Annotated in this window: 57 protein-coding genes (2 of these 57 cut by a window edge); 23 read left to right on the top strand and 34 right to left on the bottom strand. The window is 71.1% G+C overall.

The features are described 5' to 3' along the window. Together ACFY9E_RS24760 and ACFY9E_RS24755 are read right to left on the bottom strand one after the other, a co-directional pair. On the bottom strand, nt 1-461 hold the 5' portion of the coding sequence (locus ACFY9E_RS24760; RefSeq protein ID WP_390987597.1) for an ABC transporter permease. The gene continues 319 nt to the left of window position 1, outside the view; the window shows 461 of its 780 coding nt (coding positions 1-461); its start codon is at nt 459-461; its stop codon lies beyond the left edge, outside the window. After that, nucleotides 458-1,378 carry an ATP-binding cassette domain-containing protein gene (locus ACFY9E_RS24755; RefSeq protein ID WP_390987596.1) on the bottom strand — a complete coding sequence of 307 codons (921 nt, stop codon included), beginning with the start codon at nt 1,376-1,378 and terminating at the stop codon, nt 458-460. Before ACFY9E_RS24755 ends, ACFY9E_RS24760 begins: the two co-directional genes overlap by 4 nt. Before the next feature lie 92 nt (nt 1,379-1,470). Between ACFY9E_RS24755 and ACFY9E_RS24750 the strand changes: the two genes are divergently transcribed. After that, the gene (locus tag ACFY9E_RS24750) at nt 1,471-2,013 is read left to right on the top strand and encodes a GNAT family N-acetyltransferase (RefSeq protein ID WP_390987595.1); all 543 of its coding nucleotides are present in this window, start codon (nt 1,471-1,473) and stop codon (nt 2,011-2,013) included. A 28-nt stretch (nt 2,014-2,041) separates the two neighbouring features. On the opposite strand, the gene ACFY9E_RS24745 is transcribed toward ACFY9E_RS24750, so the two are convergent. From ACFY9E_RS24745 to ACFY9E_RS24710, 8 genes are all read right to left on the bottom strand, one after another. Further along, on the bottom strand, nt 2,042-3,664 hold the full coding sequence (locus ACFY9E_RS24745) for a TraM recognition domain-containing protein (protein ID WP_390987593.1): 1,623 nt from the start codon (nt 3,662-3,664) through the stop codon (nt 2,042-2,044). Between the two features lie 16 nt (nt 3,665-3,680). Further along, nucleotides 3,681-5,090, bottom strand: coding sequence for an ATP-binding protein (locus ACFY9E_RS24740; RefSeq protein WP_390987591.1), 1,410 nt, complete (start codon nt 5,088-5,090; stop codon nt 3,681-3,683). A 6-nt stretch (nt 5,091-5,096) separates the two neighbouring features. After that, nucleotides 5,097-6,653: an SCO6880 family protein gene (locus tag ACFY9E_RS24735; RefSeq protein WP_390987589.1), complete on the bottom strand. Its 1,557-nt coding sequence runs from the start codon at nt 6,651-6,653 to the stop codon at nt 5,097-5,099. Next, nucleotides 6,650-7,975 (bottom strand): hypothetical protein, encoded by a 1,326-nt coding sequence (locus ACFY9E_RS24730; protein ID WP_390987587.1) that lies wholly within the window; start codon nt 7,973-7,975, stop codon nt 6,650-6,652. The genes ACFY9E_RS24735 and ACFY9E_RS24730 overlap by 4 nt, the downstream gene beginning before the upstream one ends. Next, on the bottom strand, nt 7,965-8,789 hold the full coding sequence (locus ACFY9E_RS24725) for a hypothetical protein (protein ID WP_390987585.1): 825 nt from the start codon (nt 8,787-8,789) through the stop codon (nt 7,965-7,967). Before ACFY9E_RS24725 ends, ACFY9E_RS24730 begins: the two co-directional genes overlap by 11 nt. 214 nt (nt 8,790-9,003) lie before the next feature. After that, the gene (locus tag ACFY9E_RS24720) at nt 9,004-9,312 is read right to left on the bottom strand and encodes a hypothetical protein (RefSeq protein WP_003991275.1); all 309 of its coding nucleotides are present in this window, start codon (nt 9,310-9,312) and stop codon (nt 9,004-9,006) included. Between the two features lie 481 nt (nt 9,313-9,793). Next, nucleotides 9,794-11,083: a peptidase S8 gene (locus tag ACFY9E_RS24715; RefSeq protein ID WP_390987583.1), complete on the bottom strand. Its 1,290-nt coding sequence runs from the start codon at nt 11,081-11,083 to the stop codon at nt 9,794-9,796. Nucleotides 11,084-11,310: 227 nt separating this feature from the next. Next, entirely contained in the window at nt 11,311-11,928 is a 618-nt protein-coding gene (locus ACFY9E_RS24710; RefSeq protein ID WP_390987582.1) for a WHG domain-containing protein, read from the bottom strand. A gap of 71 nt (nt 11,929-11,999) precedes the next feature. Between ACFY9E_RS24710 and ACFY9E_RS24705 the strand changes: the two genes are divergently transcribed. From ACFY9E_RS24705 to ACFY9E_RS24690, 4 genes are all read left to right on the top strand, one after another. Then, nucleotides 12,000-12,932 carry an oxidoreductase gene (locus tag ACFY9E_RS24705; protein WP_390987580.1) on the top strand — a complete coding sequence of 311 codons (933 nt, stop codon included), beginning with the start codon at nt 12,000-12,002 and terminating at the stop codon, nt 12,930-12,932. A gap of 35 nt (nt 12,933-12,967) precedes the next feature. Beyond that, the gene (locus ACFY9E_RS24700; RefSeq protein ID WP_390987578.1) at nt 12,968-13,693 is read left to right on the top strand and encodes a trypsin-like peptidase domain-containing protein; all 726 of its coding nucleotides are present in this window, start codon (nt 12,968-12,970) and stop codon (nt 13,691-13,693) included. A 236-nt stretch (nt 13,694-13,929) separates the two neighbouring features. Further along, the gene (locus tag ACFY9E_RS24695) at nt 13,930-14,931 is read left to right on the top strand and encodes an NlpC/P60 family protein (protein ID WP_390987633.1); all 1,002 of its coding nucleotides are present in this window, start codon (nt 13,930-13,932) and stop codon (nt 14,929-14,931) included. 245 nt (nt 14,932-15,176) lie between these two features. Then, complete coding sequence (locus ACFY9E_RS24690; RefSeq protein ID WP_390987576.1) at nt 15,177-15,875, top strand: phosphatase PAP2 family protein; 699 nt, start codon at nt 15,177-15,179, stop codon at nt 15,873-15,875. A gap of 129 nt (nt 15,876-16,004) precedes the next feature. Here the strand turns inward: ACFY9E_RS24690 and ACFY9E_RS24685 are convergent, their stop codons facing one another. Then, nucleotides 16,005-17,558: an FAD-binding protein gene (locus ACFY9E_RS24685; RefSeq protein ID WP_390987575.1), complete on the bottom strand. Its 1,554-nt coding sequence runs from the start codon at nt 17,556-17,558 to the stop codon at nt 16,005-16,007. Between the two features lie 404 nt (nt 17,559-17,962). Here ACFY9E_RS24685 and ACFY9E_RS24680 point away from each other — a divergent pair, with 404 nt between their 5' ends. Further along, entirely contained in the window at nt 17,963-18,814 is an 852-nt protein-coding gene (locus tag ACFY9E_RS24680) for a hypothetical protein (RefSeq protein ID WP_390987574.1), read from the top strand. A gap of 91 nt (nt 18,815-18,905) precedes the next feature. Further along, nucleotides 18,906-19,073 (top strand): hypothetical protein, encoded by a 168-nt coding sequence (locus ACFY9E_RS24675; RefSeq protein ID WP_390987635.1) that lies wholly within the window; start codon nt 18,906-18,908, stop codon nt 19,071-19,073. 30 nt (nt 19,074-19,103) lie between these two features. Here the strand turns inward: ACFY9E_RS24675 and ACFY9E_RS24670 are convergent, their stop codons facing one another. Next, nucleotides 19,104-19,481, bottom strand: a complete 378-nt coding sequence (locus ACFY9E_RS24670) for a metal-sensing transcriptional repressor (RefSeq protein WP_390987572.1) — start codon at nt 19,479-19,481, stop codon at nt 19,104-19,106. A gap of 202 nt (nt 19,482-19,683) precedes the next feature. Between ACFY9E_RS24670 and ACFY9E_RS24665 the strand changes: the two genes are divergently transcribed. Both ACFY9E_RS24665 and ACFY9E_RS24660 read left to right on the top strand, forming a co-directional pair. Further along, complete coding sequence (locus ACFY9E_RS24665) at nt 19,684-20,304, top strand: DUF47 family protein (protein ID WP_283973399.1); 621 nt, start codon at nt 19,684-19,686, stop codon at nt 20,302-20,304. A gap of 7 nt (nt 20,305-20,311) precedes the next feature. After that, nucleotides 20,312-21,310, top strand: a complete 999-nt coding sequence (locus tag ACFY9E_RS24660; RefSeq protein ID WP_390987571.1) for an inorganic phosphate transporter — start codon at nt 20,312-20,314, stop codon at nt 21,308-21,310. Nucleotides 21,311-21,429: 119 nt separating this feature from the next. Here the strand turns inward: ACFY9E_RS24660 and pstB are convergent, their stop codons facing one another. From pstB to ACFY9E_RS24605, 11 genes are all read right to left on the bottom strand, one after another. Next, nucleotides 21,430-22,206 carry a phosphate ABC transporter ATP-binding protein PstB gene (gene pstB, locus ACFY9E_RS24655; protein WP_390987569.1) on the bottom strand — a complete coding sequence of 259 codons (777 nt, stop codon included), beginning with the start codon at nt 22,204-22,206 and terminating at the stop codon, nt 21,430-21,432. Between the two features lie 70 nt (nt 22,207-22,276). Further along, nucleotides 22,277-23,332 (bottom strand): phosphate ABC transporter permease PstA, encoded by a 1,056-nt coding sequence (pstA, locus tag ACFY9E_RS24650; RefSeq protein WP_390987567.1) that lies wholly within the window; start codon nt 23,330-23,332, stop codon nt 22,277-22,279. Continuing rightward, nucleotides 23,329-24,330, bottom strand: a complete 1,002-nt coding sequence (gene pstC / locus ACFY9E_RS24645; RefSeq protein ID WP_390987565.1) for a phosphate ABC transporter permease subunit PstC — start codon at nt 24,328-24,330, stop codon at nt 23,329-23,331. Before pstC ends, pstA begins: the two co-directional genes overlap by 4 nt. 103 nt (nt 24,331-24,433) lie before the next feature. Continuing rightward, complete coding sequence (gene pstS, locus ACFY9E_RS24640) at nt 24,434-25,561, bottom strand: phosphate ABC transporter substrate-binding protein PstS (protein ID WP_390987563.1); 1,128 nt, start codon at nt 25,559-25,561, stop codon at nt 24,434-24,436. A 246-nt stretch (nt 25,562-25,807) separates the two neighbouring features. Beyond that, nucleotides 25,808-26,242 carry an NUDIX domain-containing protein gene (locus ACFY9E_RS24635; RefSeq protein WP_390987562.1) on the bottom strand — a complete coding sequence of 145 codons (435 nt, stop codon included), beginning with the start codon at nt 26,240-26,242 and terminating at the stop codon, nt 25,808-25,810. Beyond that, nucleotides 26,239-27,306, bottom strand: a complete 1,068-nt coding sequence (locus ACFY9E_RS24630) for a CHAD domain-containing protein (protein ID WP_390987560.1) — start codon at nt 27,304-27,306, stop codon at nt 26,239-26,241. The genes ACFY9E_RS24635 and ACFY9E_RS24630 overlap by 4 nt, the downstream gene beginning before the upstream one ends. Continuing rightward, a complete protein-coding gene (locus ACFY9E_RS24625) occupies nt 27,287-29,653 on the bottom strand; it encodes an RNA degradosome polyphosphate kinase (RefSeq protein WP_390987558.1) in 2,367 nt (788 codons plus the stop codon). Before ACFY9E_RS24625 ends, ACFY9E_RS24630 begins: the two co-directional genes overlap by 20 nt. A gap of 215 nt (nt 29,654-29,868) precedes the next feature. Next, nucleotides 29,869-30,795 carry a hypothetical protein gene (locus ACFY9E_RS24620; RefSeq protein WP_390987557.1) on the bottom strand — a complete coding sequence of 309 codons (927 nt, stop codon included), beginning with the start codon at nt 30,793-30,795 and terminating at the stop codon, nt 29,869-29,871. Next, a complete protein-coding gene (locus tag ACFY9E_RS24615) occupies nt 30,792-31,799 on the bottom strand; it encodes an ABC transporter permease (protein WP_390987555.1) in 1,008 nt (335 codons plus the stop codon). Before ACFY9E_RS24615 ends, ACFY9E_RS24620 begins: the two co-directional genes overlap by 4 nt. Further along, nucleotides 31,796-32,680 (bottom strand): ATP-binding cassette domain-containing protein, encoded by an 885-nt coding sequence (locus tag ACFY9E_RS24610; RefSeq protein WP_390987553.1) that lies wholly within the window; start codon nt 32,678-32,680, stop codon nt 31,796-31,798. The genes ACFY9E_RS24615 and ACFY9E_RS24610 overlap by 4 nt, the downstream gene beginning before the upstream one ends. Further along, entirely contained in the window at nt 32,677-33,069 is a 393-nt protein-coding gene (locus tag ACFY9E_RS24605; protein WP_390987551.1) for a GntR family transcriptional regulator, read from the bottom strand. Before ACFY9E_RS24605 ends, ACFY9E_RS24610 begins: the two co-directional genes overlap by 4 nt. A 73-nt stretch (nt 33,070-33,142) precedes the next feature. Here ACFY9E_RS24605 and ACFY9E_RS24600 point away from each other — a divergent pair, with 73 nt between their 5' ends. Both ACFY9E_RS24600 and ACFY9E_RS24595 read left to right on the top strand, forming a co-directional pair. Beyond that, entirely contained in the window at nt 33,143-33,595 is a 453-nt protein-coding gene (locus ACFY9E_RS24600; RefSeq protein ID WP_390987549.1) for a hypothetical protein, read from the top strand. 104 nt (nt 33,596-33,699) lie between these two features. Beyond that, nucleotides 33,700-34,662 (top strand): LysR family transcriptional regulator, encoded by a 963-nt coding sequence (locus tag ACFY9E_RS24595; protein ID WP_390987547.1) that lies wholly within the window; start codon nt 33,700-33,702, stop codon nt 34,660-34,662. Here the strand turns inward: ACFY9E_RS24595 and ACFY9E_RS24590 are convergent. Further along, the gene (locus ACFY9E_RS24590; RefSeq protein ID WP_390987545.1) at nt 34,634-35,155 is read right to left on the bottom strand and encodes a GNAT family N-acetyltransferase; all 522 of its coding nucleotides are present in this window, start codon (nt 35,153-35,155) and stop codon (nt 34,634-34,636) included. The two genes, ACFY9E_RS24595 and ACFY9E_RS24590, sit on opposite strands and share 29 nt — an antisense overlap. A gap of 3 nt (nt 35,156-35,158) precedes the next feature. Further along, nucleotides 35,159-36,085: a mycothiol synthase gene (gene mshD / locus ACFY9E_RS24585; RefSeq protein ID WP_390987543.1), complete on the bottom strand. Its 927-nt coding sequence runs from the start codon at nt 36,083-36,085 to the stop codon at nt 35,159-35,161. Nucleotides 36,086-36,230: 145 nt separating this feature from the next. On the opposite strand from mshD, the gene ACFY9E_RS24580 reads away from it, so the two are divergent. The 3 genes from ACFY9E_RS24580 (at nt 36,231) to ACFY9E_RS24570 (ending at nt 40,474) form a co-directional block, all read left to right on the top strand. Next, nucleotides 36,231-38,048, top strand: coding sequence for a 5'-nucleotidase C-terminal domain-containing protein (locus ACFY9E_RS24580; protein ID WP_390987541.1), 1,818 nt, complete (start codon nt 36,231-36,233; stop codon nt 38,046-38,048). A gap of 58 nt (nt 38,049-38,106) precedes the next feature. Next, nucleotides 38,107-39,318, top strand: a complete 1,212-nt coding sequence (locus tag ACFY9E_RS24575) for an LmeA family phospholipid-binding protein (protein WP_390987540.1) — start codon at nt 38,107-38,109, stop codon at nt 39,316-39,318. Between the two features lie 133 nt (nt 39,319-39,451). Next, a complete protein-coding gene (locus ACFY9E_RS24570) occupies nt 39,452-40,474 on the top strand; it encodes a cellulase family glycosylhydrolase (protein ID WP_390987538.1) in 1,023 nt (340 codons plus the stop codon). A gap of 70 nt (nt 40,475-40,544) precedes the next feature. Here ACFY9E_RS24570 and ACFY9E_RS24565 read toward each other — a convergent pair whose 3' ends face one another. Then, on the bottom strand, nt 40,545-42,614 hold the full coding sequence (locus ACFY9E_RS24565; protein ID WP_390987536.1) for a pectinesterase family protein: 2,070 nt from the start codon (nt 42,612-42,614) through the stop codon (nt 40,545-40,547). A gap of 272 nt (nt 42,615-42,886) precedes the next feature. Here ACFY9E_RS24565 and ACFY9E_RS24560 point away from each other — a divergent pair, with 272 nt between their 5' ends. Further along, nucleotides 42,887-43,285: a hypothetical protein gene (locus ACFY9E_RS24560; RefSeq protein ID WP_390987534.1), complete on the top strand. Its 399-nt coding sequence runs from the start codon at nt 42,887-42,889 to the stop codon at nt 43,283-43,285. A gap of 4 nt (nt 43,286-43,289) precedes the next feature. On the opposite strand, the gene ACFY9E_RS24555 is transcribed toward ACFY9E_RS24560, so the two are convergent. Next, nucleotides 43,290-43,565, bottom strand: a complete 276-nt coding sequence (locus tag ACFY9E_RS24555; protein ID WP_390987533.1) for a hypothetical protein — start codon at nt 43,563-43,565, stop codon at nt 43,290-43,292. Beyond that, on the bottom strand, nt 43,562-43,777 hold the full coding sequence (locus ACFY9E_RS24550) for a hypothetical protein (RefSeq protein WP_390987531.1): 216 nt from the start codon (nt 43,775-43,777) through the stop codon (nt 43,562-43,564). The genes ACFY9E_RS24555 and ACFY9E_RS24550 overlap by 4 nt, the downstream gene beginning before the upstream one ends. A 152-nt stretch (nt 43,778-43,929) precedes the next feature. On the opposite strand from ACFY9E_RS24550, the gene ACFY9E_RS24545 reads away from it, so the two are divergent. Both ACFY9E_RS24545 and ACFY9E_RS24540 read left to right on the top strand, forming a co-directional pair. Then, nucleotides 43,930-44,742, top strand: coding sequence for a Scr1 family TA system antitoxin-like transcriptional regulator (locus ACFY9E_RS24545; protein ID WP_390987632.1), 813 nt, complete (start codon nt 43,930-43,932; stop codon nt 44,740-44,742). After that, a complete protein-coding gene (locus ACFY9E_RS24540) occupies nt 44,739-44,936 on the top strand; it encodes a DUF397 domain-containing protein (protein ID WP_390987529.1) in 198 nt (65 codons plus the stop codon). Before ACFY9E_RS24545 ends, ACFY9E_RS24540 begins: the two co-directional genes overlap by 4 nt. Here the strand turns inward: ACFY9E_RS24540 and ACFY9E_RS24535 are convergent. The 6 genes from ACFY9E_RS24535 to ACFY9E_RS24510 form a co-directional block, all read right to left on the bottom strand. After that, complete coding sequence (locus ACFY9E_RS24535) at nt 44,926-46,386, bottom strand: ATP-binding protein (protein ID WP_390987630.1); 1,461 nt, start codon at nt 46,384-46,386, stop codon at nt 44,926-44,928. The genes ACFY9E_RS24540 and ACFY9E_RS24535 overlap by 11 nt on opposite strands. Nucleotides 46,387-46,394: 8 nt before the next feature. Further along, nucleotides 46,395-47,132: a response regulator gene (locus ACFY9E_RS24530; RefSeq protein ID WP_390987527.1), complete on the bottom strand. Its 738-nt coding sequence runs from the start codon at nt 47,130-47,132 to the stop codon at nt 46,395-46,397. Nucleotides 47,133-47,222: 90 nt separating this feature from the next. Beyond that, complete coding sequence (locus ACFY9E_RS24525; protein ID WP_390987525.1) at nt 47,223-47,411, bottom strand: hypothetical protein; 189 nt, start codon at nt 47,409-47,411, stop codon at nt 47,223-47,225. A 67-nt stretch (nt 47,412-47,478) separates the two neighbouring features. Further along, complete coding sequence (locus ACFY9E_RS24520) at nt 47,479-48,501, bottom strand: trypsin-like peptidase domain-containing protein (protein ID WP_390987524.1); 1,023 nt, start codon at nt 48,499-48,501, stop codon at nt 47,479-47,481. Between the two features lie 109 nt (nt 48,502-48,610). Then, nucleotides 48,611-49,633: a substrate-binding domain-containing protein gene (locus ACFY9E_RS24515; protein ID WP_390987522.1), complete on the bottom strand. Its 1,023-nt coding sequence runs from the start codon at nt 49,631-49,633 to the stop codon at nt 48,611-48,613. Between the two features lie 128 nt (nt 49,634-49,761). Further along, on the bottom strand, nt 49,762-50,541 hold the full coding sequence (locus ACFY9E_RS24510) for a winged helix-turn-helix domain-containing protein (RefSeq protein WP_390987521.1): 780 nt from the start codon (nt 50,539-50,541) through the stop codon (nt 49,762-49,764). A gap of 172 nt (nt 50,542-50,713) precedes the next feature. Between ACFY9E_RS24510 and ACFY9E_RS24505 the strand changes: the two genes are divergently transcribed. The 6 genes from ACFY9E_RS24505 to ACFY9E_RS24480 form a co-directional block, all read left to right on the top strand. Beyond that, nucleotides 50,714-51,565: an alpha/beta fold hydrolase gene (locus tag ACFY9E_RS24505; RefSeq protein WP_390987519.1), complete on the top strand. Its 852-nt coding sequence runs from the start codon at nt 50,714-50,716 to the stop codon at nt 51,563-51,565. Between the two features lie 78 nt (nt 51,566-51,643). After that, nucleotides 51,644-51,898 (top strand): MoaD/ThiS family protein, encoded by a 255-nt coding sequence (locus ACFY9E_RS24500; protein WP_283973425.1) that lies wholly within the window; start codon nt 51,644-51,646, stop codon nt 51,896-51,898. A gap of 3 nt (nt 51,899-51,901) precedes the next feature. Beyond that, nucleotides 51,902-53,047, top strand: a complete 1,146-nt coding sequence (locus ACFY9E_RS24495; protein ID WP_390987517.1) for a hypothetical protein — start codon at nt 51,902-51,904, stop codon at nt 53,045-53,047. Between the two features lie 153 nt (nt 53,048-53,200). Further along, entirely contained in the window at nt 53,201-53,938 is a 738-nt protein-coding gene (locus ACFY9E_RS24490) for an LmeA family phospholipid-binding protein (RefSeq protein WP_390987516.1), read from the top strand. 203 nt (nt 53,939-54,141) lie between these two features. Beyond that, entirely contained in the window at nt 54,142-54,222 is an 81-nt protein-coding gene (locus ACFY9E_RS24485; protein WP_350310325.1) for a putative leader peptide, read from the top strand. Nucleotides 54,223-54,360: 138 nt separating this feature from the next. Next, nucleotides 54,361-54,551, top strand: the start of a protein-coding gene (locus tag ACFY9E_RS24480; RefSeq protein ID WP_390987515.1) for a rhodanese-like domain-containing protein. The gene runs 655 nt beyond the window's last position; the window shows 191 of its 846 coding nt (coding positions 1-191); it begins with the start codon at nt 54,361-54,363; its stop codon lies off the right edge, out of view.

The raw sequence follows: 54,551 nt of genomic DNA, 5'->3' as shown, positions 1-54,551 counted from the left end.
GCGCGCAGGACGCCCGGGTTGCCGAGGGAGGCCGCCTGGTCGGTGCCGGAGAGGAAGGACTGGGCCAGGGGGAAGGTGAGCAGGTTCGTCGCCAGGGTCAGGGGGAGGGCGACCGCGGCCAGGACGGCGGCCTTGGACCAGAGGACGGGCAGGCGGCGTGGGACGGCTGTCATGGTGGCGCGGATCTGGCCCGTGGAGTACTCGCCGGCCGTGGCCAGGATGCCCAGCACCCCCAGGTTGATCTGGGCGAACTGGGTGCCGAGCAGGACGAAGACGACCGTGTCCATGCCGCCTTCGCCCGTGCCGTCGTAGGCGGCGCCGAGGCCCGCGCCCATGGCGGCGGTGAGGACGCTGGTGACGGCGAGGGTGATCCAGGTGGAGCGCAGGGTCCAGAACTTGTGCCACTCGGAGCGCAGGACGCCGGCCGGTGTGACGCGGTAGGGGAGGGTCGCCGTGGTCATGCCGCTGCTCCTTGCAGGGTCGCCGGGTATTCCACCGCGTCCCGGGTGAGGTCCATGAAGGCCTCCTCCAGGGAGGCGGTGGCGGGGGTCAGTTCGTAGAGGGGGATGCCGTGGGCGGCCGCCGTGCTGCCGATGTGCCGGGCGTCCGTGCCGCGGATGTGGAGGGTGCCGGGGGTGTCGGCGGTGATCTCCACGCCGGGGGCGGTGAGGAGGTCCACGAGGGCCGTGGCCTCCGGGGTGACGACCTTGGTGGTGCCCGCGCCGGAGTGGCGTACGAAGTCGGTGACGGTGGTGTCGGCGAGGAGGCGGCCGCGGCCGATGATGACCAGGTGTTCGGCGGTGAGGGCCATCTCGCTCATCAGGTGGGAGGAGACGAAGACCGTGCGGCCCTCCGCGGCCAGGGACTTGAGCAGGTTGCGGATCCAGAGGACGCCTTCCGGGTCGAGGCCGTTGACGGGCTCGTCGAGGAGGAGCGTGGCCGGGTCGCCGAGGAGGGCGGCGGCGATGCCGAGGCGCTGTCCCATGCCCAGGGAGAAACCCTTGACGCGGCGGTGGGCCACGTCGGTCAGGCCCGTGAGGGCGAGGACCCGCTCGACCCGGGAGCGGGGGATGCCGTGGGTGTGGGCGAGGGCGCGCAGGTGGTGGTAGGCGGTGCGGCCGGGGTGGACCGAGCGGGCCTCCAGCAGGGCGCCGACCTCGGTGAGGGGCGCGGGGTGGTCGGCGTAGGAGCGGCCGCCCACGGTGGCGTGGCCGCGGGTGGGGGCGTCGAGACCGAGGAGCATGCGCATGGTCGTGGACTTGCCGGCGCCGTTCGGGCCGAGGAAGCCCGTGACGGTGCCGGGGCGGACGGTGAAGGACAGGTCCGTGACGACCGTCCGGTCACCGTAGCGTTTGGTCAGTTCGTGTGCCGTCAGCATGCTTCGATGCTCGTGCGCGCAGGGGCCCGGGGCGTCGGACCGGCGGGGTAATCGGGGTGAGGGGCGTCGTACCCGGGTACTACCGTGTCGGCATGAGCTATGTGATCCGGTCCGTCCGTGCTGGTGAGTGGCCTGCGGCGAAGGAGCTGCGGCTCGCGGCGCTGCGGGATCCGGTGGCGCACCTGGCGTTCCTGGAGACGTACGAGGAGGCCGCGGCCCGGCCGGACTCGTTCTGGCGGGAGCGGACCGCGTGGGCCGCCGAGGGGGCGGACAAGGCGCAGCAGATCATCGCCGAGGGGCCGGACGGGCGGTGGGTGGGGACCCTGACCGTGCTCGTGGAGGAGCCGGGGACGACCGACTGGGCCGGGTTTCCGGTGGAGCGGAAGCAGGGGCATGTGGTCGGTGTGTTCGTGCGGCCCGAGGAGCACGGGAGCGGGCTGACCGAGGTGCTGTTCGACGCGGCGCTGGAGTGGGCGTGGGGGCGGGGCCTTGAGCGGGTGCGGCTCATCGTGCACGAGGAGAACGGGCGGGCGCAGCGGTTCTACCGGCGGGTGGGGTTCCTGCCGAGCGGAGTGACGGTGCCGCTGGGGGAGGCCGGGGAGCGGGAGTTGGAGTTCGTCCTCGAGCGGGAGTGAAGGGCCGGCGCGCCGGGGTCTTCGGTTCCTAGACCGGCAGTTCGTCGTGCGGCCAGCGGGCGCGGCCCTGTTCGCGGGACCGGAGCAGGGCCAGGGTCGGCATGCCCCGGTCCGCTCCGGTGGCCAGCAGCTCCGGGAGCTGGGGAAGCGGGGCCACGGCCGCGACGTCGTCCAGGACGAACGTCATTGGTGGGTCGAGGCGACCGGCCGATGACCGTTCGGCCATGTGCCGGCCGCGCTCGACCACGCTCGAGACGAGGGCCGTCAGGAGGGGCATGGCGCCCGGGTTCGTCCTGGGGTCCTCGATGGATTCCCCCACCACATAAAGCGTGCCCCCTTCGTGGATGAAGGAATCCAAGGCGAGGGCATCAGTTCGGTTGGGAGTGCAGGCTTCGCGGATGTTGACCGTGGAGAGGGCCGCGAGGGCGCGGGTGGTCAACTGCTGGGCCATGTCGCGCCGTTCGGGGTGGGCCGTGAGGGCGCCTTCGAGTTCACCGGCGGAGCCGGGGGCGGCCTTGGGGTTGGTGCGCAGGATGCGTACGGCGTCCTGGATCTGGGTGCCCTGGGACCAGCGGTGGACGTGGCGGACGGTGCGGCCGTCGATCGCGGCGGCGTGCAGGTAGCTCCGCAGCAGGGTGGCGGCCGTGTCGCTGACCGCCTGGTCGAGTTTGGCGGTGGGGCGTACGGGGGTGAGGAGGGCGGTGGCTCTTCTCGTCGCCGTCTCTCGGTCCTCGCAGCCGGTGGTGGGGGACCAGTGGAGGCGGGACGGGGTGTCGCAGAGGTGGGTGGGGTCGTAGAGGTGGGTGGGGCCGAGCTTGGCTCTGGCGTCCTTGGTGTCCTGCCAGACGGACGGGTTCGACGTGACGACGAGAGCGGGGCCCTCGGCGTCGCGTACCGCCTGGGTCGCGGTCGCCTGGCGGGTTTCTCTCGGGGCCACGAGGATTCTTTCCCGTCCGCCCACCCGTTCCTGGGCGAACAGGGATGCCGGGGTGGTGGGGATGGCCGCCGCGGGCGGGGCGGGCGTTGCGACCGCGTGCGGCGGGCCGCCGGGTGCTGCCGTGGGCTCCAGGACCTGGGTGGGCTCGGGGGCTGCGCGGCGGGGGGTGGGGACCTCGTGCGGTGGGGTCGTCGTCGGTACGTCGTGCTGCGCCGGTCCCCGCACGTCGTGCTGCGTCGGCCCCGGTACGTCGTGCTGCGCCGGCCCCGGTACGTCATGGTGCGCCGGTCCCGGTACGTCATGGTGCGCCGGCGCTCCCGCCTCGTGCGCCGCCTTCTCCGCCCGGCGCCTCGCCCGGACCGCTCGCCATCGGGCCAGCGTGCCCATCACGAACACCGTGAGGACGACCAGGATCATCAGCTGGCCGATGAGCAGGCCCCAGAACAGGCCGTAGCCGGAGAGTTCGCCGGGGGGTGTGCCGGGCCAGGCGCCGGGGATGTCGTGGGGCTGGGCGATGAGGCCGCGCATGGCCAGCGGGGTGCGGGCGAAGGTGACGCCGGACGGCCAGGAGCCGTGGGCGAACAGGGCGGCGAGGCCCGTGGCCGTCCACACCAGCACGGTCATGCCGAGGAGGAACGCGAGTATGCCGACCAGCAGGCCGTCGGGGATGCCCCCCTGGGTGCCGTGCTGGGTGTGGCGGTCGTCCGGTCTCACGCGTCCTCCCCTGCGCCTACGCCACCGTCGATTCGGAGTCGCCCAGGTGGTGTTCCACGAAGGCCGCGGCCCGTTCCTCCGCCTCGATCTCGGCGGCGTGCAGGGCGTCGTCCGCGAGTTGGGCGGAGGACTCGGTCATCGCGCGGTCGGTGAAGACCAGGGGGCGTTCGGTCTCCGTGACCAGGTGTTTGACGACCTGGACATTGCCGTTGACGTCCCAGACGGCGATGCCGGGGGTGAGCGTCGGGATGATCTCCACCGCCCACCTGGGCAACCCCAGCACCCGTCCCGTCGCTCTCGCCTCGTCGGCCTTCTGGGCGTAGATCGTCCTCGTCGACGCCATTTTCAGGATCGCCGCCGCCTCCTTCGCCGCCGCGCCGTCGACGACGTCCGAGAGGTGGTGGACGACCGCTACGAAGGACAGGCCCAGGCGCCGGCCGAACTTCAGCAGGCGCTGGAACAGCTGGGCGACGAAGGGGCTGTTGATGATGTGCCAGGCCTCCTCGACGAGGAAGATGCGCTTCTTCCGGTCGGGGCGGATCCAGGTGTGCTCCAGCCACACGCCGACGATCGCCATGAGGATGGGCATGGCGATGGAGTTGCGGTCGATGTGGGACAGGTCGAAGACGATGAGCGGGGCGTCCAGGTCGATGCCGACCGTGGTGGGGCCGTCGAACATGCCGCGCAGGTCACCGTCGACCAGGCGGTCCAGGACCAGGGCGACGTCGAGGCCCCAGGCCCGTACGTCGTCTATGGCGACGTTCATCGCCTGGGCCGACTCGGGCTCGGGGTGGCGCAGCTGCTCGACGATGTCGGTCAGGACCGGCTGGCGGTCGACGATGGTCTCGGTGACGTAGGCGTGCGCGACCTTGAGGGCGAAGCCGGAGCGTTCGTCGAGGCCGTGGCCCATCGCGACCTCGATGATCGTCCGCAGCAGGGCCAGCTGGCCCGTCGTGGTGATCGCGGGGTCGAGCGGGTTGAGGCGGATGCCCATGTCCAGGGCCGCCATCGGGTCCAGCCGGATGGGAGTTATGCCCAGCTCCCGCGCGATGAGGTTCCACTCGCCGACGCCGTCCTCGCCCTGGGCGTCCAGGACGACGACCTGGCGGTCGCGGAAGCGGAGCTGGCGCAGGACGTACGTCTTCTCCAGCGCCGACTTGCCGTTGCCGGACTCCCCGAGGACCAGCCAGTGGGGGGCGGGCAGCTGCTGGCCGTAGAGCTGGAAGGGGTCGTAGATGTAGCCCTTTCCGGAGTACACCTCGCGGCCGATGATGACGCCGGAGTCGCCGAGGCCCGGGGCGGCGGTCGGGAGGTAGACCGCCTGGGCCTGGCCCGTGGACGTGCGCACCGGGAGCCTGGTCGTCTCCACCTTCCCGAACAGGAAGGAGGTGAAGGCGTCGGTGAGGACGGACAGCGGATCCCGCATCAGGTCCTACCTCCGAATGCCGGTGGCGAAGGGAAGGGTGTTCACGAAGGCGCGGTGGTGCTCGCGGTCGCACCACTCCAGCTTCAGGTACGACTTTCCGGCCGAGGCCCTTATCGTCCGCTTGTCGCGGGCGAGGGCGTCGGGGGAGCGCGAGGAGACGGTGATGTAGCCGACGAGGTTCACCCCGGCGGCGCCGCTGGCGAGGTCCTCGCCGCGCTGGTCGAGCCGGGAGTTCGCGGCGACGTCGCGCGGGTCGACGGTGCGGTTCATCTTGGCGGCGCGGGAGGCCTCGGCCTCGTCGTTGGTCTTCTCCGTCAGCATGCGCTCGATGGCGACCTCGGTGGGTTCGAGGTCCATCGTGACGGCGACCGTGCGGATGACGTCCGGGGTGTGGACGAGGAGCGGGGCGAGGAAGTTGACGCCGACGGGGGTCATCGGCCACTCCTTCACCCAGGCGGTGGCGTGGCACCAGGGGGCGCGGGTGGAGGACTCGCGGGTCTTGGCCTGGAGGTAGGTGGGCTCCATGGCGTCCAGCTCGGCCGGCCAGGCGTTGCGCTTGGTCATCGCCTGGATGTGGTCGATCGGGTGGTCCGGGTCGTACATGGAGTGGATCAGCGAGGACAGCCGTCCCTGGCCCAGGGGCTGCCGGACGCGGATGTCGGCCTCTTGGAGGCGCGAGCAGATGTCGGTGAGCTCGCGGGCCATGACGACGGCGAGTCCGGCGTCCCGGTCGACCTTGCCGCCGTGGGCGCGGGCGGCGCGGGCCATGGCGTTGGCTTCGGCGGCGAGGTCGCGGGTGTAGTGCATGCAGGCGACGAGGTAGGCGCGGTGCTGCTCGCTGCTGGTGGACACCATCGACTGGAGCTGGTCGTAGGACTCCTGAAGCCACGGCAGGGCCTTGTCGTCGCCGCGGACGGCGACGTCCTTGGCGTGGGCGTCCGGGTCGGCCGGGAGGGTGCGGGCCAGCATCTGGATGCGGGTGACGAAGCCGTCGCCGTTGGCCACGTGCTTGAGCAGGGTGCCGAAGCGGTCGACGAGGGCCTCCTGGTCCTCGCTGTCGCGCAGGCCGACGCCCGGGCCCTCGATCTCGATGGCGGCGGTGACGGTCTTGCGGTCGGCGTGCAGGAGCACGGCGATCTCGTCGGGGCCGAAGGGGGCGGCCAGCCACGTGATGCGGCCGATGCCGGGGGGCGGCCCGATCTCCACCTCGCGGCCGTCCAGCCGGGTGCCGGCCTCGATGACGGCGGAGCGGTAGGTGGTGCCCCGCTTCAGGGTCCGCTTGTAGCTGCGGTTGATCTCGAACCACTTGTAGAAGGTGCGGTGCTTGTAGGGCACGTACACCGCGGCCAGCGCCAGCATCGGGAACCCGGCGAGCAGCACGATGCGCAGGGACAGCACCGGGACGAGGAGCCCGCACATCATGCCGAGGAACGCGCCCACGACGATCAGGGCGATCTCGCCGGTCTCGCGGTTGCGGCCGATGATCGCGTTCGGCCGGGCGCGGCCGATCAGATACGTCCGGCGGGGCGTGACCGGATGGGACACGTGGGACTCGGTCGTCAACGCCCTTCACCTCCCGTGCGGTTGGTACTGCTGTTGCGGGTGTTGCTGGCGTGAGGAGTGTTGACGGGGCTGCTCGAACGGGGGGCGGGTGCGGCGGAGGGGACAGATCCGCCGCCGCCGTTCGAGGCGCGCGCGCCGTGTGCGGCGACTCCGCCGGAGGCGGGGTTGCTGGGTCGGGGGGCGGAGGACTGGCTGCCTCCGCCGTTGTTGTCGGCGCGGGAGCTGTGGGTCTTGATGCCCTGCGCGACCAGGGACGCCGGGGAGCTGATGACGGCCGCGGCCTTGCCCTCGGCGCCCTGCATGATGCGGTTGTTGCGGGAGCCGGCGATCTCGTCGCCGAAGCCGGGGACGAAGCGGTAGATCATCGCGCTGGCGAAGATGGCGAGCAGGATGATGGCGAGGCCGGAGACGACGGCGGAGAAGGCGTCGGGGCCGTCGTCGGCGGAGAGCGCGCCGGCGAGGCCGAGGACGATGACGATGACCGGCTTGATGAGGATGACCGCGATCATGATGCCCGCCCAGCGGCGGACGTGGCCCCACAGGTTCTTGTCGACGAGGCCGGCGTAGACGACGGTGCCGAGGAGGGCGCCGACGTAGAGCAGGGCGGCCCTGATGACGAGCTCCAGCCAGAGGACGCCGGCGGCGAGGATGCTGACGAGGGAGACGACGATCAGCATGATCGGGCCGCCGCCGATGTCCTCGCCCTTCTTGAGGGCTTCGGAGAACGTGCCGAAGAAGGCGTCGGTCTGGTCGCCGGTGGCTTTGGCGAGGACCTCGGTGATGCCGTCGGTCGCGGAGACGACGGTGTAGAGGATCAGGGGCGTGAAGGCGGAGGCCAGCACCGTGAGCCACAGGAAGCCGATGGCTTCGGACAGGGCGGTGGTGAGGGGGACGCCGCGCACCGCCCGCTTGGCGACGGCCAGGAGCCAGAGCAGGAGCGTGAGGATCGTCGACGCGGCGAAGACGACGGCGTACTGCTGGAGGAACTTGGGGTTCGTGAAGTCGACGTTGGCGGTCTCCTTCACGGCGTCGCTGAGCTTGTCGACGGTCCAGGACGCGGCGTCGGCACAGCCCTTGGCGAGGGAGGAGAGGGGGTCGAGGGTGGAGGTGGGGTCGAGACGGGAGGTCCCGCTCCCACTGCCGCTGCCGGTGTCGCCCTCGCAGATTTCTCTGGCCTCGCCCCTGAGAAGGTCGCAGGCGTTGTTGCTGGGCGACGGGGACGGGGTGGGGGCGGCGAAGGCACGGGTGGCCAGCAGGACCGTGGCCGTCTGCACCGCTGCGACCGCGGCGCCGAGTTTGAGTACGTGATGCCTACCGGGCATAGGTGAACCCTCCGTACCCCTCGACGGCCTTGCTCATGTCTTCTGCGGTGGAGGCTCTTTGGTCGCGCCCGACCGGGACCGGGCCGTCCTTCTGGGTGAAGTCGGTGACCTTCCAGTCACCGCCGACCCACTTCAGCTGGTAGGTCGTGGTGTACCAACTCTCCGTCACGGGGTTCTTGGAGCCCTCACCCGACAGGCCGAAGAGGGACGTGTACCAGAGCGCGACCGAGGCTGTGCTGTCGTTGTAGGAGGTGACCTTGGTACCGACCGGGACGACGCGTGAGACGAAGGTCTGGCCGCTCGGCGCGGCTCCGTCCTTGGTGAGGCCGAGCTTCTCGAGGAAGCCCTCCTGCGAGTACACCTGGTCGAACGCCGGCAGCTGGGCGGCGGCGACGTCGGGCGCGTACACGGTGTTGACGATCGCGTGCCGCTTCTCGAGGTCGTACATGTCGGCGGACCCGAGGGCGACGCCGTAGTTGGTGGCTGCGGACTGGGCGCCCTGCTCCGTGTGGGGGTAGCCCGTGGCGATGTCACCGGTCTTCGACTTCACCGGTCGCTGCCCCGTGGGCGCTGTCGCCGAACTTTCTGCCTTGTCACTGCCGGAGCCCCTGGCCTCGCTGTCGCCGTCCCCCCGGTTCGCGAAGGCGATCGCTGCGATCAGGAGGACCACCACGCCCACCACCGTGACCAGGCTGCGGGACGAGCCGCGGCGGCGGGGGTCGCCGAAGGCGTCGCCGGATTCGGGCAGGCGGGTGCGGGTCTGGCCCGTGCCGGCGTAGCCGCCGGAGGACCCGTGGTCGTCACCGAGACTCATGCCGCGTACGCCCCCTCGCCGTCGTGCGGAAACACTTCGTACCGGTCGTACTTCTCATACTCCTCGTACGACGGTAGCCGTGCTGGTTCCCGCGCGGGCGCGGTGTGGTGACTCGACATCAGGGAAACGCAACCTCAGCCGGTGGGCACGACGGGCGGGTGGGATGGAGAGGGAGAGAGAACCGGGTGTGCCCGGCGGGCGGACGGTGCCCGGGCTACACGGCCATGCCGTACACGATGGTGAACAGCGTCCCGAGTGAGCCGATGATGAAGACGCCCGTCAGGCCCGCGATGATGAGGCCCTTGCCCTGTTCCGCGCTGAAGGTGTCCCGCAGGGCGGTGGCTCCGATGCGCTGCTTGGCGGCGCCCCAGATGGCGATGCCGAGGCAGAGCAGGATGGCCACCGCCATCACGACCTCGATCATCACCTTCGCCTCGTTGCCCAGGCTGCCGAAGGGGCCCCAGTCCGGAGCGATCCCGCCGATGATGGTGTTGATGTCTCCCTTGTCGGCCGCAAAGAGCATGTAAGTCACCGCCCCTGTTGGGTAGTTCCGCATCCTCTGCGGGCATGCAGAGGTCAGGCCTCATTCTCGCCGACAATGATGCTGTCGTATGTCGACTTGGCGTCATTGATTGGCGGGTTTCGTACGAATACCTTGCCACCGTTCCGCGCCGGGCCCTAGAGGAGGCGACGGGCGGTGTGCGAAGGATCGTATGGTCACTCTGTGTATCACGGCAGGTCACGCCGGACAATGAGGCCTGAGCGGAACCTGGTGTGCGGTTCCGTCGTTGTGCCCTCTTGCGGCCTTTCTCACCCTTGACGGCCGTTTCTGACGGCTGGTCGGGTGAGTGGTCGCGCCGGTGTTCCCCGGGTGAAGGCTACCCGGCAAGGCGAACGGGCCGCGGCTGGGTTGCCGCGGCCCGTTCGTTCCTCCGCCGCCCCGGGCCCCCCCCACGACCCCGGGCGGCGTGCCTCGGTGACGTTCCGTCACGGGCGGGGAGGCGTCAGCCGGTGAAGGCGCCGAGCCCCTTCGGGGTGCCCAGACCGGTCGGGCCGTCGTAGCCCGTCCGGGCGGTGCAGAAGTAGCTGGTGGTGCAGCTGCCGTTGCTGCCGCTGGTGACGTCGTTCAGGGCGGTGGTGTTCGCGTAGGGGAACCTCGCCGGGTAGGAGCCGGTGGACGGGGTGCCCGCCAGGGCGTAGACGCTCGCGATGATCGGGGCGGAGGCGCTGGTGCCGCCGTAGGTGGCCCAGCCCTGGCCGTCGGCGCCGTAGGTGTCGTAGACGGAGACGCCGGTCGCCGGGTCGGCGACGGCCGAGACGTCGGCGATCATGCGCCGGGCGCAGCCGGTGTCGGTCTGCCAGGTGGGCTTGGTGTCGTAGGCGGAGCAGCCGGAGCCGGTGCCTTCGGTGCTGCTGGTGCGCCAGACGCTCTCGGTCCAGCCGCGGGTGGTGGAGGAGGCGGTGAGCGCGGTGCCGCCCACGGCCGTCACGTACCGGGACGCCGCCGGGTACTCGGCGCCGTAGCCCGCGTCGCCCGCGCTGACGGTGATGGCGACGCCCGGGTGGTTGAAGTAGGCGGAGTCGTACGAGGCGTCGGAGGAGGACTCGCCGCCGCCGTAGCTGTTGGAGACGTACTTGGCGCCCAGGGCGACGGCCTCGTTGACGGCGGTGCCGAGGTTGGTCATGGACGCCGACTTCGCCTCCACGAGGGTGATGTGGCAGTTCGGGCAGATGGCGCTCGCCATGTCGAGGTCGAGGGAGATCTCGCCGGCCCAGCCGCTGTCGGCGGTGGGCAGGGCGGTGGTGGAGCCGGTCTGGCTCACCTTCTTGAAGCAGCCGTTCGCGGTGGTGCAGGCGGGCAGGCCGTAGTGCGAGCGGTAGGCGGCGAGGTCGGACTCGGCGTTCGGGTCGTCGTAGGCGTCGACGATGGCGATGGTGCGGCCGGAGCCGTTGCTCGTGGCGGCGGAGGTCAGGCCGTAGGCGCTGCGGAGGTCGGCAGGGCCGTAGCCGGAGGGGGAGGAGGCCTCGGCGGCCTTGGCCGTGATGCCGTGCTGCTGCTGGAAGGCGGTGCGGCCGCCCGTGACGCGCAGGGCGTTGCAGGCCATCTCGTCGGTGTGGCGAGGCAGGGCGCAGGAGCGGGCCCAGGTGACCTTGGAGGTGCTCGTGTCCGCGGTCTGTGCGTGGGCGGCGGTGGTGAGGCCGGTGAGCAGGAGGGCGGCGGTGGCGGTGACGGCGGATGCCGTGCGGCGCCATCTGCGGCGGCTGGTGGGGGAGTCGGTGGGTGTCGTGCGCAAGGTACAGCCTCCTGGCAGTGGTGGGCAGAGGCCTGCGGGTGGGGGACCGCCGGTGTGTGTCCCGGCGGGGGCGGCGACCCGCGACGACGATCGCTTGTTGAGTACGTGACAACAAGACGGTGATCGGAATCCTGACTTCCGCCTTACCGAAGAGGGCGTGGGGCTTACCGATCGCTGACGGCTCGATGGCCGGGTGATGGGCGTGGCTTGACCCGACTGGGCCGTGTTCAGCGGGGCTTGAGGCCGTGCAGGAGGAGGTGGACGAACTCCTCGACGCCGTCGAGGGCCGCCTCGGGGGCGAGCATGCCGCCCGCCGCGAAGGAGGCGATGCCCTGGAGGGTGGCGCCCGTCAGCAGGGTGAGGTGCTGCGGGTCGCCCGCGATGATCTCCCCGCGTTCCTGGGCGTCGGCGATGACCCGCTCCAGGGAACCCACCGTCCGGTCGACGGCCGCGGCCATCTGCTCGGAGGCGTCCGGCTCGTGCTTGCGGGCGTACATGAGCTCCAGCAGCTCGGCGTTGTCGATGGAGAAGGCGAGATAGGTCCGGGCGAGCGCGGTGAGCCGCCGCTGGAGCGGGAGGGCGGGATCGTCGGCGCTCTCCAGGGCCTGGCCCAGCCGGTCGTACCCGACCAGCGCCAGGGCGTTGAGCAGGGCCTGCTTGTCCTTGAAGTGGCGGCCGGGCGCGGCGTGGCTCACGCCCGCCTCCCGGGCCAGCTCGCGCAGCGAGAGCGCGCCGGCCCCCTTCTCCCGCAGGGTGCGTTCCGCGCCGGCGAGCAGGGCGGAGCGCAGATCTCCGTGGTGGTAGGGGCGGCTCTCCGCGGTGTGGCTGGCTGGCATGCGCACCATCGTATCCCGATGTTGGCGCCGTCATCATTGTTGTCATTGACAGCATTGTTGGCACCGTCTACATTCGGTTCATGGCTGAGAAGACGCACAACCGGAGCAGCGAGACCTGGAGCGCGGACCGCCTCCCCGACCTCGGCGGGCGGACCGTCGTCGTCACCGGCGCCAACAGCGGCATCGGCCTCACCACGACCGACGCGCTCGCCCGGGCGGGGGCGCACGTCGTCCTCGCCGTACGGGACACGGAGCGCGGGCGGGCCGCGGCGGCGACCGTGCCCGGCAGCACCGAGGTGCGCCGGCTCGACCTGGCGGACCTGGCCTCCGTGCGGGCCTTCGCCGAGGCCTGGCAGGGACCGCTGCACCTCCTCGTCAACAACGCCGGCGTGATGATGCTCCCCAGGCAGCGCACCAAGGACGGCTTCGAGATGCAGTTCGGCACGAACCACCTCGGGCACTTCGCCCTGACGAACCTGCTGCTGCCGCACATCACCGACCGCGTCGTCACGGTCTCCTCGGGCGCCCACCGCTGGGGCGGCGCGAGGATCGGCTTCGACGACCTGGACATGGCGGCGCACTACACCCCGCAGCGCGCCTACGCCCAGTCCAAGCTGGCCAACCTCCTGTTCACCCTGGAACTCCAGCGCCGCCTCACCGAGTCGGGCTCCGCGGTCCGCGCCCTGGCCGCCCACCCCGGCTACGCGGCCACCAACCTCCAGAGCCACGCGGCCAACCCGGCCACCCGCGCCTTCATGCGCCTGGGCAACAGGTTCCTGGCGCAGGACGACCGCGCGGGCGCCCTCCCCACCCTCTACGCCGCCACCCAGGACCTCCCCGGTGCGAGCTACGTGGGTCCCGACGGCCTCGGCGAGATGCGCGGCGCCCCCACCCTGGTGGGCCGCTCCCGCGCGGCCAGCGATCCGCTGACGGCCCGGCGGCTGTGGCGGGTGTCGGAGGAACTGACGGGGACGCACTTCCCGTCGGCTCGCAGCGAGCCGACCGGCGTCTGACGTTTCTCTCACCTTCGTCGGGCACAGTCGCTCCGGTGAAGCGCGTCCTGTCCATCGCCGTGGTCCTCGTCGCCCTCATCACCGCGTCCACCGCGACCGCCGACGACGGGGCCGGGCCCTTCGGGGTGACCGTCACCGCGCGCGACGCCCGGGTCGGGGTCCTCGTCCCCGCCGCACGGGCGGCCCGGCCGGCCGGCGGGCACTTCTGCACCGCGTCCGTGGTCGACGCGCCGCACCGGAACCTGATCGTCACCGCCGCGCACTGCCTGGGCGGTGACGCAGGGCTGGTCTTCGTACCGGGCTACCGGAACGGGCGCGCGCCCTACGGGGACTGGACGGTGGTGCGGCGTTTCCTGCCCCGCGGGTGGGTCGAGGGACGGCACGAGGACAGCGACGTGGGGTTCGCCGCGGTCGCCGCGCACGGCGGCGAGCAGGTCCAGGACGTGGTCGGCGGGAACCGGTTCGTGACCGGTACGGCCACGGGGGCCACCGCGGTGACCGTCACCGGGTACCCCGACACCCGCGAGACGCCCGTCGGCTGCACCGACAAGCCGGCCGCGCACAGCCGCACCCAGCAGCGCATCGCGTGCCCCGGCTTCAGCGGGGGGACCAGCGGCAGCCCCTGGGTGAACGGGGACGGCCAGGTCGTCGGGGTCCTCGGCGGGCACGACCAGGGCGGCACGACCCCCGGCGTCTCCTACAGCGTCGTCCTCGGCGCGGAGGCGGAGCGGCTGTACCGGAAAGCGGCCGGAGAGTGGTGACGCGCGGCGATTCCGTGCGCCTCCCTGATCCGCCGTGCGGGAAAGCTGCCGGAGAAAGAACCGTGACGCGCGGCGATCCGTGCGCCTCCCGGCTCCCCCCGTGCCCTCGCCGTGCCGCCCGTGCCGTGCCCTGTCCCTCCGTCCGCCCCCGACTCTCCTCCCCGTGATCATTCCCGGGCGTGGCGCCCGCCTCTACACTGACCAACGGACTCCTGGGCGGCGAGGGGCGGTTGACGGTGCGTAAGGCGTGGATCGTGGCGAGCGTTGCGATCAGCTCCGCCCTGGCCTTCGTGATGCTGCTCGTCGTCGGGGTCTACCTCGTCGCCGGGAACCTGGTCAACGGGGCGGCCGGTGGGGCGAAAGCGCTGGCCAAGGGATCGGTGCCCGCCGCGTACGCGGCCACCGTGCAGAAGTGGGGCAACCTCTGCCCCGCCATCAGCCCGGCTCTGCTCGCCGCTCAGCTCTACCAGGAGAGCGGCTTCAACCCGAGGGCTCAGAGCCACGCCGCCGCGCAGGGCATAGCGCAGTTCATCCCCGGCACCTGGGCCAGCCACGGCATCGACGGCGACGGCGACGGCGACCGCGACGTGTGGGACCCGAAGGACGCGATTCCCTCGGCCGCCTCCTACGACTGCGAACTCGCCTCGTACGTGAAGAAGGTTGGCGGGAATCCGACCGAGAACATGCTGGCCGCCTACAACGCGGGGGCGTACGCGGTGATCAAGTACGGGGGCGTGCCGCCGTACAGCGAGACCCAGAACTACGTGAAGCGGATCACGACGCTCGCGGAGAGCTTCGCCGCGCCGGTCGGGCGGGTCGACCCCTCCGAGCAGGCCGCCGCGGCGATCGAGTACGCGCAGAAGAAGCTCGGCACGCTCTACCTCTGGGGCGGCACCGGTACCGCTGAGCAGGGCGGACGCTTCGACTGCTCCGGACTGACCCAGGCCGCCTACGCGAGCGTGGGCGTGAAGCTCCCGCGGGTCGCCAACGACCAGTACAACGCCGGCCCGCACCCCTCGCGGGACGAACTGCTCCCCGGTGACCTCGTGTTCTTCTCGGACGACCTCACCAATTCGCGTGCCATCCGGCATGTCGGCATTTACGTCGGAGGTGGGTACATGATCGACGCGCCCCGGACCGGCGCCGTCATCCGATTCGACCCGATCGACACCCCCGACTACTTCGGAGCCACCCGCGTCACCGAAGATGGCGCGAAAGCACTGCCCACAACGGTGTGAACCGTGCGTGAACCCACCCCCTGAGCTGCGAAGACGTATCTCTCTTCGATAACGTCTGCGTGATCATTCGGTGGAGTGTGGAACGTATCAGCGGGGATCGTGCGTTCCTGTTGACGTAGCCGAGCAGACGTTCATCGGCACGTGTCCTGCATACGTGCGGCGGAAGCGGATCTACAACCACGGGGGTGGCAGGAGCGGCGCACGCACAGGTGCGCCGGGAGAGACGACGAAGGGGCCGCAGCACCATGGCTGGACTCGCCGATTCCGGGTCGAACCCCGACGTCGACCTGCTGTACGACATCAATGGCCTGGCCAAGGACGCGCCGCCGTGGTTCGACCGCGTCATGGAGTTCGTCGGTGAGTACGGGCTGCTGTTCGCCATCGTCCTGCTCGTGCTGGGGTGCTGGTGGACCGTCAGGCGGCGCGGGGACGAGGACGCCGCGTCCACCGTCGCGGCGCTGATCTGGGCGCCGCTGGCGGCGGGCATCGCCGTACTGGTGAACGTGCCGATACGGGGATTCGTGGAGCGGCCCCGCCCGTTCCTCGACCACCAGGGCCTCGAGGTGCTCGTCAAGGGCAAGACCGACTACTCGTTCGTCAGCGACCACGCGACGATCGTCATGGCGCTGGCCGTCGGCCTGTTCGTCGCCAACCGCAGGTTCGGGCTGGTCGGGCTGGTGCTCGCGCTGTTCGGCGGGTTCATCCGCGTCTACATGGGCGTGCACTATCCGACGGATGTCGTCGGCGGGTTCGCGCTGGGGACGGCCGTGGCGCTGCTGCTGTCGCCGCTCGCCATGGCCCTGCTGACGCCCGTGGTGCGGGCCGTCGAGCGCTCGCCCCGGGTGGGGTGGCTGGTGCGCGCCAGAGGGCGGGCCGACGGGGAGGACACGATGATCCCCGAGGCTCGCAATGAGCGAGCCTCGGAGAGGGACCTCGCAGCCTAGGACCTGTTGTCTGGATCATCCCGGCGTCGGGTCGGCTGGCAGGAGCAGAGCCTCACAGCCGGCCTGATCGAAACGACAGGCCTTGGCGTTCCGGCCGAGAAGGCCGCTCAGCGCGGAGGCGCGAACCGCTCACAGCGCCTGGGGATACGTGAAGAAGCGGTCGGGGTCGTACTGGTTCTTCAGTTTGGTCAGGCGGGTCGCTGCGTCTCCGTAGTACGCCTTGCGCCAGTCCGTCAGGGTCGGGTCGGTGTAGTTCTGGTAGGCCGCGCCCGAGGCGTGGGGCCGCATGGCCTTGTGGGCGGAGGCCAGCCAGTCGCGGGCCGTCGCACCGCTCGTACCGGCTCGCCAGGCGGCGATGTACTGGGCCAGCATCCGCGAACGCCGGTGGACGAAGGCCGTGGAGGTGGGGGAGACGCGGTTGACCGCTCCGCCGAGGGCGGTCAGCGCGATGCTGCCCGTGCCGCCGCGCACCGAGCCGATCTGCGACAGCAGGGCGCGGACGCCGGCCGTGGAGAGCGAGCGGTCGAAGAAGTCCGACGCGGCGGCGTACGTCTCGCGGCCGAGCGCGCCCTTCGGGGAGCGGCCCGGGGTCGAGCCGGGCAGATGGCACTGCGCGTCCGTCGGGAACGAGGAGCAGCCCGCGTACACCTCCATCGACTCCTCGTACGAGCGGCGCTTCAGGGAGACGCTGCGGGCCGGGGCGCCGACGCGGTCGGCGAGACGGTCGACGGCGTTCTTGAGTTCGCCGTAGGTGCCGAGGGAGAAGGCCGCGACCGAGACGGTCGGGGTGCCGCCCGCGGCATTGGCGAGATGGAGCGACGACCAGATCTCGTCGGGCTGTGACGGCCCCCACTCCTGCCAGGCCTTCACCACCGCGGCCGCCTTCGACCAGGGCCAGGACAGGTACGCCGACACGCCCTGCGGCGCCGGATGCGTCCTGAAGTGCAGCTCCGTGACGACGCCGAAGTTGCCGTTGCCGGCGCCGCGCAGGGCCCAGAACAGGTCCTTGTTCTCGCGGGAGTCGGCGGTGAGCTGCTTGCCGTCGGCGGTGATCAGGGTGGCCCGGGTGAGGCTGTCGCAGGTCAGGCCGTAGGCGCGGGAGACCACGCCGTGGCCGCCGCCGAGGGTGAGGCCGGAGACGCCGACGGTGGGGCAGGAGCCGGCGGGGATCGTGACGCCCTTCGCGGCGAGGGCCCGGTAGACGTCGATGAGTTTGGCGCCGGCGCCGACCACGGCGGTGGTGCCGGAGGCCCGGACGCGGTTGAGCTTCGAGACGTCGATGATCAGGCGGCCGTCGCCGGAGGACCACCCGGCGTAGGAGTGGCCGCCGTTGCGGATCGCCACCCGCAGGGCGTGGGCGCGGGCGTAGGCCAGGGTCGTGCGGACGTCGTCCGGATGGGACACGTACGCGACCGCGGCGGGCTTCAGGCCGTCGAATCGGGTGTTGTAGAGCTGCCTGGCCGCGGGCCAGTCGGCGTCGCCGGGGCGGATCAGGGGGCCGTCGAGGTCCCGCGCCAGGGCGGCCCAGTTCGCGGCGGTGGATCTCGAGGTCGTGGAGGTGCGCACGGCGGCGGTGGCCGTGTCCCCGGAGCGGGTGCCCGACTGGGTGCAGGCGGTGGTGAAGGGGGTCGCGGCCGCGGCGATGGCTGCCGTGCCGGCTGTGAGGATCGTGCGCCGTTCCATGGGGCCTCCCGGTGGTTCCGTCCTGGGAGACGGGGTGATGGGGGGTGCGGGTTCCATGGTCCGGACGCCACCCGCGGCGGCGTCTGCCGCGGGTCTCAACCCGTCGCGTGTCTCTCCGCGTCCGTGCGCGCCTGGCTTCTCGCCCTTCTCGCCGGGCCGCGCCAGCCGCAGGTGCAGTGAGCCATGCAGAAATGACCCTTCTCCATGGTCGTCGTGCGGTGTTCCGGGAGGTTGGGGGGAGGTTCCAGCCCGTCCTGCTGCGCCACGGCGACAACGTTACCCACCCCAGGTGAACGGTTGGTGCGGCGGACGGGGCGGACTGGCGTGACGGGGGCACATACCCGTCGTTAACCGGAACAACGAGGGGGCCCGTGACGGACGTACCGGCTGGGGGTAGGCAGGCGATGACTGGGCGGCAGCGGGAACGGCGGCACAGGCGGACGGGTGCGGCGTTCGTCGCGGCCGGGGTCCTGACCGGGGCCGGGCTGGGCACCGGAGGGTGCGCGGGCGGCGACGCGGTCGCCGGGGACTCCCGGGGTGGGGACGCGGTCGTCACGCTGCGGCAGGCCGCCGACCGGCTCGTCGACGCGGGGAGCTCCAAGGCCCGTACGTCGATGGAGATGGCCGCCGGCGGGACGCGGGTCACCATCCGGGGCGCGGGGGTGTACGACTACCGCGAGCGGATGGGGCGGCTCAAGGTGCTGCTGCCGCAGGATCCCGCGGGGGCCGCCGAGCGCCGGCCGATCACCGAGCTGCTCGCGCCGGGCGCGCTGTTCATGAAGAACCGGGGCGCCGGAGTGCCCGCGGACAAGTGGGTGCGGGTGGACACGCGGACCTTGTCCGACGGCAACCTCGTCACCGGCGGGGCCACCGATCCGTTCACGGCGGCCGAGGTGCTGCTCGGGACACGGACGGCGACGTACGTGGGCAGGACGGAGGTCGCGGGGACCGGGGTGCGGCACTACCGGGGGACGGCGGACCTCGGCGACGCGGCCCGGCGTGCGTCGGAGGGGAACAAGGGGCCTCTGAAGGCGGCGGCCAAGGGGTTCGCCACCGCGGAAGTGCCCTTCGACGCCTACCTCGACGACGAGGGACGCATCCGCAAGGTCAGGCACCGGTTCAGCTTCCTCAACGGGCAGCAGAAGAGCCCCGTGGCCGTCGCCTCGACCACCCTGCTCTACGATTTCGGGGCCTCGGTGCGCGTACGGTTGCCGGAATCCGGCGACATCTACGCGGGCAAGATCGCCGAGGAGTGACCGGCGTGAACTAGCCCGTCCGTGCCATGCGCGGTGTGTAGGCCGCTCCCTACTCTAGGAAGCCGGTGTCGGCAGAGACGAGGTGATGCACGTGGCTCCGGTCGGCGGTACGGCAGTTCAGGACCACGTGGCCCTCGCCGAGATCGAGCTGTGCGGGGAGCTGATCATCGCGGCCTCGGCGGCCCACGAGCGGCTCAGCCTGGAGAGTATCGACGAGGTGCTGAAGGTGGCCGAGGAGCGGGAGTCCGCCCGGCGCTGAATCCGGGCGTCTCGCGAGTCCGGGCCCGGGTCACGTCCGCAGCATGCGGGCGATCGCCTGGGTGGCCTCCTTCACCTTCGCGTCGATCTCGTCACCGCCCTTGAGGGCGGCGTCGGCGACGCAGTGCCGCAGGTGCTCCTCCAGCAGTTGCAGGGCGAAGGACTGAAGCGCCTTGGTGGAGGCGGAGACCTGCGTGAGTATGTCGATGCAGTAGACGTCCTCGTCGACCATGCGCTGCAGGCCACGGATCTGGCCCTCGATACGGCGCAGCCGCTTGAGGTGTTCGTCCTTCTGCTTGTGGTACCCGTGCACACCGTGGTCATGATCGGGCGTCACATCCGCACCGGCGGTGTCGGCGGTGCCGGGGGTGACATGGGCGACATCTGTTGTGTCGGTCACGTCCGTCATCGCTTCCTCCTGGTGGGCAGTGGGCCGACATATACCCCTGGTGGGTATATGGTACCGAACTTTGCTGGGTATACGGCCCTGGAACCGCCCCCGTGCTCATCACTGTGCCCGATGGGCGACACTGGTGGGCGGCCGATAGCCGTGGCCGGATGTTGCGCCTAGCATCAGCCTGACCGAAACCGAAGCACCCCGAGGACCCCACGTGCGCTTTCGTCTGACCCCCAGGGAGACGAGCTTCTACGACATGTTCGCCGCCTCCGCGGACAACATCGTCACGGGCTCGAAGCTCCTCATGGAACTGCTCGGGGCGGACACACCCGCCCGGGCCGAGATCGCAGAGCGTATGCGGGCAGCGGAACACGCAGGTGACGATGCCACGCACGCGATCTTCCACCAGCTGAACTCCTCGTTCATCACGCCGTTCGACCGCGAGGACATCTACACCCTCGCCTCGTCCCTCGACGACATCATGGACTTCATGGAAGAGGCCGTCGACCTGGTCGTCCTCTACAACGTCGAGGAACTGCCCAAGGGCGTCGAGCAGCAGATCGAGGTTCTGGCGCGCGCCGCCGAACTGACGGCCGAAGCGATGCCGCACCTGCGCACCATGGAGAACCTCACCGAGTACTGGATCGAGGTCAACCGGCTGGAGAACCAGGCCGACCAGATCCACCGCAAGCTCCTGGCGCACCTCTTCAACGGCAAGTACGACGCCATGGACGTCCTCAAGCTCAAGCAGATCGTGGATGTGCTGGAGGAAGCGGCAGACGCCTTCGAGCACGTGGCGAACACGGTGGAGACCATCGCCGTCAAGGAGTCCTGAGCCCTTCATGGACACCTTCGCTCTGGTCGCGACCATCGGCGTCGCGCTCTTCTTCACGTACACCAACGGCTTTCACGACTCGGCGAACGCGATCGCCACGTCCGTCTCGACCCGGGCGCTGACGCCGAGGGCCGCGCTGGCCATGGCCGCGGTGATGAACCTCGCCGGTGCGTTCATGGGCTCCGGGGTCGCCAAGACGGTCAGTGAGGGCCTGATCCAGACACCGACCGGGTCGAAGGGGATGGGGATCCTCTTCGCCGCGCTGGTGGGCGCGATCGTCTGGAACCTCATCACCTGGTACTTCGGGCTGCCTTCGTCCTCCTCGCACGCGCTGTTCGGCGGGATGGTCGGCGCCGCGCTGGCCGGCGGGACGACGGTCTACTGGCACGGGGTGCTGGAGAAGGTCGTCATCCCCATGTTCATCTCCCCGGTGGTCGGTCTGCTGGCCGGCTACCTGGTGATGACCGCGATCATGTGGATCTTCCGGAAGGCCAACCCGCACAAGGCCAAGCGGGGATTCCGGATAGCCCAGACCGTCTCGGCGGCCGGCATGGCGCTGGGGCACGGTCTGCAGGACGCGCAGAAGACCATGGGCATCGTGGTGATGGCGCTCGTCATCGCCGATGTCGAGGACTACGGCGATCCGATTCCCGTGTGGGTCAAGGTCGCCTGTGCGGTGATGCTGTCGCTGGGAACGTACGCCGGTGGATGGCGGATCATGCGGACCCTGGGGCGGAAGATCATCGAGCTGGATCCCCCGCAGGGCTTCGCGGCGGAGGCGACGGGTGCGTCGATCATGTTCACCTCGGCGTTCCTGTTCAAGGCGCCGATCTCCACGACCCATGTGATCACCTCCGCGATCATGGGAGTCGGGGCCACGAAGCGGGTGAACGCCGTGCGGTGGGGCGTCGCCAAGAACATCATCCTGGGGTGGTTCATCACGATGCCGGCGGCCGCACTGGTGGCCGCGGCGTCCTTCGGGATCGTGCATCTGGCCTTCCTGTAGCCGGTCCCGTACCGGCGCCGTACGCGAAAAGGCCCGCCCCCGGGAACCGGGGGCGGGCCCTTTTTCGGCCTCGCGGTGGCACCGCCATGCAGCACCGCGAGGAGACTCGGCGGGCCGGATCAGCCGAAGCGGCCGGAGATGTAGTCCTCCGTGGCCTGGACCGACGGGTTGGAGAAGATCCGCTCCGTGTCGTCGATCTCTATGAGCTTGCCGGGCTGGCCGACCGCCGCGAGGTTGAAGAACGCCGTGCGGTCGGAGACGCGGGCCGCCTGCTGCATGTTGTGCGTCACGATGACGATCGTGAAGCGCTCCTTGAGCTCACCGATCAGGTCCTCGATCGCGAGCGTGGAGATGGGGTCGAGCGCCGAGCAGGGCTCGTCCATGAGCAGGACGTTCGGCTCGACCGCGATCGCCCGTGCGATGCACAGACGCTGCTGCTGGCCTCCGGAGAGGCCCGAGCCGGGCTTGTTCAGGCGGTCCTTGACCTCGTTCCAGAGGTTCGCGCCCTTGAGGGAGCGCTCGACGACGTCCGCCAGCTCGCTCTTCTTGTAGTTGCCGTTCAGCCGCAGTCCCGCCGCCACGTTGTCGAAGATCGACATCGTCGGGAACGGGTTCGGGCGCTGGAACACCATGCCGACCTCACGGCGGACCGACACCGGGTCGATGCCCGAGCCGTAGAGGTCCTCGTCGTCGAGGAGCACCTTGCCCTCGACCCGGCCGCCCGAGGTGACCTCGTGCATCCGGTTCAGCGTGCGCAGGAACGTCGACTTGCCGCAGCCGGACGGGCCGATGAACGCCGTCACCGAGCGCGGCTCGACGGTCATCGAGATGTCCTCGATCGCCTTGTGGGAGCCGTAGTAGGCGGTGAGTCCGCTTACGTCGATTCGCTTGGCCATGACTACTTCACTTCCAAAAGTCTGGGGGTCGCTGTGTGGCCCCGCGCGGCGGTAGCCGCAGATTGACGCTTTAGCGACCGGTCTTCGGGGCCTTCCAGCGGGCGATACCGCGAGCCACCAGGTTGAGGATCATCACGAAGGCGATCAGCGTGAGCGACGCCGCCCACGCGCGGTCGTACGCCGTGACCTCGCCCGATCCGTACTGCTGGTAGATGTACAGCGGGAGCGAGGCCTGCGCGCCCTCGAAGGGGTTGGCGTTGATGAACTTGCTGCCGAACACCAGCAGCAGGACCGGCGCGGTCTCACCGGCGATACGGGCGATGGACAGCATGATGCCGGTGGTGATGCCGCCGAGAGAGGTCGGCAGGACCACCTTCAGGATGGTGCGCCACTTGGGCACGCCGAGCGCCAGAGAGGCTTCGCGCAGCTCGTTCGGGACGAGCTTGAGCATCTCCTCCGTGGAGCGCACGACGACCGGCATCATCAGGATCGCGAGGGCGAGCGAGCCGGCGAAGCCGAACGGCTCCATCTCGAACATCAGCATGAGGCTGAGGATGAACAGGCCGGCGACGATCGACGGGATGCCGGTCATGACGTCGACGAAGAAGGTGACGGCCCGGGCGAGGTTGCCGCGCCCGTACTCCACCAGGTAGATCGCGGTGAGCACGCCGACCGGCGCGGCGATCAGCGTGGCGAGGCCGACCTGCTCCAGCGTGCCGAGAATGGCGTGGTAGATGCCGCCGCCCGCCTCCGAGTCGGCGACCACGCCCATCGAGTGGGTCAGGAAGTAGACGTCGAGGACCTTCGTGCCGCGTTGCACGGTCGACCACACCAGGGAGGCCAGCGGCACCACGGCGAGCAGGAACGCGACCCACACCAGCGAGGTGACCACGCGGTCCGTGGCCTGGCGGCGGTTCTCGACCCGGGCCGCGATGACGTACGTGCCGAGGACGTGCAGGAGCGCGGCGATCAGGGCCCACTGGATGCTGCTGTGCAGGCCGGCGGCGGCGCTGATGCCGACCCCGAGGGCGACGGATCCGGCGGCGATGGCCCAGGGGGCCCACGTGGGCAGACGGCCGCCGCGCAGGGTGCTGGGGCCCTTGGGGCTGATGGTTGCGGTGCTCATGCGTTGGCCCCCGAGTACTCCTTGCGGCGGGCGATGATCGCGCGGGCCGCTCCGTTGACCAGCAGGGTGATGACGAACAGGACCAGACCGGAGGCGATCAGCGCGTCACGGCCGAACTCGGTGGCCTCGCTGAACTTGCTGGCGATGTTCTGGGCGAAGGTGCCGCCGCCCGGGTCGAGCAGGCTGCCGTGGATCAGGAAGTCGGGGGAGAGCACGGTGGCGACGGCCATCGTCTCGCCGAGGGCGCGGCCGAGGCCGAGCATCGAGGCGGAGATGACGCCGGAGCGGCCGAAGGGGATGACCGCCATGCGGATCACCTCCCAGCGGGTGGCGCCGAGCGCCAGGGCCGCTTCCTCGTGCATCTGCGGTACCTGGCGGAAGACCTCGCGGCTCACGTTGGTGATGATCGGCAGGATCATGATCGCGAGCAGGATCCCCACGGTGAGCATGGAGCGTGCGGCGCCGCCCTGCCACGAGAAGACGCCGGTCCAGCCGAGGTAGTCGTTCAGCCAGCCGAAGAGGCCGTTCATGTGCGGCACGAGGACGAGGGCGCCCCAGAGGCCGTAGACGATGGACGGCACGGCGGCGAGCAGGTCGATCACATAGGCGATCGGGCCGCGCAGCCGGCGCGGGGCGTAGTGCGTGAGGAACAGCGCGATGGCGACCGAGACCGGGACCGCGATGACCATGGCGATGATCGAGGAGACGATCGTGCCGTAGGCCAGGACCGCGATGCCGAAGACCGGCGGGTTGACACCGGTGTTCCATTCGAAGGTGGTCAGGAAGTTGCCGTCGTCCTCGCTGATGGCGAGGACCGCGCGGTAGGTGAGGAAGCCCGCGATCGCGGCCATGATCACCAGCAGCAGGATGCCCGAACCACGGGAGAGACCGAGGAAGATCCGGTCTCCGGGCCGGGTGGCGCCACGGGCCGCGCGCTTCTGCTCGGCGGCGGACGGCTGGGTGGGAGGGGGTGCGTCAGCTATCTGTGTCGTGTCCATCGGGTTCTCCGGTCTGCGGAACCGCACGTGCTGTGCGGCTCCTGGCGGCGGTGCACCGGACGGTGCGGTCCGGTCCCGCTGGCGGGACCGGACCGCACTCGGGTCAGCTCAGGCTCTCGACGGTCGTGCGGACCTTGGCGATGATGTCGTCGGGCATGGGCGCGTAGTCGTTCTCGGCGAGGATCTTCTGACCGTCCTCCGAGGCCGCGTAGCGCAGGAACGCCTTGACGGCGGGCAGGGTGTCGGCCTTGTTGCCCTTGTCGCAGACGATCTCGTAGGTCACCAGGACCATCGGGTAGGCGCCGTCGGCCTTGGTCGCGTAGTTCAGCTGCAGCGCGAGGTCCTTGCCGGTGCCGACGACCTTGGCGTCCGCGATGGCCTTGGTGGCGTTGTCGACGGTCGCCTCGACGGGCTCGGCGGCGCCGGTGTCGATGGCGACGGTCTTGATGCCGTCCTTGGCGTACGACAGCTCGAAGTAGCCGATCGCGCCGGCGGTCTGCTTGACCTGCGCGGCGACCCCGGAGGACTGCGGAGCGGACTGGCCGCCCTTGGCCTGCCAGGCCTTGCCGCCCTCGTACGGGAAGTCCTTCTTCGCGGTGGCGATCAGGTACTTGGTGAAGTTGTCCGTGGTGCCGGACTCGTCCGAGCGGTGGAAGGCCTGGATCTTGAGGTTGGGCAGCTTCGCGTCGGGGTTCAGCTTCGCGATCGCCGGGTCGTTCCAGTTGGTGATCTTGCTGTTGAAGATCTTGGCGATCGTCGCGGAGTCCAGGACGAGCTTGTCGACCCCCGGCACGTTGTAGCCGACGGCGATCGGGCCGCCGACCATCGGCAGGTCGATGCCCTGGCCGCCGGAGCAGACCTTCTTGGAGGCCTCGACCTCTTCGGGCTTCAGCGCCGAGTCCGAACCGGCCCAGGGGACCTGGCCCTGCGTGAACGCGGTGACACCGGCGCCGGAACCGCCGGCCTTGTAGTTGATCTCCACCTTGCAGGCCGCCGAGAACTGCTTGACCCACGCGTCGACGGCGTTCTTCTGCGCGGAGGAGCCGTCGGCGAGCACCTGGCCCGAAGCGTCGTCGCACTTGACGTTGCTCGGCGCGGCGGCGTTGGAGGAACCGCCGCCGTCGGTGTTGCCGCCGGTGTCGTCGGAGCCGCACGCCGTGAGGGCCAGGGCGCCGGAGACGGCGAGAGCACCGAGAGCGAGGGCCCGCCGGTTCATGCGCTGAAGCTTCACTTGAGTTCCTTCCAGGAGCCGCCGTCCTGATCGGCGGCGTGCGAAGTCTGAGTGACACGGACGCGGTCGCGCTCAGCAGGCGCGGCTCACGTCGGTAAGGCTGAAATTAGGCAGATCAGGTGAAGGCGCCGATGGCCGCACATGAACGAGGGGTGAACCCCTGTCTAAGGCCTGGTGAGGTCACGGAATGCTTACGGGGAGAGCGCGACGGCATTCCGCTTTTGCGGACGAAACGGGACCGTCCGGTCAGCCGGCCGTCCGGGGCAGGTGCAGAACGGCGAGCAGTTCGTCGACGAGGGGCCGGTCGTCCGGCCGGGTGAGACGGGCGCGGGCGGCGGCGGGCGCCAGCCACAGGAGCCGGTCCACCTCGTCCGTCGGGGAGAACGCGCAGGACACGGCCTCGGCCGCCCAGTAGCGGACGTGCTTGGGGCGGCCGTTGGCCAGATAACGCTGGTCGGACAGCTCGGCGCCCGGCTCGGCCCGGCAGCCCGTCTCCTCCGCCACCTCGCGCAGGGCACCCGCGAGTGCCTCCTCGTCGCGCTTCAGCTTGCCCTTCGGCCAGGACCAGTCGTCGTATTTCGGCCGGTGGACCAGGCAGAGCTGCAACTCGCCGGTGGCGGAGCGGCGCCACAGGACGCAGCCGGCCGCCCGGACGGTGGTGCCGGGGGAATCCGGGCTCATCCGGTACTCACCACCTCTTTCTGCCAGCACTGCTGGAACGCGAAGCGCGCCGCCTCCACCTCGTGCCGCTGGTCGGCGTGGAGCACGCCCAGGGCGTACGCCGTGGCGGGAGCGATCCGGGGGGTGCGGGCCGCCTGGGCCGCCGCTGCCGCCGCCTCCGAGGCGTCGCGGTGCCGGTTCAGGGCCTTTCCGGCGGAGAGCAGGCGCAGGTCGACCACCGCGTTGCCCTTGGGGCCGCTGACGGCCTCGCGGGCGTAGCGGTGCAGGCGCAGCAGCAGGCGGACCTGGTGCCACGGGGCGTCCTGCGGGTGCGGGACCGTGTCCGGGGACAGGCCGTGGACGAGGGCCGCGGCGTTGTACGGGTTCCCGGCGGTGACGAGCGGGAGGGCGGCCACGGCGTCGGCGAGGCGGTCCTGGGCGGCGGTGGCGAGGGGGCGCAGGTCGGTGCCGTCGGCGGTCTTGGTGAGGGGGACCTCGCTGGCCAGGACGGCGACCTTGTCCGCGACGGCGTGGAAGCGGCTGCTGCCCAGGGCTTGCAGGGCCGTGGAGTGGGCCCGGGTGCGGGCGAGGGTCAGCTGGCGGTCGAGCAGGGCGCCCGCCTTGGCGGCGCCCACGGTCAGATTGCCGCGTTCCTGGGCGGGGGCGCCGGCCTTGGCGGGTGCCGTCGCGCCCGCCCGTGCACCCGGCTGCGCCGAAAGGGCCGTGGAACCCGACAGGCGGTGCAGCGCCGCCAACAGGCGTTCCAGCCGGGCCGTGTACGCGTGCTCCATCGCCAGTGTCCCCGAGACCCAGGCGAGTTCGGGGCGCATCGCCTCGCACCAGTCGGTGTCGAGGAGGGACTGGAACGTGTGCAGGCTGGCGCTGACGCGGCGGGCCGAGCGGCGCAGCGCGCGGGCCGCCGCGGCGGACGCCTCCGAGCCGTTCGCCCCCGACCCCGTCTCCCGGTGCAGGCGCAGCGCTCGGAGGAACTCCGTGGCCTGGGCCCGCAGATAGCCCGCGAGGGCGTCTGCGGTGGGGGCGGGCCCGGCCAGGGGGCTCGTCGGGTCAAGGTGTTGCTGTGCCACGCCGGCGCCTCCGGGCGTCTATGAGCATCTCCTGGACGTTGCGCAGGGGCTGTCCGTCCGCGTCGGTCGCATGCCGGGTCCAGTCGCCGTCCGGGCCGAGGTGCCAGGAGGCGGTGGAGTCGGACATGCCGGTCTCCAGCAGCCGGTTCAGGGCTGCCCGGTGGGCCGGGTCGGTGACCCGGACCAGGGCCTCTATCCGGCGGTCGAGGTTGCGGTGCATCATGTCGGCGCTGCCGAACCACACCTCGGGCTCGCCGCCGTTGCCGAAGGCGAACACCCGGGAGTGCTCCAGGAAGCGGCCGAGGATCGAGCGGACCCGGATGTTCTCCGACAGGCCCGCCACGCCCGGGCGCACCGCGCAGATGCCGCGCACCCAGATGTCCACCGGCACGCCCGCCTGGGCGGCGCGGTAGCAGGCGTCGATGATGGCCTCGTCGACCATCGAGTTGACCTTGATGCGGACGTACGCGGGGCGCCCCGCGCGGTGGTGCTGGACTTCCTTGGTGATCCGCGAGACCAGGCCGTCGCGCAGCGACTTGGGCGCCACGAGCAGTCGGCGGTAGGTCTCCCGGCGCGAGTAGCCGGACAGGCGGTTGAACAGGTCCGAGAGGTCCGCGCCGACCTGGGGGTCGGCCGTGAGCAGGCCGAGGTCCTCGTAGAGGCGGGCCGTCTTCGGGTGGTAGTTGCCGGTGCCGACGTGGCTGTAGCGGCGGAGCGTCTCGCCCTCCTGGCGGACCACCAGCGACAGCTTGCAGTGGGTCTTCAGGCCGACCAGGCCGTAGACCACGTGGCAGCCGGCCTCCTCCAGCTTGCGCGCCCACTTGATGTTGGCGTGCTCGTCGAAGCGGGCCTTGATCTCGACCAGCACCAGGACCTGCTTGCCGGACTCGGCGGCCTCGATGAGCGCGTCGACTATCGGGGAGTCGCCGGAGGTGCGGTACAGGGTCTGCTTGATCGCGAGGACGTCCGGGTCGCCGGCCGCCTGCTCCAGGAAGGCCTGGACGGAGGTGGAGAACGAGTCGTACGGGTGGTGCAGCAGGACGTCCCGCTCGCGCAGCGCGGCGAAGATGTCCGGCGGGGACGCCGACTCGACCTCGGCGAGGTCGCGGTGGGTGCCGGCGACGAACTTGCGGTACTTCAGCTCGGGCCGGTCCAGCGAGGCGATGCGGAACAGGCCGGTGAGGTCCAGCGGGCCCGGCAGCGGGTAGACCTCGGCCTCGCCGATCTTCAGCTCGCGCACCAGCAGGTCCAGGACCTCGCGGTCGATGGACTCCTCGACCTCCAGGCGCACCGGCGGCCCGAAGCGGCGCCGCATGAGCTCCTTCTCCAGGGCCTGGAGGAGGTTCTCGGCGTCGTCCTCCTCGACCTCCAGGTCCTCGTTGCGGGTGAGGCGGAAGGCGTGGTGCTCCAGGACCTCCATGCCCGGGAACAGCTCCTCCAGGTGGGCGGCGATGACGTCCTCGATGGGGACGTAGCGGCCCGGGGAGCTCTCCAGGAAGCGGGACAGCAGCGGCGGCACCTTCACACGGGCGAAGTGCTTGTGTCCCGTGACCGGGTTCCGTACGACGACGGCCAGGTTCAGGGACAGGCCGGAGATGTACGGGAAGGGGTGCGCCGGGTCGACCGCCAGCGGGGTCAGCACGGGGAAGATCTGGTGCCGGAACAGGGTGAACAGGCGGGCCTGCTCCTTCTCCTGCAGTTCGTTCCAGCGGACCAGGTGGATGCCCTCCTCGGCGAGCGCGGGGGCGACGTCCTCGTGGTAGCAGGCGGCGTGCCGGGCCATGAGCTCGCGTGAGCGGGCCCAGATCATCTCCAGCACCTCGCGCGGCTGGAGACCGGAGGCGGAGCGGGTGGCCACGCCGGTGGCGATACGGCGCTTCAGTCCGGCCACCCGGACCATGAAGAACTCGTCCAGGTTGCTGGCGAAGATCGCGAGGAAGTTGGCCCGCTCCAGCAGGGGCGTGTTCGGGTCCTCGGCGAGTTCGAGCACCCGCTCGTTGAACGCGAGCCAGCTGCGCTCCCGGTCGAGGAACCGGCCCTGGGGCAGCTGGGGCCCGTCGTACGGCGACTCCTCGTACGCGTCGAGGTCGGCGTCGATGTCCGGTTCCAGATCGGAGACCGCTGCCGACACCGTGTGCGGGCGGTGGGCTGCTATGGAGCCCACGGAGGGCTGCGCGTGCTGGACCTGTGCCTGGGTCTTCGGCTGGCTCATGGACCCATTCTTCCGCGCCGCGAGCATGACGGGCGCGTCGGACAGCGCGGGCGGGAGCGGGGGTGTCACATGAGTGCTCCCGTTTCCCTCGGGACCCTCGCGGGGCGGGGAAGGCTCTGGCACGGCGGGATTCATTGGCCGAGCTTCGCAAGCTCGTCTGAATCGACGGTTACGGAGACATGACGTGCGGGATAGCGGGGGGCGGCCCGCGGGGGTCCACGGGGCCGGGTGAGGGGGCCGCGGTTGCCCACAGGCTGTGGACGGCGCTCGGGGAAGCCGTACGTCCGGGGAGTGTCCCCGAGGGGCGGGCCGCGCGTCCATCCCCCCGTGGAAGGACGCGCGGACCGGGTTCAGGGCAGGCGGCGGGCCAGGAGGAGGAAGGCGGCGGCGGTCGCGGTACCGGCCACGGCCAGCAGGAGGCCGCTCTCCACGTACTGCAGGGGCCAGAAGTGGGACGGGGGATGGAAGGTGGCGTGGCTGATCCCGACGCCGTGCGGCATGGAGGTGTCCCAGGTGACCTGGAGGACCGAGCGGGGGAGGTCGATGCTGCCCGGCGCGAAACGGCTGACGGTCGGCCAGAGGTCCTCGCGGTGGCGTTCCAGGAGGTGGTGCAGGAGCAGCGAGGCGGCGAGGGCCGTGCCGGCGGCGGGCAGGGCCCGGCGCCACACGAGTCCGGCCAGGGCGCCGAGGGCGAGTCCGGCCAGGGCGTAGGCCACGGCCACCGGGCCCGTCGACACGAACGCGTCCGGGTTGTACCAGTCGCCGACCAGATCGGGGTCGCCGTCCCCGCGCGCCCGGATGTTCAGCAGCACGAGTCCGCCGGTGCCGGCGGTGAGCAGCGCGGCCGGGGCGGCCAGTTTCACGGCCAGCCAGCGCAGGGGGTGGAGCGACTGGGTCCAGGCCAGCTGGGCGGTGCCGCTCTCCAGTTCACGGCCGGTGAGCGCGCCGCCCGCCCACGCGGCCACGGGGAACATCGCCCAGGACAGCAGGGAGGCGATCACCGCGATGCCGTTCGCGTACGTCTCGTCGGCGGTGATCGCCTCGACGGCCGCGCAGGACGGGAGCCGGTGGGTGGGTGGTGTGGAGCAGGCGCTCATGCCCTGCCGGGCCTCGTCCCCGAGGGAGTGCAGCCAGATCAGGGCGACCGCCGCGACCGCCAGGGCCGCGAGCCACAGGACGAGGGCCGCACGGTGGGTCCGCAGCACCGCCCGCAGCGGGCCGCCCCGGTGGGGGGCGGGGCGGGCGGCGGGGGCGGCCGCCGCGGTGAGGGCGGTCATACGGCGGCTCCCGTGCGGCGGCGCAGCAGGGCGAAGGCGACCCCGGCGGCCAGGGCGGCGACGGCGAGGAGGATGCCGGTCTCCGCGAGCTGGAGGGGCCAGAAGTGGGAGGCCGGGTGGTAGTCGGCGTAGTAGTGGGTGATGCCGTGCTTGGCGTTGCAGGTGGGTTCGCCCGTGCACGCCGGGATCGGGACGCGGGCACCGGAAGCGTTCAGGGCGCCGGTTTCGACGATCATGCTGTCGGAGCCGGCGGTGGCGTCGTCCAGGCCCGTCACGACCGTCTTCACCGGCCACAGGTGCGGGCGCAGTTCGTCGAGGACGTAGACGAGTGACACGACGGCCAGGACCGCGACGCCGAGGGCGGGCAGCGTCCGGCGCAGCAGCATCCCCACCAGGACGCCGAGGGCCAGGGCGGCGAGGGCCTGGGCGGCGGCGATGGTGCCGTTGATCTCGAAGACGCCGTCGTCGTGCCACGCGCGCCAGGCCATGGCGCCCTTCGGGGAACGGTTCGACGACCACAGCAAGCGGTGCAGCAGCGTCAGAGTGAGTGTGCCCGTCAGGAGCAGCAGGGCCGGGACCGCGAGCTTGGCGGCCAGCCAGCGGGCCGGGCCGACCGACTGGGTCCAGGCCAGTCGGGCGGTGCCGCTCTCCAGTTCGCGGCCGATGAGCGCCCCGCCCGCCCAGGCCCCGGTGAGCAGCGGGAGGAGCCTGAGGAGGCCGGTGCCGACCGCCACGGCCGTCTGGTACCGGCTGTTCGCGGGGCCGGGGAGGTCGCAGCCCAGGTTCGGGCGGGTTCCGTCGCAGCCCAGGTCCGTGTACTCGGCCCAGGCGGCGTCCGCTCCCGGCCCGATGGCCCACAGCAGCGCCCCGGCGGCCACGGCCACCAGCCCCAGCCAGAAATACAGCGCCGTGCGGTGCAGCCGGAGCAGGGCCAGGACCAGGCCGCGCGGCTGCGAGGAGCGCCGGGTGGTGGCGGCGGGCGCCCGGGTGGTCATGGCGGTCATACGGCGGCCTCCCGCGCGTCGAGCAGGAGCGGCGGGGCGTCGGGGGAGCGCAGGTGGGCCAGGACGACCTCCTCCAGGGACGGACGGTCGCCCCGGAGTCCGTCGCCGAGGGGGCCCGCGGGCCGGACCAGGGCGGTCAGCTGGCGGCCGGTGGTGCGGGACTCGACCACGGTGTGCGGGTCGAGGGCGTCGCCCGCCCGGCCGGTGACCAGGGTGTGCGCGGCGAGCAGGTCGTCCAGCGGCCCGGCGAGCCGGATGCGGCCCGAGCCGAGCAGCAGCAGGTGGTCGCAGGAGCCCTCCAGTTCCGCGACGACGTGCGAGGACATGACAATCGTGGTGCCGCGGTCGGCGACCTCGGCCATGAGCGTGGCCGTCAGCTGGTGCCGGGCGAGCGGGTCGAGGTCGGCCATCGGCTCGTCCAAGAGCAGCAGTTCGGGGCGCTTGCCGAGGGCGAGGGCGAGCGCGACGCGGGTGCGCTGGCCGCCGGAGAGCGCGCGGATCTTCGTGTCCGGGTCGAGGCCGCCCTCCGCGACGATCCGCTCGGCGGTCCGGGCGTCCCAGCGGCGGGGGTTGAGGTCCCGGCCCAGCCGCAGGGTGCCGGCGATGGTGAGCTGGGGGTACAGCGGCTTGTGCTGGGCGACGTAGGCGAGGCGCTCGCGGGCCGCGGCCGGGCTCTGGCCGAGGACGGTGATGGTGCCCTCGGTGGGGCGCAGCAGCCCGGCCGCCAGGGCGAGCAGGGTGGACTTGCCGGCGCCGTTAGGGCCGGTGACGGCGCAGATCCGGCCCGCGGGAAGCCGGAAGGCGCAGCCGTCCAGTGCGGGCCCGCGGCGTCGCCCGAACCTCCTGCCCAGCGCCGCCGCCTCGATGGCGGTGTCGGTCATACGTCCCCCTTGAAGTCTGCGAACTGCGCGTCGAGTACGGAAGTGAAGAGGGCGGCCACGTCCTCGCGCTCCAGGCCGGCCTCGCGCGCCCGGGCCGCCCAGGCGTCCAGCTCCGCGCGGAGCGGGGAGTCGGCGGGGGCGGTGCCCAGGGACTTGCGGACGAAGGTGCCCAGTCCGCGGCGGGCCTCCACCAGGCCCTCGCGCTCCAGCTCCCGGTAGGCCTTGAGGACCGTGTTCGGGTTGATGGCGGTGGCCTCCACGACCTCGCGGGCCGTGGGGAGCTTGTCGCCCGGCTCCAGCAGGCCCAGGCGCAGGGCCTGTTTGGTCTGCTGGACGATCTGGACGTAGGTGGCCACACCGCTGCGCCGGTCGATGCGGTACTCGACCACCTTGAACCACCCTTTCACTAATTGAGTAGTGAAAGGGTGGTGGAAGGAGAGCCGGAAAGTCAAGCGTGCTTTCGTGAACCGTTCGACCCGGACCGGGAAGACGGCGGAGCGGCTCTCCCTGTGCCTGCTGCGGGCCGCGATCCTCGACTTCGCGGTGGGCCTGGCCTTCCTCCTGGACGACCCGGCCCGGCACACCACGACCACCGTGCCGACTCCGGGCCCGGTCTGTATCGCCCTGCGCGTCGCCCTGGCCGCCCTGGCCGCCCCGGCCGCGACGGCCGCGGTGCGCTTCAGCGAGGCCGCCCGGCCCGGACTGCCGGTCGCGGGCGGGCTGCTGACCACGGCCGTCCTGGCCATGCTGTTCTGGCCCGGCCGCTGGGCCCCGTTCGTGCCGGTGCGGGACGAGCGGTGGGCGGCGGCGCACGACCGGTGGGCGGTGGTGCTGGCGGCGGCGGTGCTGCCGGGTGTGCTCTGCGCGCTGGAGCCTCTGCGACGGCGAGCCCTGGGACGGCTGGTTCTCCGCTAGGAGGCCGTACGCCGAGTGGTTGTGCAGATGGACGGGAAGGTGCCGGGTATTCGGATTCTCCCGACCCTCCGACAACCACCCGTTGTGCCGCTAGGCTGCCCCTCGTGGACCTCAAAGCCGTACGCGCCTTCGTCGCCATCGCCGACTCCGGGCAGTTCCAGAAGGCCGCCGTGGACCTGGCTCTCACCCAGCAGGCCGTGTCCAAGCGGATCGCCGCGCTGGAGAAGGACCTCGGGGTGCGGCTGCTGGTCCGTACGCCGCGAGGGGCGGAGCTCACCATCGACGGGCAGGCCCTGCTGCCGCACGCCCGGGTCGTGCTCCAGGCGGAGGAGCGGGCGATGGCCGCCGTGCGGCCCGGCGACCGGGTGCTGCGGGTGGACGTCGTGGGGCGCCGGGCCGCCACCGGCGGGCTGGTGCAGCACTTCCACCGGGCGCACCCGGACATCGCCTTGGACGTCGTCACGCTGTTCGACGTGGAGACGGCCGTGACCGCCGTGCGGGACGGGGCCGTCGACGCCACCTTCCGCGCCGTCACCATGCCCGGGCAGCGGCTCCCCGACGGCATCACGGCCACCCCGGTCCTCGACGAGCCGCTCCAGCTGTGCGTCGGCCCCGGCCACGCGTTCGCCCGGGCCGACTGGGTGACACCCGCGCAGCTGGCCGGGCACCGGATCTGGATGCCGGGCAACGTGCCCGGGACCGAGTGGCACGCCTACTACGAGGAATTCGCCGCGGCCTTCGGACCGGCCATCGACACCATCGGGCCCAACTTCGGCCTGGAGGCGCTCCTCGACACGATCGCCGGCTCCCCGACCGTGGCGACCTTCCTCAGCGAACGGACCCCGCACGTCTGGCCGGTCGCCCACGACCTGCGGCTCGTCCCGCTCCGGGACCCGGTCCCCGTCTACCCGCACTCCCTGCTCTGGCGCACGGACAACCCGCATCCCGGTCTGAGTGCTCTGCGTGACTACCTGACGGCGACCCGTCCGCTGCCCCCGGAGGGAGAGACCTGGCGTCCGGCGTGGGCGCGACGCCCGCCTACCCGAGCCGCTTCTCCATCAGCGTGAAGGACTTGGGCGCCCCGCCCGGCTGCGGTTTGCCCTCCTTGCGTCCCACCACTCGGTAACCGGCGTCGCGGTAGTACGCGTTGAGCGGGGCGTTCGTCGCCAGGCAGTCCAGGCGCACCGCCGTGCGCCCCACCGCGGCCACCCGGCGCTCCGCGGCGCCGAGCAGCAGCCGCCCCGTCCCGGGCGCCGCGGTGGTCCGGTCCACCATCAGCCGGTGCACGTATCCGGCCACCGGTGGCTGCGGGCCCCAGGCGTCCTCGTCCTGCCACCACAGCTCCCAGGCTCCGGCGAGACGCCCGCCGGACTCCGCCAGCCAGATCTCGCCGTCGGCCATGACCCGCCGGAAGTGGTCCTCGTCCAACTCGCCCGGACGCCACTGCCCGGTGATGCCGCGGGCCAGCATCCAGCGGGCCGCGTCGTCCCGGAGAGCGACGAGGGCGGGCAGGTCGGAGCCGGTGGCGGGCCTGACGTGGAGCGCACGCGTCCGCGGCACGGCTCAGGTCTCCGTCCGGTACATCAGGTCCACCTCGTGCGTGACGAACCCCAGCCGCTCGTACACCGACACCGCCGCCTTGTTGTCGGCGTCGACGTAGAGCATCGCCGTGGGCAGCCCCTGCCCCGCCAGATGCCGCAGCCCGATCGTGGTGAGGGACTTGCCGAGTCCGCCGCCCTGCGCGCCGGGGCCGACGCCGAGGACGTAGACCTCGCCCAGGCCCTCCTCGGCGTGCACCTTGGTCCAGTGGAAGCCGACCAGTTCGTCGCCGCGGAAGGCGAGGAAGAACCCGGCGGGGTCGAACCACGGCTCGGCCTTGCGGTCGTCGAGGTCGCGCTGGGTGAGGGAGCCCTGCTCGGGGTGGTGGGCGAAGGCGGCGGCGTTCACCGCGAGCCAGGCCGCGTCGTCCCGCCCGGGCACGAAGGTGCGCACGGTGACGCCCTCGGGGAGCACCGGGTCGGGCGCGTCGAAGCCGGTCAACGGCCGCCGCATCTGGCGCAGTTCACGGAAGAGCGTCAGGCCGAGGACCTGTGCGAGGTGCCGGGCGGCGGAGTGCCCGCCGTGCGCCCACACCCGCAGCCGCTTCCCCGATGCGGCCAGCAGCGCGGCCCCGAGCGCCCGTCCGTGCCCGTGCCCGCGGTGCCCGGGATGCACCACCAGCTCGGCGGCCGGCGGCTCCACGGGGTCCGTGTCCTCCAACTGGGCATAACCGACAAGTTCCCCGTCGGCGGTGAGCAGCAGATGGGACACGCCCGCCCGCTCGCCGCCCCGCAGCTGCAACCGGCCCTGTTCGGACACCGCCTGCTGCCCGTCGGTCCGGGCCGCCTCGTCGAGCAGTCCGAGCACGGCCTCGGTCTGCTCCGCGGAGAGCGCGGCAAGGGTCTCGATCGAGCGGGGGCGTCCGGGCCGTACGGTGTCGTCGCTGGTCATGCGTACGAGGGTACGGGGCGCCACCGGCAAATCGGCGGCAAAGAAGCAACCAGGTCGTAACCACGAAACACCTGTCGCGCTACGCGCGTTGACTCTAGGCTGCGCCGGACGACATCACTGTCCCAGCAGACCCTCAGGGGGGCGTATGCCAGCCACTTCACCGGCGCATCCGGAGCGCCGGAGACGCCGTACGAACCGTTTCGTCGCTCTCGCCGCCGGTGTGGTCACCGTCGGCGCGCTGGCCGCCGCGGCGTTGCCGGGTTCGGCGACCGCAGGGGAGGACCACCGCGAGGGCGGGTACGGGCCCGGCCGCTACCAGGACGTGCAGCTGCTGTCCTTCAACGACCTGCACGGCAACCTGGAGCCGCCGGCCGGTTCCTCCGGCCGGGTCACCGAGACGCAGCACGACGGCACGACGAAGACCATCGACGCCGGTGGTGTCGAATACCTCGCCACGCATCTGCGGCAGGCCCGCGAGGGCGAGAAGTACTCCATCACCGCCGCCGGCGGTGACATGGTCGGCGCCTCCCCGCTGATCTCCGGGCTGTTCCACGACGAGCCGACCATCGAGGCGCTGAACAAGCTCGACCTCGACGTCACCTCCGTCGGCAACCACGAGTTCGACGAGGGCGCCAGGGAGCTGGCCCGTCTGCAGAACGGCGGCTGCCACCCGAAGGACGGCTGCTACACGGACGAGAAGTTCACGGGCGCCGACTTCCCCTACCTCGCGGCCAACGTCCTCGACGAGAAGACGAAGAAGCCGATCCTCAAGCCCTACTGGGTGTGGAAGAAGAACGGCGTCAAGGTCGGCTTCATCGGTGTGACCCTGGAGGGCACTCCGGACATCGTCTCCGCCGAGGGCGTCAAGGGCCTGTCCTTCAAGGACGAGGTCGAGACGATCGACAAGTACGCCAAGGTGCTCCAGAAGCAGGGCGTGAAGTCGATCGTCGCCCTCATCCACGAGGGCGGCTTCCCGGCGTCGACGTCGTACAACTACGACTGTGACTCCCCGGGCGCGGGCGACGGGATCTCCGGCCCGATCGTCGACATCGCCAAGAACGTCACGCCGCAGGTGGACGCGCTGGTCACCGGCCACACCCACAACGCGTACGTGTGCAGCATCGCCGACCCGGCGGGCAAGCCCCGCATGGTCACCTCGGCCGCGTCCTTCGGCCGTCTCTACACGGACACCACGCTGACGTACGACCGCAGGACCGGCGACATCGCCCGTACGGCGGTGAAGTCCGCGAACCGCGTGGTCACCCGGGACGTCCCCAAGGCGCCCGACATGACCGAGCTGATCAGCAAGTGGAACACGCTGGCCGCGCCCATCGGCAACAAGCCGATCGGCTACATCTCCGGCGACATCGGCAACACCGGCACCGAGTCCCCGCTCGGCGACCTCATCGCCGACGCGCAGCTGGCCCACGGCAAGCAGCTCGACCCGGAGACCGACCTGGCGCTGATGAACCCGGGTGGCATCCGCGCGCCGCTGACCTACGCGGCCAAGGCCGGTGAGGGCGACGGTGTCGTCACCTACGCCGAGGGCTTCACGGTCCAGCCGTTCGCGAACACCGTGAACCTCCAGGACTTCACGGGCGCGCAGCTGATCCAGGTGCTCAAGGAGCAGGTGACCGGCCCCAACGCGGCGGCCCCGAAGGTCCTCCAGGTCTCGTCCGGCCTGACCTACACGCTGGACCTCACCAAGTCCGGCACCGACCGGGTGGTCACGGTCAGCATCAAGCTGAACGGCTCGGCCATCGACCCGGCGGCCACCTACCGCGTCGCGACGAACAGCTTCCTCGCGGGCGGCGGCGACGGCTTCCCGACCCTCGGGCAGGGCACGAACGACGTGGTCGGCAGCGACGACCTGGCCGCCCTGGAGCAGTACCTGACGGCCAACTCCTCGGCGTCGAACCCGATCGCCCCGCCGAAGGCGGACCGCATCACGATCGTGAAGTAAGTCGCATACCCGGGGTTCGAGTTGCGGGTGGGGGAGGTGCGCATGATCGGATGGATCGATGCGTACCCCCCACCACGTAGCTGCGCATCCCCGTCCGAACCCGTACGAGGAGCTCGCCGCCCTCGATGACGGGCCTCTGGAGGAGACCCCTCTGGAGGAGTTCCTCGTGAAGGAACCGGATGCGGGCGCCGAGGACACCTGGACTCCGCCGGACCACCGCCGCGGTGGCAGGCGGCGCAGGAAGAATCGTTTCGCTGGCTTGCCGCTCGCGGTGAAGGCGGTGGTCGGCCTGGCCGTCATCGCCGCCTTCACCACCCTCGCCGACCGCTGGGCCGTGCTGTACGCCGAGCACCGCGCCGCGGACACCCTCAAGGACCGCCTCGACCTGGCCGCGGCGCCCGAGGTGGAGATCGGCGGCTTCCCCTTCCTCACCCAGCTGGCGGACAAGCGCCTGGAGTCGGTGAAGGTGACCGTCCCGGACGTCGCCGCCGACCGGGTCTCCCTGGCGAAGGTCTCGGCCACGGCCCACGACGTACGACTGGACGCCGACGGCCTCACCTCCGTGCGCGGCGCCCACGTTCCCCGCTTCGACGGGGAGGTCCAGCTGACCTTCGCCGACCTCAACCGTGAACTCGGCGCCTCCCAGGTGACGTTCACCGGTGAGGGCCGTGACCGGGTCCGGGCGGACGGCACCCTGCCCGTCGCCGGCCACGACCTGCGGCTGCGGGCCGAGGCCCGGATCCAGCGGCAGGGCGAGCGGGGCATCGCCACCGAGATCGGCAACATGCGCCTGGACATCGGCGACCTGGCCACCTACCGCCCCGGCACCCGCCCCTCGGAGGGCCTGCACCTGACGCCCAAGGGCATCGCCGACCTCGCCCGCGAGACCCGCAAGGCCAAGGCGCTGCTGTCGGTCCCGGCCATCGTGCAGCGGATGGGCGTGCCCGAGGCGACCGTGCGCGAGGCGCTGGCCGACGACGGCAAGCTCGCCGAGCTGACCGGCTCCCCGCGCTTCGCCCGCCAGGCCGCCCGCCTCAACCTCATCGACCTGGCCCTGGACAACCCCGGCGTCATGCGCCGTCTGGGCCTCGACCCCGAACTGCTCGACTCCCTGGCGGGTCTGACCCGCCCGGTGCTCGCCGACCGGCTGTCCCTGGCGTTCGAACTCCCCGAGCCGGAGCAGGGGAACGTGCGGCTGCGGGACGTGCGGGTCCAGAAGGACGGCATCCGGGTGCGGGTGTCGGGATCTGGGCTGAACGTGGGCTCCTAGCCTGTGTTGTTGATGAAATTTGGTGTGCAGATGTGTTGACCTCTGTTCGAGTCCTCTTCTAGTTTGCGGGAGCCAACGAGCCGCCGATCTGTACGCGAGGTTCGCTCGAAAGTACCGCTCAGAAGGGGACGTCGTGTCACGAAAGACTCACCGGGGGACAGCCGGACTGGGGGCGCTGCTCGCCTGCGCCACGGCATTCGGCGGGGCCCTGGCCTCCCCCGCGGCCGCCTCCCCCGCCACCCCGCCGCCCGTCAGCGACTTCAAGGGCGTCAACTGGGCCGACCCGCGCGACAACTACGCCCACGACGCGGTCGTGCCCTCGGGCCTGTCCACGTCCGACGGCTACGCCACCACGTACGCCAAGTCCAAGGCGATCATCAGCGGGTTCTCCAAGCTCGGCGCCAACACCGTCCGCCTCCCGGTCAACCCGACCTCGGTGAACGGCCCGTTCTGGAAGTCCTACCGGGGTGCGATCGACGCCGCCACCGCCAAGGGCTTCAAGGTCATCCTGGGCTACTGGGAGGCCGACAACGCCAAGGACGGCAAGATCGACGACCAGGCCTCCTGGGACCGGATGTGGGCGCGGATCACCTCCGCCTACGCCCGCGACTCCAAGGTGTACTTCGAGCCGATGAACGAGCCGTTCGGCTACACCGCCCAGGAGTGGACCGACATCGCGGCGAAGTGGGTGAGGACCCACGGCAACGTGCCCCGCGACCGGATCCTGATCGGCGGCTACAAGTACAGCGAGGACGTCAAGCCGGTCTGCGCCGACCCGCGTCTGAAGGGCACGCGCCTGGCCCTGCACAACTACGGCTTCTGGCACACCGACTGGACCAGCGTCGACCAGTGGAAGCAGGACTTCAAGAGCCGCATCGGCGACTGCGCCTCGCGCACGATCCTCGACGAGTTCGGCGCTTCCATGACCACCGGCCTGGACTACAACGGCCCGGTGGGCGGTTCCAACGAGGTCGCCTACATCCAGGCCGCGACCGACACCATCCGGGAGCTGGGCCTGGGCTCGGTCTACTGGCCCGGCCTGCGCAGCGGTGACACCTACTCCCTCACCACGCTCCAGGGCACGGGCACGAACCTCAGCCTGTCGGTGAACAACCAGAGCGGCCTGGACCGGCTGCACTACGCCTGGAAGCAGTAATCCCCACCGGATCCATGGTGGCCCTTCCGGGCCCGGCGCCGCTCGTCAGCCGGACCCGGAAGGGAGCCGTTCAGGACGCCGAAGGCGTCCAGCCCGCGAGCCAGTCCGCGACTTCCTGGTTCGCGGCCTGCGCGGCGGTCAGATGAGGACGGTCGGTGCTCGCCGGGCCCGCCCCGGGGCCGTAGTTGCCGTACTCGGCGAACCGGTCGTCCTTCCACGAGAAGCCGCTCATGTCGGTCCACGGCGTGGACTTGATCGCGGCGCTGAGGTTGGTGTTGCGGACGGTGGTCTGCGGGTCGAGGGTGGCGTCCCCGCCCGCGTGCCAGGGCCGGCCGAGGTAGAAGGTCCCGGCCGAGACATCGCCGTTCACCGTGGAGTTGGCGATCAGGATGCCCTTGCGGTTCGCGGCGGTGCTCGGCGCGGTGATGTACCCGGCCGAGGTGCCGTTCCAGCGCTTCTTCAGCGTGATGACGGACTTGTCGACGACGGCCGTGGCCCGGCCGAAGATGAAGTCGACGTTGCCGATGACGTAGGAGTTGCCGACGTACACCCGGCCCAGCCGGTCCTTCGACGCGGTGTCGAGCAGCAGCGTGTCCTGATCGCCGCTGACGATGATCCCGTCCAGGAACACCTTGTCGGCGGCGGTGCGCAGCGCGACGGCCTGCTGGTCCTTGATGCCCTGGTTGGCCTTCTCGTCGAAGTCGTTGGAGATGGTCAGGTTCCGGGCCTGGAAGTCGTCGGCCTCGACGGCGACGGTGGCGCTGCCGCCCGTGCCGTACGTGCCGCCGCCGGGCTTCGGCGTGCCGGAGGCGTTGTTGTAGACGATCGTCGTGTCCTTACGGCTCCCGCCGGTGCCCTGGATGGTGACGTGCGGCTTGTTGGAGGGCACCTTCACCAGTTCCCGGTACGTCCCCGGCTTCACGGCGATCACCACACGCGACGGGTTGTTCGCCGGCACGGCGTTCACGGCGGCCTGCACGGTGCGGTACTGGCCGCTGCCGTCCTGGGCGACGGTGAGGGTCGTGGCCGCCGCGGCCTTGGTGGAGACGGCGGAGGCGCCGATCGACGTGCGCGGCCCCGCCTGGGACTTCAGCAGCGCGGGAAGGGCGTCGGCCTTGTCGAGGGTGTAGGAGTAGTACGTCTTCGGGTCGAAGGCGCTCCCGCCGGACTCGTTGCGCCCGCTGGTGCCGGAGAAGACGTTGCCACGCTGCACGATCGCGGCGCCGCCGTCCTTGATGACGGGGTTGTTGACGCCCTGGAAGAGGGAGTTCTCGAGCACCATCTTCGTGCCGCCGCGCGAGTAGTTCCCGTACGACGACTTGATGCCGGTGCCCGGGGCGTCCTCCAGGAAGTTGTTGTAGAGGTGCGCGTGGGCGGCGTTGTCCGTGGAGGGGTTGCGCTGCTCGGTCTCGCGGATCCAGTTGTGGTGGATCGTGATGTCGGTCCTGACGTTCTCGGTCCAGCCGATGCCGAAGGTCTTGTTGTTGTCGCTGAGCTTGTTCCAGGACACGGTGACGTTCGTGCTGTCCTTGCGGACGTCGATGAGCCCGTCGGCCATGTGCCGCAGATCGTTGTGGTCGATCCACACGTGATGGGCGCCGTCCATCTGGATCGCGTCGAAGTCGTGGTCCTTGTCGTTCCAGATGCCCTGGTACGCGTCCCGGATGGTCAGGTTCCGGATGATCACGTTGTGCACGCCCTGGCCGAGGAAGAACCCGCCTCCGACGATGTGCCCCGAGGTCCCCTGCCCCACGATGGTCTTGTCGGACCGGACCTTGATCTCTTTGCCGACCGGGTTCATCGTGATGGTCCCGGCGACCACGATGACGTAGGGCTCGGCGGCGGTCGCGTACTTCTCCAGATCGGCGAGCGTCTTGACCGTGACGGTCTTCCCGCCCCGGCCGCCGTACGTCCCGTTCTGCCCCAGGGAGTTGACGGAGGCGAACCCGTCGGCGGTGTCGGCGGCCCAGGCGGGGGTGGCGCCGGCGGCGGAGGCCTGCCGGGCGGTGGAGCCGAGGACGCCGAGATCGGTGCCGTAGGCGAGGGTACCGGCGGCGGTCAGGGCCAGGGGGACCCCGACCGCCAGGGCGGTACGGCTTCTGCGACGGCGGTGCTGGGCCTTGCTGCGCGGCTCACTCATACGGCGATCCGTTCCGTGTGGGGGAATGACCGCTGACCAGTCGCCGCCCCACACGGAAAGGTTGCCGGGTCCGAGCACGATCGTGTGAAAGGGGGGCGGAGGCCGGGGTGCACCCTGCAGCTCGCGGAGCGCGTCGCGGCTGACCGGCAGGTCGTCCGTGACGTGATCGGGGCCGACATCAGTGACGAGGAGTTCGAGAGGGCACCCGACGTCCTCGGCAACATCTACAAGATCGCCGCCGAGAAGGTTCGCGCGGCCCGGGGTTCGGCCGCGTGATCATTCTCGACACCGGTGCCACTCGGGCGCTGGCCGACGGCCACAAGACGCTGAACCTCCTCGCCGGGAACATGGCGCGCACCCCGGGTGACTTCCTCCGGATTCCCGCGCTCTGCCTCGTGCAGGCCGAATCGGAGGACGAGGGCGCGGCAGGGCGGGTGCTCGCCTTCTCGTCGGTCGTCGTCGACGACCTCACGACGGTTGCCGCGGTCACCGTCGGAACGATGGTCAGGGACGGCTACGGCGGCTCCGACAGGTGTCACGCCCTGTACTGTGCGCTGCCTCGCGCCGAGTTCACCGGGATGTCGATCCTGCTGACGGACCGGGAGGACACGTATCCGCCGGGAGTCGTCACGGTGGACATCGACTCCCCCGGGATGCTCGGCTTCCACTGACCTGTCACGCGTCCTGCCCGGGGATGCGCTCGCCCCGGCTGACCGCGACCCGCAGCACGTCTCCCAGCGACTCCAAGGTCCTGACCAACGCGAAACGCACGGCGCGTTCCCCGGCCTCGGTGTCGCGGAGCACCGCCTCGGCGCCGGCCAGGACCTGTTCGGCGGAGGCGAGTTGCGCGGCCTCGATGTCGTCGGCGAGCCGTGAGAGGCGGCTGTCCGGGTCGTCGGTGCTGAGGTAGCAGGGCTTGCCGCCGGGGCCGGCCCAGGGGAGCAGCCTCATGCGTACACCTCCAGGGCGTGCAGGTACGGCCGGACGAGGGGGGTGTCCATGTCCAGGGGTTCTGCGGGGAGAGGCCGGGGGAGGCGCACCGGCGGGGGCATGGGCCGCGGCGGGGGAGAGGCGGTGGCCCGATGCCGCCCCCGGGCGGGCAGCAGGAGCCGTACGAGGGCGAGCAGGAGCGACTCGCAGAGTCCGGCGATACGCAGGCGCACGGAAGCGTCCCTTCTCAGGGCATGGGGAAGGCAGGGTGTGACGAGCGGTGATCACCGTTCGTGCCCTCATCGTCACTGCATGCCCCTACGCTGCGGAAGGGGCCAGGCGTTGCCTGGGGGCTCAGACAACGGTGAGGGGTGACGTGGGGGAAATGGTTGACGGGGGCCGGGCCGTCCTGGGTCGGACGCTGAGGTTTCTGCGGGAACAAGCGGGCAAGTCACTGGGGCAGTTGGCCGAGGACACCGGCTACGACAAGAGCTACCTGAGCCGCCTGGAGTCAGGCGAGCGGCTGTCCAAGCTGGCGGTCATGGAGGACTTGGACAGCTACTACGGGTGCGGTGACCTGCTGGTGCGTGAGTGGCGGGAGGCGCGCAGGGAGGTCATCAAGGACAAGTACAAGGCGTTCATGGACCTTGAGGCGATGGCGCAGGTCATGTGGATGTTCCAGTTGCGCGTGCCGGGCCTCCTCCAGACCGAGGACTACGCCCGAGCGGTGTTGTCAGGGTTGTCTGGCGCCCAGACAACGGCAGGCAACAGTGAGGAAGTCGAGGAGCAGGTGGCTGCGCGGATGGGGCGACAGGAGTTGCTCTACCGCGAGTCGGCGCCGAGCGTGCGCGTGATCCTGGACGAAGGCGCGGTGCGGCGGCCCGTTCCCGACCCGAAGGTGTGGACCGACCAGTTGTCGCACCTGGTGGATGCGGCGGAGCTGCCGAATGTCGCAATCCAGGTGCTGCCCTACATGGCCGGTGTGCACGACCTTATGAACAGTGACCTCATCCTGCTGTGGCAGCGTGCCGGTGACCCCGTCGCCTATGTGGAGGGCAACGGCTTCGGTGAGCTGATCCAGGATCCGGACAAGGTGCTTGCCTATCGCCTGTCCTACGATCTCGTGAGGGATGCGGCGCTGACCCCGGCGGAGTCGACAGCGTTTCTCAAGCGCCTCTTGGAGGAGTGCAGACCATGAACCGAACCCCGGCCCTCACCACCGTCGTGTGGCGCAAGTCGTCCTACAGCGACGGCGGAGCCTCGAACTGCCTCGAGATCGCCGCCAACTGCCCCGGCACAGCTCCGGTCCGCGACAGCAAGCGGCCCGACGGTCCGATACTCGTGTTCGGCGCGAGCCCCTGGGCGTCGTTCCTCGCCCACGTCAAGAAGTAGGAGGATCCTCCGGCGGTGGCACCGCCGCCCCCGGCAGCCGTACCGTCGCCACCGTGCCGCCGCCGTCCGCCGGGGACAGCGACACCTCGCCCCCCGCCTGCTGCACCGTGCGTGCCACGATCGACAGGCCCAGGCCCGATCCCGGCAGTGCCCGCGCGCTCGGGGAGCGCCAGAAGCGGTCGAAGACGTGGGGGAGTTCGTCGGCGGGGATGCCCGGGCCGTGGTCGCGGACGGTGAGGACGCCCTCGATCAGCCGGACCTCGACCGTGCTGCCCTCCGGGCTGAACTTCACCGCGTTGTCCAGGACGTTGACCACCGCCCGTTCCAGAGCGGAGGGTTCCGCCCGGACGAACCAGGGCTCGATGTCCGCCCTGATCGTCAGCTCCGGCCCCCGCAGCCGGGCCCGCCGCAGCGCCGACTCGACCGTGTCCTGCCAGGCGACGATCTGTGTCCGGCCCGAGTGCTGGCCGGTGTCGGGGCGGGACAGTTCCTGGAGGTCGCCGATGAGCGCGGCCAGCTCCGTCATCTGGGCCTTCACCGACGCGAGCAGCGCCTTGCGGTCCGCCTCGGGGATGGGGCGGCCCGTTTCCTCGCTGCGGGTGAGGAGTTCGATGTTGGTACGCAGGGAGGTGAGCGGCGTGCGCAGCTCGTGCCCCGCGTCCGCGATCAGTTGCTGCTGGAGGTCACGCGAACTGGCCAGGGCCGAGGTCATGGCGTTGAAGGAGTGGGACAGCCGGGCGATCTCGTCCTCGCTGTCGTCCTCCACGGGGATGCGGATGTTCAGGTCCTCCGTGCGGGCCACGTGCTCGACGGCGTCCGTCAGCTTGTCGACGGGGCGCAGCCCGGCCCGGGCGACGGCCAGGCCGGCGGCTCCGGCGCCGAGCACTCCCACGCCGGAGACCAGCAGGAGGATCAGCGCCAGCTCGTTGAGCGTGGACTGCGTTCCCTTGAGCGGCAGGGCGATGACGAGGGAGTAATCGGCGGCGACGCCCGGCGGCAGGTCCTCATCCTTGATGACGACCGCCGTCGTCAGGACGCGCAGCTTGTTGCCGTGGTCGTCCGTGCCGTCGCGGATGCGGCCCTGGTTCGGGTCGGGGTTCCTGGCCACGGCCTTGTCGTCGCCGGTGACGCGCACCTGGGTCGTGGAGCTCGGGAAGAGACACAGCTTGCCGTCGACGCGGACCAGTTGCCCGTAGGTCTTGGGCCGCGACCCCATGCCCAGCGAGTCGGAAGGCGTCTGAAGGCACTCGTGGGTGAGCGCCTGGAACTCGCCCGGACGCAGCGGCGCGACCGACGACTTCAGGTCGTTGTCGATCTCGTCGTACAACTTCCCCTGCACGATGAACCAGCAGGTCACCGACACCGCCGCCACCGCGAACGCCACCGCCGCCGCCACCAGCAGGGCCAGTCGTGAGCGGATCGGCAGGGAGCGGAACCGCCGCACGACCATCGGGGAACTCACTCCGCGCCGCCCTGCCGCAGCACGTAACCGACACCCCGCACCGTGTGCACGAGCCGCGGCTCGCCGCCCGCCTCGGTCTTGCGCCGCAGGTACATCACGTACACGTCCAGGGAGTTCGACGACGGCTCGAAGTCGAAGCCCCAGACGGCCTTGAGGATCTGCTCCCGGGTGAGGACCTGGCGCGGGTGTGCCATGAACATCTCCAGGAGCGTGAACTCCGTGCGGGTCAGCTCCACCTGGCGTCCGCCCCGCGTGACCTCGCGCGTGGACAGGTCCATGCGCAGGTCGGCGAAGGTGAGCGCGTCCTCGTCGGCCGGGCCGGCCGCGCCCACGGCCGCCGCGTAGGAGCTGCGGCGCAGCAGCGCGCGGATGCGGGCGAAGAGTTCGTCGAGCTCGAAGGGCTTGACCAGGTAGTCGTCGGCGCCCGCGTCGAGGCCGGTGACACGATCGCCGACCGTGTCACGGGCCGTGAGCATCAGGATCGGCGTGGTGTCGCCGGTGGCGCGGATGCGGCGGGCCGCCGTCAGGCCGTCCATGCGCGGCATCTGGATGTCGAGGACGACCAGGTCGGGCCGGTAGACCGCCGCCTTGTCCAGCGCGTCCGCGCCGTCGACGGCGACCTCGGTCCCGTACCCCTCGAACGCGAGGCTGCGCTGGAGCGCTTCGCGTACGGCCGGCTCGTCGTCGACGATCAGGATGCGCTGCGGGTCACGGTCGCCGTCTGCGGGGCTCATGGGTCGGGGGTCCTCGGGGGTGAAGGGGGACGGGGGTGCTGCTGTGACGCTCTCAGCGTCGCACGTCGGCGGGCGGCGACGGGAGGAGCGTCAGCCCCGCGACGCCCTGCGCCGGGCCCTCGCGGACCGGCTCGTCCTACGGGTCGCCGTGGCGGCCGCCCTCGACGCCACCCCCGGCGCCCGGCCCGCCGGTGCGTGCAGTTCGTGCGCCACCGCCAGGGCCGGCCCGATCCCCGCCGGGTCCCCGCCCGGCTCCGCGTGTGCGATGTGCTGGATCATCGCCGTACTCCTCGCTCGATGGAACTCAACCGATGGAACTCGGTCGGTGGAACTCGGTCCGTGGACTTCAGTCGGTCGCACCCGCCCGCAGCTTCGCGAGGTCGGCCTTGACGGTGTTGATCGGGATGGCGAAGCCCAGGCCGACACTGCCCGCGTCGGAGGACGAGGAGGCCTGGCTCGTCGGCGAGTACATCGCGGAGTTGATCCCGATGATGTTGCCGTTCATGTCGATCAGCGCCCCGCCGGAGTTGCCCGGGTTGAGCGACGCGTCGGTCTGGAGCGCCTTGTACGTCGTCGTGCTGGACCCGGTGTCGCCGTTGAACTGGCGTCCGCCGAACTCGAACGGCCACTGGTCGCCCTGCCCCTGGCCCTGCCCCCACTGCTGGCCCTGGCCCTGCTCCTGGCCCTCTTCGGTCGGGACGGTGACGTCACGGGCGAGGGCCGAGATGATGCCGCTGGTGACGGTGCCGGAGAGCCCTTCGGGGGAGCCGATCGCGACGACCTGGTCACCGACCTGGAGCCCGGCGGAGTCGCCGAGCGTGGCGGCCTTCAGGCCGGAGGCGTTCTCCAGCTTGATCAGCGCCAGGTCCTTCTTGCTGTCGGTGCCGACGATCTTCGCGGTGTAGGACTTGCCGTCGCTGGTCGTCGCCTTGATCTGCGAGGCGCCGGCGACGACGTGGTTGTTGGTGACGATCTCACCGCCGCTCGTGATGATCACGCCGGAACCGGTGGAAGACCCGGCGTTGGAGTCGGCGCTGATCTCGACGATGCTCGGGCTGACCGCCTTCGCGACCCCGGCGACCGTGCCCTTCTGGCTGGACGGGACCACGTTGGTGCTGGTGGAGCTGGAGGCGACGGTGTCGTTGCCGGTCAGCTCCTGGATGCCGTAGGCGGTGCCGCCGCCTATCGCCGCCGCCACGATCGCCACGGCGGCGATCAGGGCGAGGGGGCCACGGCCGCGCTTCTTCGGATGCGGAGCATGGGCCGGGGCGTACGCCGGCGGGGGCGGCCACTCGGGGTTCACCGGGGCCTGCTGCTGACCCTCGTAAGGGTTCTCGTACTCGCCACTGCGGTGGAAGCTCTCGGTCATGGCATCGAGCTTGCCGCCCGACCATGAGAGCTTCCTGAGTGCTCCCTGAGAAGCCCGACAGAACCTCGTATGCCCGATATAAAGAGGCCCGGGGCTCACCCGCCGGAGGCTATGCGCAGCCGCAGGACTGCCGGGTCACCAGCCGTGACGGGAACACCTTCAGCCGCTCCCGCCGGGCCCCCGCGACCCGCAGCCCGTCGTCGAGGACGAGGTCCACCGCCGCCCGGGCCATCGCCGAACGGTCGGACGCGATCGTCGTCAGGGGCGGGTCGGTCAGCGCCGCCTCCTTGATGTCGTCGAAGCCGGCCACCGCCAGCTCCCCGGGGACGTCGATGCGCAGCTCGCGCGCCGCGCGCAGCAGGCCGATGGCCTGGTCGTCGGTGGAGCAGAAGATCGCCGGCGGGCGCTCGGGGCCCGAGAGGATCTTCAGGGCGGCCTGGTAGGCGTCGTAGCGGTTGTAGAGGGCCTCGAAGAGGCGGCCCTCCGTGGAGATCCCGGCGTCGTCCATCGCGCGGCGCCAGCCCTCGACGTGGTCGGAGACCGGGTCGCCGACGGCGGGCGTCTCGGCTATGCCACCCATACAGGCGACGTACTCGTAGCCGTGCTCCAGCAGGTGCCGGACGGCGAGCTCGGCGCCGCCCAGGTCGTCCGTGGTGACGGCGACGTCGTCGATGGCCTCGGGCCGTTCGTGCAGCAGCACGACCCGGGCGTCCCAGGCCTCGATCTCGGCGGCGGCCAGGTCGTTGAGCGCGTGGCTGACGAGGATCAGGCCGGAGACGCGCATCCCCAGGAAGGCCCGCAGGTAGTGGACCTCGCGCTCGCCCACGTAGTCCGTGTTGCCGACGAGGACCATCTTCCCGCGCTCGGAGGCGGCCTGTTCGACCGCGTGCGCCATCTCCCCGAAGAAGGGCTGGCGGGCGTCCGGGATGATCAGGCCTATGAGGTCCGTGCGCCGGGACGCCATCGCCTGGGCCACCCGGTCGGGCCGGTACCCCAGTTCCTTGATCGCGGCGAGGACACGCTCGCGCGTGGCCGGGGCGACCGGCCGGGGTCCGTTGTTGATGACATAGCTGACCACGGCAGTGGAAGTCCCTGCCAGCCGCGCCACATCATCCCGAGTCACCTTGGCCACGCGCGGAGTCTACGCGGATATACCTGCTCCGGGCAGGGCGTAAAGGAGGTTCCGTACGATATCCCGACCGCCGTCCGGGGCACCCCGTGCGGGAAGCGATGCCCAGGTCGGCGGCGCGATACGCCTCCTCACGCCTCGGTGTGGACCTCGACGGCGTCCAGGGCGGCCGACTCGTCCGCCTTGTCTGTCTTTGCCTTGGCCGCCTTGGCCTTCGCCTCCTCGGCGGCGCGCTCCACCTTCTCCGGCGTAACGAATCGATAACCCACGTTCCGGACGGTGCCGATCAGTGACTCGTGCTCGGGGCCGAGCTTGGCGCGCAGCCGCCGGACGTGCACGTCGACCGTGCGCGTACCGCCGAAGTAGTCGTAGCCCCAGACCTCCTGGAGCAGCTGGGCGCGGGTGAAGACGCGGCCGGGGTGCTGCGCGAGATACTTCAGGAGCTCGAACTCCTTGAAGGTGAGGTCGAGGACGCGGCCCTTGAGCTTGGCCGAGTACGTCGCCTCGTCGACCGACAGGTCGCCGTTGCGGATCTCCATGGGGGAGTCGTCGCTGACGATCTGCTGACGCCCCATGGCCAGGCGCAGCCGCGCCTCGACCTCCGCGGGGCCGGCGGTGTCGAGCAGGACGTCGTCGATGCCCCAGTCGGCGGTGACGGCGGCGAGGCCGCCCTCGGTGACGACGAGGACGAGCGGGCAGCCCGGCCCGGTGGAACGCAGCAGCTGACAGAGGCTGCGGACCTGTGGCAGATCGCGCCGGCCGTCGACGAGGATGACGTCGGCGCCGGGGGTGTCGACGAGGGCGGGGCCCTCCGCGGGGGCCACACGCACGTTGTGCAGGAGCAGGCCGAGGGCGGGGAGCACCTCCGTCGACGGCTGGAGGGCGTTGGTCAGGAGCAGCAGAGAACTCATATGTCTGGTTCCTCCTCGGTCCCTGCGAGGACGTTTGTTGGCACAGCACCGCTCTGCGATCCCGAAGGCCCCGTACACCTGCGGTTTCCCGCGTCGTATACAACGCTTCCGAAAGCACAAAAGGACCCGGGGGCTACGTTGCCCGAGTCCTCTGCCCAGCAGAATAGCCCACATGAGCTCTGGTCCGGCAGGTCATGTGGCGCGTTCCACCGATCGTCCGAACTCCGAGACGGCTGCTGGAACGCCTGTTCGCAAGCCGTCGAGGACGTTTCTGCGCACCTCCGACGGTGTGACGATCGACGCCGCGTACGACCCGGGTCCCGCTGTATACGACGCCTCCGGGAGGCCTTCCCGTCACCCCGTGTTCGTCGTCGCCCACGGCTTCACCGGGGCCGTGGACCGGCCGCACGTGCGACGGGTGGCACAGGCCTTCGCCCGGTACGGGGCGGTCGTGACGTTCTCCTTCCGGGGCCACGGGGCGTCCGGCGGACGGTCCACGGTCGGGGACCGGGAGGTGCTCGACCTGGCGGCGGCGGTGCGGTGGGCGCGGGAGCTCGGCCACGCGCGCGTGGGGACGGTCGGGTTCTCGATGGGCGGCTCGGTGGTGCTCCGGCACGCGGCACTGCACCGGGAACAGACCGACGCGGTGGTCTCGGTCAGCGCACCGGCCCGCTGGTACTACCGGGGGACCGCCCCCATGCGGCGGCTGCACTGGCTGGTGACGCGGCCCGAGGGACGGGTGGTCGGCCGGTACGGCTTCGGTACGCGCATCCACCACCGGGCCTGGGACCCGGTCCCGCTCTCTCCGGTCGAGGCGGTGCCGAGGATCGCTCCCACCCCTTTGCTGATCGTGCACGGCGAGGCCGACGGCTACTTCCCCGTCGACCACCCGCGGATGCTGGCCGCCGCCGCGGGTGACCAGGGCGAACTGTGGCTGGAGCCGGAGATGGGACATGCCGAGCACGCGGCCGGCGACGAGCTGCTGGCCCGGATCGGGGAGTGGGTCGCGGGCCGGGCGGGCTAGCCTGACGGGGTTCACCGTCGGGTGAGCCCGTGGTGAGACTGGTGTGAGTCCGCTGCGACGGTGCGATTGAGGAAGCAGATGCCAAAGGTCACGGTGCGCTACTGGGCCGCCGCCAAGGCCGCGGCCGGGGTGGCCGAGGAGCCGTACGAGGCGGCCACGCTGGCCGAGGCGCTCGACGCGGTGCGCGAGCGCCACCCCGGTGAACTCGAACGCGTCCTGCGGCGCTGCTCGTTCCTGGTGGACGGCGACCCCGTGGGCACCCGCGGACATGAGACGGTACGGCTGGCCGACGGCGGCACGGTCGAGGTGCTCCCGCCGTTCGCAGGAGGATGAGCGATGACCAACCAGCCGAATGAGGGTTACGGCCCCTACGAGCCCTACGACCCGTACCGGTCCCACGGGCAGCAGCAACAACCGCAGCAGCACCCACAGCAACAGCACCCGCAGCAGCCCCAGGCTCCGCAGGCGTGGCCCGGACAGGGCTACCAGGGCTACGACGACCCGCACGCCGCTCAGCAGTACACGCAGCAGTGGCAGGGCCAGACCTGGGAGACGCAGACGCACCAGCCGGTGTCCGCGCCGGTGACGGCGGAGGAGACGGCGTACCTGCAGGCCCAGGCACCGCAGGCCCCGCAGCCGCCCCAGGCGCCGCAGGGGTACGCGGCTCCGGCTGACGACGACGCCCCCGACGCCGCCGGCTACGGCCCGGCCACCGTCGGCGGGAACACGCGCGTGACGGACGCCCAGCGGGCCCGGGCGGAGGGGCGCTCCCCGATCATCGAGCCCGGGGTGCAGCCGGCCGCGCTGACGGCGCTGCTCGGGCTGCTGCTGGCCGGTGCCGCGGCGGTCGGGACGTACGCGCTGCTCGTGCCGCTGGTGATCCTCCAGGCCGTCACCGCCGCGGGCTGGTTCCGGCTGAACGGGATGTGGCCGGCCCGGCAGGGCATCGCGCTGGGCTTCGCGGGCGCGCTGGCCGCGGACGCGGCGCTGCTGGCCTCGGGCCGCTCCCCGTCGGCGATCCTCGGCACGCTCGGGGTGTGGGTGCTGCTCGCGCTGGTCCTTCAGCTGCGATCGCACGCCGACCCGGACGAGCGGATGTACGGCCTGATGGCGACGGTCGCGGCCTCGGCGCTGGCGATCGTGGCGGGTGGCTACCTCGCGGCCGCCGCGGACGCGGTGACGGTGGGCGCGGTGGCCGTGGCGGTGGCCGTCCTGGCCCGCGCGCTGCCGCTGCCCACGCCTGCCTCGGTGGTGGTGTCCCTCCTCGCGGCGGCGGGTGCGGGCATCGCGGCCGGGGCGCTCACGGACCTCGGCACCTCCGGGGCCCTCCTCGGCGCGGGCGCCGCCGTCTGCGCCCTGATCGGCCACCGGGTGGCGAGCTACGACTATCCGTCCCGCTTCGTCCACTTCACGGCGGGTGTGGCCCTGCCGCTGGCCGCGGCGGCACCGGCGGTGTACGTGCTGGGCAGGGCGCTGGCGTAGATCCGGCCGCGACAGGACGCCGGGCGCCCGCCCTGTCACAGATGATCAACAATCCTCCGGTTCCTCTTCCCCGCAGGGTTACCCTCGCGCAAGGGACGGCCGCCCGGTCGTCAGGGACCGCCGTCTAACCGACTGGGTAGGGGAAACACCGCAATGCGAGCACTGCGCATACTGCTGATCTTCGTCGTGATCCTGGGCGGGCTCTTCGTGATCGCCGACCGTGTCGCGGTCGGCTTCGCCGAGGACGAGGCCGCCGACCGGCTGAAGACGACGGAGAACCTGTCGCAGACCCCCGATGTGTCGATCAAGGGCTTCCCGTTCCTCACCCAGGTCGTCGGCGGTTCCCTGGACGACATCGAGGTCGGCATCAAGGACTACGAGGCCGCCGCGGGCAACGGCGACCAGAAGATACGGATCGACGACCTCCAGGCCGACATGAAGGGCGTCGAGTTCTCCGGCGACTACAGCTCGGCCACCGCCTCCACCGCCACCGGCACCGCGACCATCGCCTACGACGAGCTGCTGAAGACGGCGAAGTCGGAGCCCACCCAGGTCGCCCCGGGCGTCACCGCCAAGGTCGTCGGCCTCTCCGACGGCGGCAACGGCAAGATCAAGGTCACCGTCGAGGCCACGGTCCTCGGCACCAAGCTGCCGGAGCCGGTCTCCGTGCTGAGCACGGTGAAGGTCGTGGACGGCACGGTCCGCGTGCACGCCGACGGGCTGCCCAAGTTCGGCGGTGTCGACATCGCCGAGAACCGCGTCCGGGCGATCACCGACTTCCAGCAGAAGATCGACGGCCTGCCCGGCGGCATCAAGCTGGACACGGTCCAGGCGGCTGCGGACGGAGTCGAGATCACGGTGAAGGGTTCGGACGTCCGGCTGGCCGGGTAGGAAGGCGCACGGCGGACCGACCAGCACTGTCCGGTGGGCGAGACGGCGATGTCCGTAGCGTAGATGCGGCGGGGAACGCGATCGGCCGGACGCTGTGCGGGGAGCACCTCGGCAGCCCCTCCGATCCCATATGGCGGATTGTCTCGTCTCAGCATGCGACACACCGGTGACACGCCCGCCCGACCGTCCCTACGATCGACGCTATGAAGCGACAGGCGGACCTCACGAAGCGGCGGGCAGTAGACCTGTGCCGCGTCGCCGCCATGCTCTGTCGCACCTTCTGAGCGATCGCGTCGGCAGTCGCGCCGGCGCGCGCATCCCCGCAGCCCTGCATCCAGGGCACCCGTGCGCCGCCCTGCCTCAAGGGTGCGCCCTGCAGACCTCGCACGCCCCCGCCGTAACTGCCCCGGAGGAGAAGAAGCATGAGCCGCAACGACGTCCTGGTCGACGCCGACTGGCTCCAGGAGCACCTGGACGACCCGACCATCGCCATCGTCGAGGTGGACGAGGACACGTCCGCCTACGAGAAGAACCACATCAAGAACGCCATCCGGATCGACTGGACCCAGGACCTTCAGGACCCGGTCCGCCGTGACTTCGTCGACCAGGCGGG

The organism is Streptomyces sp. NPDC012466 (genome assembly GCF_042955215.1).
Classification (GTDB): domain Bacteria; phylum Actinomycetota; class Actinomycetes; order Streptomycetales; family Streptomycetaceae; genus Streptomyces.
Note: the sequence above shows the minus strand (reverse complement) of the source record. Positions and strands in the feature narration are given on the sequence as shown.

What these genes read in the sequence shown, in the direction of transcription:
- ACFY9E_RS24660 (WP_390987571.1), top strand. Translation starts at nt 20,312, where the DNA reads ATGGACACCTTCGCTCTGGTCGCGACCATCGGCGTCGCGCTCTTCTTC.
- ACFY9E_RS24705 (WP_390987580.1), top strand. Translation starts at nt 12,000, where the DNA reads ATGGCTGAGAAGACGCACAACCGGAGCAGCGAGACCTGGAGCGCGGAC.
- ACFY9E_RS24530 (WP_390987527.1), bottom strand. Translation starts at nt 47,132, where the DNA reads ATGAGCCCCGCAGACGGCGACCGTGACCCGCAGCGCATCCTGATCGTC.
- ACFY9E_RS24615 (WP_390987555.1), bottom strand. Translation starts at nt 31,799, where the DNA reads ATGACCGCCATGACCACCCGGGCGCCCGCCGCCACCACCCGGCGCTCC.
- ACFY9E_RS24555 (WP_390987533.1), bottom strand. Translation starts at nt 43,565, where the DNA reads ATGAGGCTGCTCCCCTGGGCCGGCCCCGGCGGCAAGCCCTGCTACCTC.
- ACFY9E_RS24565 (WP_390987536.1), bottom strand. Translation starts at nt 42,614, where the DNA reads ATGAGTGAGCCGCGCAGCAAGGCCCAGCACCGCCGTCGCAGAAGCCGT.
- ACFY9E_RS24690 (WP_390987576.1), top strand. Translation starts at nt 15,177, where the DNA reads ATGGCTGGACTCGCCGATTCCGGGTCGAACCCCGACGTCGACCTGCTG.
- ACFY9E_RS24730 (WP_390987587.1), bottom strand. Translation starts at nt 7,975, where the DNA reads ATGCCCGGTAGGCATCACGTACTCAAACTCGGCGCCGCGGTCGCAGCG.
- ACFY9E_RS24610 (WP_390987553.1), bottom strand. Translation starts at nt 32,680, where the DNA reads ATGACCGACACCGCCATCGAGGCGGCGGCGCTGGGCAGGAGGTTCGGG.
- ACFY9E_RS24490 (WP_390987516.1), top strand. Translation starts at nt 53,201, where the DNA reads ATGCGAGCACTGCGCATACTGCTGATCTTCGTCGTGATCCTGGGCGGG.
- ACFY9E_RS24575 (WP_390987540.1), top strand. Translation starts at nt 38,107, where the DNA reads ATGCGTACCCCCCACCACGTAGCTGCGCATCCCCGTCCGAACCCGTAC.
- ACFY9E_RS24710 (WP_390987582.1), bottom strand. Translation starts at nt 11,928, where the DNA reads ATGGTGCGCATGCCAGCCAGCCACACCGCGGAGAGCCGCCCCTACCAC.
- ACFY9E_RS24685 (WP_390987575.1), bottom strand. Translation starts at nt 17,558, where the DNA reads ATGGAACGGCGCACGATCCTCACAGCCGGCACGGCAGCCATCGCCGCG.
- ACFY9E_RS24505 (WP_390987519.1), top strand. Translation starts at nt 50,714, where the DNA reads ATGAGCTCTGGTCCGGCAGGTCATGTGGCGCGTTCCACCGATCGTCCG.
- ACFY9E_RS24720 (WP_003991275.1), bottom strand. Translation starts at nt 9,312, where the DNA reads ATGCTCTTTGCGGCCGACAAGGGAGACATCAACACCATCATCGGCGGG.
- ACFY9E_RS24580 (WP_390987541.1), top strand. Translation starts at nt 36,231, where the DNA reads ATGCCAGCCACTTCACCGGCGCATCCGGAGCGCCGGAGACGCCGTACG.
- ACFY9E_RS24520 (WP_390987524.1), bottom strand. Translation starts at nt 48,501, where the DNA reads ATGACCGAGAGCTTCCACCGCAGTGGCGAGTACGAGAACCCTTACGAG.
- ACFY9E_RS24525 (WP_390987525.1), bottom strand. Translation starts at nt 47,411, where the DNA reads ATGATCCAGCACATCGCACACGCGGAGCCGGGCGGGGACCCGGCGGGG.
- ACFY9E_RS24670 (WP_390987572.1), bottom strand. Translation starts at nt 19,481, where the DNA reads ATGACGGACGTGACCGACACAACAGATGTCGCCCATGTCACCCCCGGC.
- ACFY9E_RS24725 (WP_390987585.1), bottom strand. Translation starts at nt 8,789, where the DNA reads ATGAGTCTCGGTGACGACCACGGGTCCTCCGGCGGCTACGCCGGCACG.
- pstC (WP_390987565.1), bottom strand. Translation starts at nt 24,330, where the DNA reads ATGGACACGACACAGATAGCTGACGCACCCCCTCCCACCCAGCCGTCC.
- mshD (WP_390987543.1), bottom strand. Translation starts at nt 36,085, where the DNA reads ATGACCAGCGACGACACCGTACGGCCCGGACGCCCCCGCTCGATCGAG.
- ACFY9E_RS24750 (WP_390987595.1), top strand. Translation starts at nt 1,471, where the DNA reads ATGAGCTATGTGATCCGGTCCGTCCGTGCTGGTGAGTGGCCTGCGGCG.
- ACFY9E_RS24500 (WP_283973425.1), top strand. Translation starts at nt 51,644, where the DNA reads ATGCCAAAGGTCACGGTGCGCTACTGGGCCGCCGCCAAGGCCGCGGCC.
- ACFY9E_RS24755 (WP_390987596.1), bottom strand. Translation starts at nt 1,378, where the DNA reads ATGCTGACGGCACACGAACTGACCAAACGCTACGGTGACCGGACGGTC.
- pstA (WP_390987567.1), bottom strand. Translation starts at nt 23,332, where the DNA reads ATGAGCACCGCAACCATCAGCCCCAAGGGCCCCAGCACCCTGCGCGGC.
- ACFY9E_RS24635 (WP_390987562.1), bottom strand. Translation starts at nt 26,242, where the DNA reads ATGAGCCCGGATTCCCCCGGCACCACCGTCCGGGCGGCCGGCTGCGTC.
- ACFY9E_RS24545 (WP_390987632.1), top strand. Translation starts at nt 43,930, where the DNA reads ATGGTTGACGGGGGCCGGGCCGTCCTGGGTCGGACGCTGAGGTTTCTG.
- ACFY9E_RS24540 (WP_390987529.1), top strand. Translation starts at nt 44,739, where the DNA reads ATGAACCGAACCCCGGCCCTCACCACCGTCGTGTGGCGCAAGTCGTCC.
- ACFY9E_RS24625 (WP_390987558.1), bottom strand. Translation starts at nt 29,653, where the DNA reads ATGAATCCCGCCGTGCCAGAGCCTTCCCCGCCCCGCGAGGGTCCCGAG.
- ACFY9E_RS24510 (WP_390987521.1), bottom strand. Translation starts at nt 50,541, where the DNA reads ATGAGTTCTCTGCTGCTCCTGACCAACGCCCTCCAGCCGTCGACGGAG.
- ACFY9E_RS24740 (WP_390987591.1), bottom strand. Translation starts at nt 5,090, where the DNA reads ATGCGGGATCCGCTGTCCGTCCTCACCGACGCCTTCACCTCCTTCCTG.
- ACFY9E_RS24485 (WP_350310325.1), top strand. Translation starts at nt 54,142, where the DNA reads ATGAAGCGACAGGCGGACCTCACGAAGCGGCGGGCAGTAGACCTGTGC.
- ACFY9E_RS24680 (WP_390987574.1), top strand. Translation starts at nt 17,963, where the DNA reads ATGACTGGGCGGCAGCGGGAACGGCGGCACAGGCGGACGGGTGCGGCG.
- ACFY9E_RS24620 (WP_390987557.1), bottom strand. Translation starts at nt 30,795, where the DNA reads ATGACCGCCCTCACCGCGGCGGCCGCCCCCGCCGCCCGCCCCGCCCCC.
- ACFY9E_RS24495 (WP_390987517.1), top strand. Translation starts at nt 51,902, where the DNA reads ATGACCAACCAGCCGAATGAGGGTTACGGCCCCTACGAGCCCTACGAC.
- pstB (WP_390987569.1), bottom strand. Translation starts at nt 22,206, where the DNA reads ATGGCCAAGCGAATCGACGTAAGCGGACTCACCGCCTACTACGGCTCC.
- ACFY9E_RS24535 (WP_390987630.1), bottom strand. Translation starts at nt 46,386, where the DNA reads ATGGTCGTGCGGCGGTTCCGCTCCCTGCCGATCCGCTCACGACTGGCC.